Genomic DNA, 57,671 nt, shown 5'->3' on the forward strand with positions numbered 1-57,671 from the left:
CAGTTTATTTGTGTCAACATCGTGTTCTACTCGATCATGTTCAGCATTCCTTCTTATTTACAGCAAGTCCGGCATTTCGATGCGCAGCAGGTAGGTATGATGATGCTGGCCTTATCAGGCTTAGGGATTTTCACTACGCCGCTGGTTGGCAGATGGATTGACCATTCAGGTTCCAAAACACCGCTAATCACCGGTTCACTTATCGTTATGGCGGGTTCACTGCTCATTTTGCTTATTCATGAAAATTTAGCTTCCTTAGCGATATTTGCAGTTCTATCCGTATTCGGCTTGAGCAGCGGGTTCCAGAATCTCGGATTGCAGACGGCTTTATATTCCTATGTATCAGCAGCAGAGACAGGGATAGCTTCGGGCTTGTTCATGACCTCCAGATTTATGGGGACGATCCTCTCCTCCAGTTTACTTGGAGCCATCTTTAGCCATGAAATCACCACACAGCGGCTCCACGCTATGGCCATCGTATGCGCAGTAATCAGCTTGGCAACTCTCACATTGTCGATATTAATGCCAAGTAATTCCGTCCGCACAAAAGCAGCTCAAAGTAGATGAACAACTTATCTAAAGTAAGTTCCGCTTGAGGCGCTATTAGCTATTCGGTGAAGGTAGAGAACACTAATGAAAACACAAAAGAAAACACAAACATAAAACACAAAGCAAAGCTCAAAGCTCAAATCTCAAAGCTCAAAGTTCAAAGTAAAAAGCAAAAAGCACAAATGGCTGTCCCAAAAGTAGATAAAATCTACTTGAGGACAGCCATCATTTTCCGAAAATTAAAAAGACAGCTGAGATACAGGGTTGTACCTGCCCAACTGTCCTCGTTTTGAATAGTTCTGCTGCTTTCTTTGCGGACTATGGGCAATGGAATGCCACCTTAGCGTTAGTTCACGGAACGTAGAGGCGTTATATTGGAAAATCTGCGCTATAAATCAAATTAAGGGAACGTGAGGACGTTATTCGAGCAATATTGAACGATCCGGTGGCAAAAAACGCGAAATAACGCCTCTACGTTCCGCTTCTCCACGATTCCACACGTTCTTCGCCACTCGCTCCGCTCCCCACGATTCCACGCGTTCTTCGCCACTCGTTCCTCTTCCGCCACTCCCTTACTCTTTAACAGACCCCAACGTGATCCCATGAATAAAAAATCTTTGTAAAAACGGATAAATGATCAGAACAGGAATCATCGCAATAAAGATTTTAGCCGCGTTCAAGGTCTGATTAGAAAGCTCACTCATCTTCTGTATTTGTTCCGCGGTCATGGTATTGGCATCCACAATGACGACCAATTGCTGAATGTAGGTTTGCAGCGGGTAATGATCCGCATTCGACATCAACACGAGTCCATTGAAAAACTCATTCCAATGATAAACAATGCTGAACAAGGTTACGGTCGCCAACACGGGAACTGCCAGCGGAATGAAAATCTTAACAAGCATATACCAAGGCCCCGCACCGTCTACAAGTGCCGCCTCTTCCAATTCCTTAGGCAGATTGCGGAAATAGTTAATGACCAGAATCACACTGAAAATCGGTACACTGTTACCTAGGACAAGCGCCCAGATGTTATTGATCAAGCCTAATGATTTAACCGTTTGATACCAAGGGATTAATCCTCCGTTAAATAACATGGCAAACACCAAAATCCACATCAGCACATTTCGAAACGGTAAGTCCTTCGCATTTTTGGATAAGGGGTAGCCCATCAGAATGATAATCACAAAGTTAAGACTCGATCCCAATACGACACGCTGTATCGAAATCCAAAACGAGTTAAAAAACTTGCTGTCGCCCATGATTTCATGATAAGAGTTAAAATTAAACCCCACCGGCCATAAGCCAACTTGCCCCGAGGATGCTGCCGCGTTATCGCTTAACGAGACAGCAAGGGTATACCATAAAGGAAGAACACATAATAGCGCTATGCCAACCAGCAGCACGATAAGGAAAAGATCGAATACTCTGGAGCCGATTGTTGTTTCTTTGACCATTTTCATGCTCCTTTATATTAAAAAATACGATAATTTGCAAACTTAGCGGCTAGGAAATAGGAAGTTGTTATTAGTAGAAAACTGATGACTGATTTCAAAAGTCCCATTGCCGTGGCCAATCCATACTGGAGATTCAATAAACCTGTCCGATAGACCCATGTGTCAATAATATCTCCGCTCGAATAGACAAGAGGATTATAGAGGTTGAAAATTTGGTCAAATCCAGCATTCAACACATTGCCTAGGCTGAGCACTGAAAGTAAGATAACCGTTGTTATAATTCCAGGAAGTGTGACATGAATTAACCGCTGCCAGCGAGTGGCGCCGTCAATCGCTGCCGCTTCGTAAAGCGCAGGATTGATCCCCGTTAAAGCCGCCAAAAATATAATCGTGTTAAATCCGAATTCCTTCCACACATCGCTCCCCACGATGATGAAAGGGAACAATTCTGCTTTGCCAAAAAACAAAGTCGGGCTAATACCGAATATGCCCAAGATGCTGTTAACAGGTCCTTTATAAGACAATACGTCCAATAAGATACCCGAAAGAATGACCCATGATAAAAAATGCGGTAAATAAACAATCGTCTGTACCCATCTTTTCAAAAACGCAATGCGTAATTCATTCAGCAATAAAGCGAAGATAAGCGGAACAATCATATTCGCGATAATTTTCATAACGGCAATAAATAACGTATTAAAAAACACCGTTTTACTATCGTTAAGTGTGAACATATACTTGAAATTTTCCAAACCGACCCAATCGGAATGAAACATGCCTAGACCCGGATTAAAATCTTGAAAAGCAATGACAATCCCGAACATAGGAACGATACTAAACAGCGTCAACCATATAAATCCAGGAAGAAGCATGAGATAGTAATGTTTGGCAAACCCCTTCGTAACCATCCTACCGATCACTTCCATTCTCTCTATTGTAAGGGAAAGGCGCCAGAGTTCTCTGACGCCTCCATGCTTTCTTACTGTTTGATACTCTCATCGATTTCAGCCAGAATTTGATCTCCGCCCTGCTTCTTCCAATCTTGTACGAACTTATCAAAGGAATCCAGCGGCGCTGCTCCCATAATAATTTTGAGGAACGTTTCCTTCTCTAATTTATCCAGGGTAGCCCATTTGCTTTCCATAGATTTCGTCTGCGAGTAGGTCACACTATAGGTTTTCTTAAATGGCTGCTGTAACGGGGAAATCCCTACGAATGTGGAATACATACGCTTCCATGTCCCTAAATCTGCGTTAGGGTCCCAGTATTGAATGTCATTCTTATCATATGGCTCGAGTTTTACTTTTTTCACTTTTTCAGCATCAGCTTTTAGCAATTTATATCCTGGCAAATCTAGATCCTCCGGCTTTTTGGTGCCTGCGAGAACTTCTTTCATCATCTTGTAAGTGACATCCATCTCATCCATCGGGGCAAAAACAACACGTAAAGGATAGTTTCCAATTGCCACTTTGACATCGAATTTGGATTCATCGCGCAGCAAAAGATTTTCCATTTGAATGGCGGCTTCCGGATGCTCATACCCTTTCCGAATAACCAGGTATTGATTGGACGGGTTCCCCATGTGCGGTGTAAATTCACCATTCACATCCAAAGGTGCCGTATACGCTTGCCAATTTGCCTTCGGATTATTCTTAATCGCATCAGCTAATGGTCCATAACCGCCAGCCCACCACATTCCAAAATAAATACCAGAAGTTCCATTCTTGATCAGTTCCTGCGCATCCTTCCGAATGGTCATTTCCTTATCAATCAAACCTTTGGAATAGAGATCACGCAGCTTCGAGAGAGCTTGCTTCGTTTCTGGCTGAAGGGACCCATAGGTTGTTTTGCCATCAGCACCTTTTAACCAAAATCCTGGATAGGAATGATACGAAGAAAAGATAGGGTCGAAACCATAGTTATTATTATTGGGATTGATAAAATCGGCATTCAGCAAACCGCCTAATTGCGGGCCTGTTATACCGATGGTATCGGCTTTTCCATTTCCGTCAGGATCTTGTTCGACAAAGGCTTTGGCTACTTTTTCTAATTCGTCCATCGTTTTAGGCGGTTGAAGACCTAATTTGTCCAGCCAATCCTTGCGAATCCACATCATGTGAACCATATCTGATTCTGTCGTAACGTTAGGAAGGGCATACATCTTCCCATCAACGGTAACCGCTTTAAGTGCAAGTCCTTGCGTCGTTTCAATGATATGTTTGATCGCAGGTGAAGCATATTTATTATAAACTTCGGTTAGATCCGCGAGTTGACCGCTTTTCACCATTTGTCTGAACTGTGTATCCTTCACAACCAACGCATCCGGCAAATCGTTACTGGCAATGGATAAATTCACTTTTTGGTCGTAATCCTTACCGCTGGCAGCCTGCCAAACAATTTTGGTATCGATATTCAAGTTATCTTTGATATAACGGGTATACGGGTTGTTCTCAGGGGAGTCTCCCGCTGGCAGGCTCTTATCGGAGGCATCTACATCTTTACCAATTTTAATGGTAATCGGTTTGGCCGATTTGGCGAATGGCCCCGCTTCATTAGGCGCTGCTGCTGATTGTGTTGCTCCCGTTTTAGCAGGTTCCGATGAAGTTTTAGGCGTTTCCTTCGCTTTCTCTGAGCATGCGGATAATACGACTAGCATCCCGGCAAGTAACAGCAGCATGCTTTTTTTAGATCTTCTCATATAAGCCCCTTCTTTCGCTTTCAGAATTTATCTACACCCTAAAAGTATCACAAAACATCACGCTGCTAGGATGGAAAACGGTTACAGCTTTAGAGGGGTAAATGACCGAGAATTCGCAGGTAATCTTCTTTTTCTCATGAATTTTCAGCATTTGACCCTCTAATTTTCGGACATTTCTCTACCCGTTACACTCTTCTGCCGATACTCGCTTGGTAACAGACCCGTTTGCTCCCGGAAGGTGCGGCTAAAATACTTCTCATCCATATATCCAACGTTCTCAGCAATCCAGAGAATCGTTTTATTCGTATAAAGCAGATACTCCTTTGCTTTTTCAATACGTTTGTGACGTAAATGCTCACTAAAATTAATGCCAACAATTTCTTTAAAGCACTGGCTGAAATAGCTTCTACTCATATTAACCCGTTTCGCAATGCTCGCTGCCGTAATTTGCTCTTTCATTTCTTCATTAGCAATGTAAACAGCTTTCATCACGCATTCTACAACCTCTTGTGAAAAAGAAGGTTTATCAATCGCCTTGCGAATCATTTCACGAGCAGCCATCAACCATTCCTCAACCTCATGCCAGCTTTCAAATGAATCCGGCAATTGGATTGTCGCCAAATCAACTGGATGAAATAAAAGATTCCATTTATCGATTAACGCATATAACAACCCGATCAGCTTCGTTTGAGGTAACCGCAGCTGCTTCAAATCATGGATATGAGCAGTAAATAGGTTATCTTGATAAACCCATTCGTGGCCCGACCATTGCTCTTTTACTAAATTGAAGTCTTTTTGAGCTGGCACTTCAAGATCTGCAGAACCTAAGCTATGAGAAGACTCATTATCATAAAAGCTATCATGTGGATTAGGGGCATGCTTCTGCTCCTCCATAATCCGCTTGTAAATCCGCTCCAACACTTCCTCAAAGCGCTCCTTCTCAAGCTGAACCTTGGCAATATAATCAATAGCCCCAAGTCTCAGTGCCTCTTGGATATATTCAAAATCCTGATGAAAGGTTAGCACGACGGTATAAATGCTTGGATATTGCTTTCGCACGATTTTCAGTAATTCGATCCCTGACATAACAGGCATCGCCAAATCAGTCAGCAATAAATCTATCGCGTTCGCTGCTATAAATTCCAAGGCTTTCTCGCCATTACTTGCTTCCCCGACAACCTCCATGTCAAAATCGTGCCAAGGCATGGCTGATATAAGTCCTTTGCGAACCAATTTATCATCATCGACAATCATCACTTTAATCATGCCGGGGGTTCACCTCCATAATAGGTAAGGAAACAAGGATGGTTGTCCCTTTTCCGATAACACTCTTGATGCTCAGGTCCGCCTGCTCGCCATATTGGGATTCGAGCATTCGCTTAACATAGTTTAAGCCAATCCCCATTCCAACTTTTTTGTTTTCAACTTCCGGATTGTGCAATAGGTTATGAATCGTTTCTTCCGACATCCCTGAACCGTTATCATGAATCGAGATCTGAATCGCATTCGTTAAACTGACATCTACCTTAATGTACCCGTCATCACTTAACCCGTGATAAAGCGAATTTTCTACTAGCGGTTGGAGGATAAAACGAGGAATCGGCTTGTTCCATACCTCTTCATCGACATTCATCTGGACATCAAACTTAAAATCATAGCGAATTTGCTGTAATATTAAATATTGCTTTAAGGCTTCTATTTCTTCAGAAATGGTTGACGCCTGTCCCAGCTTTCCTAAATTATAATGCAGCAGCTTATTTAACGATGATACTAGACGATCAATCTCGTTCTGTCCGTTCATGACGGCTAACCAATGCACCGTATCTAACGTATTCATCAAAAAATGAGGATTAATTTGATAGAGCAGCTTTTCTACCTCAAGATCCACTCTTCGCTTCTCTTTTCGTTCGACTTCGGCGAACAAATTCCAAATCTGCTCTCTCATTTGCCTAAATTGATGCAGTAGAAAATCAAACTCCGGTATTTTTGTTCGTACCGTAACCGTCTGGACTCGGTTTTGTGCCATTAGCTTGATTTCTCTATTAAAGCCATTCAAAGGAACATATACCATCTTCCATAAGAGCCAAGCCATGAGTACACTCATCCCCAGAAAAAGGAGCGAAAACAGCATGATTTGAACAAACCACTGATTCATTTCTTTGTTGTAATCCGCTTTCGGTATGACCGACACGATACTCCAGCCTTGATTGCTTGCCTGCCTAAACCAGTAATATTCATTATAGGTGCCAAAGGTTTTTTCTTTAGAAAAGTTGGGGAATATCGTATCTTTCACGAACGAATTGGGAAGCTCACTAAACGCGATTCTCCCGTTATTATCTAGGAAAACATGGGAATTCGTTCCGCCAAATTGATCATTATTCAGAATGTTTTGCGTGAGATGAAACCCCGTTTCAATATAGACATAGACATCATCACGCTGCGGTAAATCCACTTTCCTTCGTGCAGACAAAACAAAATTATTATCAAATTGATTGTTGCTTAAATGAGGACCGTAATAAGAAATTCCCGAGTATTCTGCAAGCAATGGCAGCTTCTCAGGGGAAAAATTCTCCTTTACGCCCGAATTTTCGAGATCATACGTATGGTCATTTTGAAAATAGTATAAGGTTAAACCAATATTAGGGTTGGTAAAGGTGACTAATCTTAATTCATCTTTTAATGCGTCTATCATTTGCGAGCGTTCGAAAGATTGACTTGCGGGAAGCGATAACATTTGATCCAACTTATTACCCACACTTCCTGTAAAAGCAAGCTGTTGGGAAACATGATTCAAATTGCTTATCGTGCTTTCTAAGGAAAGCTCTACTTGTTTTAAATTACTTTGAATACCGCTCTGAATTTTACGCGTAATAGGAGATAAGAACGATACAAATAAATGGAATTAATGTACTGCATAAGAAAATAATAAAGATCCTCTTTTTCAACGTTAAATAATCGTACAGAAATGACTTCATATTCTCCTGCATCTTAACAAACATCTACAGTCACTCCCCCCCGATCAGGCTATATTCAATTAGAAACAGTGATTCGTGAATATCCACCAACTCCCTCGTCTTTCCTTAATCTTTTTCGGTATTCAGAAGGTGTATGACCAAAATGCGTTTTAAACACGCCGATAAAATAACTCAACGTATTGAAGCCGACATCAAGCGAAATCTCTGTAATCTTCTTGTCGGTATCCTTCAGAAGCAAAGCCGCTCGCTGCGCCCGCACCTGGTTTAAGTATTCCAGTGGACTTTTCCCTGTAAACCCCTTGAAGTATCGACAAAAATACGACTCGCTAAAAGAAACGATCGCCGCGAGGTCCTCCAATCGAATCGGACTGCTATAGTTTACCTGCATATATTCAATAATCAGCTTTAATCGATCTATATGCGTAGGGTTCACTGAAGGCGGAAGTTCACGAAAAGCGGGACCTCCCAGCATAATTAGCTTTGAAATGACCAATTGCAGCAATGCTTTTGTAGAAAGCTCATATAAAGGCCTTTCATTTAAATTCAAATCGAACACTTGAAGCAACAACGCCAATAGCTCCTTTTCCTCTATTGAATGATTTCTGATGTGAGAAGGAGTGACAAATTTCTGTTGGATTAGCGGGTTAATATATTTCTCGCGAACAAGGTCAAACCGCTCGCCTCCCAATATAACCGAATGAAACACCACGGCGGTGAAGCAACATTCTTCGTTTGCGGATAATTGACCAGAATGAAGCTGACCGGAGTTGACGAAAATCGCTTCCCCGGCTTCCAATTCATAGTCATCCATAGAAACACGGAATACCGCCTTCCCCTTAGTAAGCATGAGAAATTCCAGCTCATCATGCCAATGCAGGTCAAGCAGTTCTTCCCCTGGCTGGCAGCAGATTTCATACACTCGGATTGGATAGAGCGGATCGCCGTGAATGCGGTCCTCTTTTAAATTGGCTTGCTGCATGACGGTAGTCCTCCCTTTAGAGAATTTCAAATCGTATGTCAAAATACTGATATTTTTTCGCAATATAACGAAAGGAATGGACATTTTAAATCAATATAATTATATTACAACACTTTGGAGGGATGATGGTAATGAAATTTTCTAACGGTTATTGGATGGTAAAAGAAGGATACACCGTCCTTAATCCTGTCGATGTCCGCGATGTACATCAAGAAGATAGCAGTCTGACCATATATGCTGCCGCACGGCAGATTCAGCGAAAAGGGGATACCTTAAATGGCGCGATGCTGACTTGTGAATTGAGCTCGCCCCTTCCCGATATCATTCGTGTACGCTGGACACATCATGCAGGCAAACGTTCGCAAGGACCTGCTTTTGAATTGTTCGAAAATCCCCAGACTCCGGTTTCTATCGATGACAGCAATGATCATGTGACCATGAAATCCGGCGAATTAAGCATAAAAGCCAGCAAACATAGTACCTGGGGAGCTGAATTCTTCTTCGAAGGCCGTCGTTTAACCGGTACCAACAGCAAAGGTGCGGGACATATTACTACAGCTGACAAAGAGGTTTATTTTCGCGAGCAGCTCGAGCTTGGCATTGGTGAGCATATTTACGGACTCGGAGAACGGTTTACGAATGTAGTGAAAAACGGGCAGTCGGTAGATATTTGGAACGAAGATGGCGGCACAAGCAGTGAACAAGCCTACAAAAATGTACCCTTTTACCTATCCAGTAAAGGATACGGCGTTTTCGTCAATCATCCCGAGCACGTTTCGTTCGAAGTCGGCTCTGAGGTTGTGTCCAAAGTCCAGTTCAGCGTACCAGGCGAAAGTGTGGAGTATTTCATAATTGGCGGGAAAACGTTAAAAGATGTTCTAAATAATTACACGAAGCTTACCGGTAAACCTGCTCTGCCGCCGGCATGGTCTTTTGGTTTGTGGTTAACAACGTCTTTCACAACGGATTATGATGAAGCTACCGTGAACAGTTTCATTGACGGCATGTTTGAACGAGACCTTCCGCTGCATGTGTTCCATTTTGATTGTTTCTGGATGAAGGAATATCAATGGACCAACTTTGAGTGGGATGCTGATATGTTCCCCGATCCGGTAGGTATGCTGGGACGGCTTAAGGACAAGGGACTGAAAATATGTGTCTGGATCAATTCGTACATTGGCCAGAAATCGCCGCTCTTTCAAGAAGGCATGGACAAGGGATATTTGGTCAAAACCTTGGATGACCACGTATGGCAGTGGGATCTTTGGCAAGCCGGCATGGGGCTTGTCGATTTCACCAATCCAGAAGCAACGGAATGGTACAAAGGTCATTTGAGACGGCTGATCGACATGGGCGTGGATTGCTTCAAAACGGATTTCGGCGAGCGCATCCCGACCGATGTGAAGTACCACGACGGTTCGGATCCATTGAAAATGCATAACTACTATACATTCCTATACAATAAGGCCGTATTTGAAGTGTTGGAAGAGAAACTCGGCAAGAACGAGGCCATGTTATTTGCCCGCTCCGCTACGGCCGGAGGGCAGCAATTCCCCGTACACTGGGGCGGCGACTGCTCTGCCAATTACGACTCCATGGCGGAGTCGCTTCGCGGAGGCCTTTCCCTTGGGTTATCCGGTTTCGGATTCTGGAGCCATGACATCAGCGGCTTTGAAAAGACGGCCCCGCCCGATATTTACAAGCGCTGGGTAGCCTTTGGCCTGTTGTCTTCTCACAGCCGTCTGCACGGCAATGAATCTTATCGTGTTCCATGGCTGTTTGATGAAGAAGCGGTCGATGTGCTCCGGCATTTTACCAAGCTAAAAAGCACGCTGATGCCCTATCTGTTTGCAAGTGCGATCCAATCCACAGAAATGGGGATCCCGATGATGCGCGCTATGGTGCTGGATTTCGCATCAGATCCGTCCACTCATCATCTGGATACGCAGTATATGCTCGGTGACAACCTGCTTGTTGCCCCAATCTTTAATGATCAAGGGACTGTAATGTATTATGTTCCCGAAGGACGATGGACCGATTTCTTCAGTGGACGAGTTGTTGAAGGGGGCAAATGGCAAGAAGAAACGCATGGCTATATGACGCTGCCCTTGCTGGTTAAACCTAATACGCTGCTCGCCATTGGAGCAAATGAGCAGAAGCCCGATTACGATTATGCGGACGGCGTATCTCTTCATTTGTTTGAATTGGAAGATGGAGCAGCCGCGGAAACGTCGATTTATGACACGCAAGCTAATTTGCAATTAACCGCAAAAGCAGTCCGAATGAATGAGCAGATCGACATCTCTGTTCAAGGCGGGACAAAACCTTTCACCATTGTACTTAGAGGCTTCAATCAGATCTCATCCGTAGAAGGCGCATCTTGGACAAGCTCAGCAATCGGCATCGTACTAACTCCCGAATCCGGCGTATCGAAGATAGCTGTGAGATTTTAATAGATAGGCCGATGGTAAAAGACTCCGTCGTCCTTTAGTGACGAGCGGTTTGTCAAGTCTGATGACGCGAAGTGTAATAAAACTTATACTTTCTGCCCTGAAAATGAAAAATTTTCATTCATCAGTGGTGCCGCAACGCGGCACGGAAGTCTTATATACGCACAAAAACAAAAAAGGAGGAGGCAGGTTATTCTTGCCTTCTCCTTTTTTTGTTTCCTGTCTGAATGCAGGGAAAATCTCATCGGTCTTTTAGTAAGCGGAACGTCGATTCGTTATTTTGGAAAATCTGCGCATGAAATCGAATAAGAGGAACGTGAGTGCGCTATTTCATCAAAAAAGAACGATTCAAAGGCAAAAACCGCGAAATAACGCATCCTCGTTCCTCTTCCTCATCATTTCAGGGGTTTTCCGTCCAAATAGGGCATCCACGTTCCCTCTCAGTTCAATTCTAGTTGCCAGTAGGGATTTTTTTATGCACCGTTCCATAACTATGGTATAATATAAAAGGAATTCACATTCCGTTTTAAAAAAGACATACGATTAGGGAGCTTGCAGATGCCACTAAAAGGTTCGGATTTATCAACGCCAAGCAATCGTAAAGATGCCAATCAAAATACACTTAAAGTTCTAACAGCTGCTTATACAGTTTTCGCTATAAAAGGCTATGATGCCACGATCGAAGAAATTGCCAATGAAGCAGGGGTTGGTGTAGGAACTGTCCATCGGCGATTTTCCAACAAAACAGTGCTAGCCGCTGCTGTAGTCACCGACATTTTCCAAAAAATTAAAGAGAAGCAATTGCAGGTTGTCAAAATGGACATGCCAGCAGATCAAAAAATCAGACTTTTATTTGAAGTTTTCTCAGATTCTCACTTACAATATGGAAAAATTCATAGTTTGGGGCTTCATTTGGCAACAACAGGCGAATTGGGCCATGAAATGAGGGCCTCTCTATTAACCGCTCTTGAGGGTAGTGTAATTGATATCATTCTGCAAGGCCAAGAAGAAGGAATCTTTAGAGAAGGCGATCCGAAATTGCTGGAATTGCTCATTATCAACATGATTAACCCCCATCTCATTCTAAAATTAAAAGAAAATGTTCCTGTGGAGAAGATCGCAGAAACGATTTCTGACATGATTCTATTAGGGCTTGTAAAGAAATAAGGACTTCCGCTAATAGGGGGAGGTCCTTTTGGGTTTTGTATTCATCATTTTTGGGGCAGCCTCTATCGTTCATTTGAATTCATTTCAATTACACAGAAACACCAGATAAACGCTCAGCAGCTTGTTCAGCTTCTTTGTAGGCATTTGCTAATATTTCATCTCGATTTAGGAATGCCGTTCCTTGAGCTCTAATAATTTGGTAATCTTCAAGTCCCATGAAATTAAAAATGGATTTAAGGTATTTATGAGAGTATTCTACCTCAGTGTACCAATCATTATTGGTATATACCCCGCCGCTTCCTTGGATGACAAGAATGCTGCGACCGTCTTTTAACAAGCCCTCGGAGCCGGTATCCGTATATTTAAAAGTTTCACGGGCTATAAGGATATTATCCATATAATCTTTGAGCTTAGAGGGAATGTTAAAGTTATGCAAAGGCATGACAATGACATATTTATGCGCACTTTTGAATTGCTTGAGGATGTCGGACATCCGGCTCGTAACCTCTTGCTCTTCGCTAGTTAACTGTTCTCCTCTCGCCAGCTTCTCCCATGCGCTTAAGACCGTACGATCAACTGCAGGAACATGATCATCATATAGATTAATTTGCTCAACGGTCTCCGTTTGATTTTGTCCCTTATACACCTTCAAGAAATGGTTTAAAACCTGCAGACTAAAAGATGATGTAGAATCTATTTTCGGATGAGCATTAATAACAAGCATTTTATTCATTAGTATCTCTCCTTTAAAGTTATTATTTGAATAAACCCACAGAAATAATTGCCAAAAGCCAGATAAGCGTTAGATTTCTATCGGTCATTATCTTTTTATAATGTAAGATTGCGGAAATCAGAAATATAACAATAATTATGATTATTATCATAAGAGTCCTAATCCTTATTTATATTCTTTACTAGATTAACATTGGTATACTCCACCATGAATGACAATTATATACAAAAGGAATATTCATTCCGGATTACACCTTCAATAATATCATACGTTATGGTTGACCGTCAATTAAAACGGAATGTGAATTCCGTATTCGGAAATCAACTATTGCTTTCATCAAAAAAGCATACGTAACAATGATTTTCTCACTGTTAAGTATGCTTCTTAGCTTATACCAGGCGAACGGGTAATCCCGATTTCGCTGATTTGAGTGCAGCAACAGTCACCTGTTGTGTCTTAAAGGCATCTTCATAATCCGAAAGAATATGGGCGGTATCCCCTGTTTTCAGCGCATGGATGAAGGCCTCATTTTCTACGAGATAGGGATTAACCAATCTTTTAATTTCAGAGGTCGCATGGGCTTCTATTAATTTCAATCGTTCCGTATCCCACTCCAGCATGCCCTCCTGCGTATAGCAGGTAATACCCACCTTTCCCAAACCATTTGGCAGCACGCATGTATTAGAAATATTAGCTATAGCGCCGCTGCGAAATTTCAAGGTGACCGTTCCCACATCAGCTGCCGTTACCCCGTCAAATTGCTTGTGCATCACCTGATTGCCATACAAAGCGTAGACTTCGTCTATCTCTCCAATACAGTAACGCAGAATATCGACCAGATGTGTGCTTTGTTCTATGAATTGTCCGCCTGATCTCTCTTGATCTCTCCACCATGCAACTTGAGGCATACTGCCCATCCAATTGCCTGTAATCATGCCGACATTTTGCTGACTCAACAATTGTTTCATCTGACTTACTGTATCTGTATAACGAAAATGATAGCCTACGGATGTAATCAAGGATTTCTTGCGCAATTCGGTTAAAATCTGACTGGGCTGCTCAACATTGACACCTAGCGGCTTTTCAACAAAAAAAGGAATGCCTCTTTCAATAAGCTGAATTTCAAACTCCCCGTGCGACATTGGCGGTACTAGAATATAAACGGCATCCAAGTGCTCGGCGTCCAACATCTCACTAACACTTTCATAACTGGAAGGAATGCTGAATGCTGAAGCGAACTCCTCCGCTTTTGCCTTACTCGTCCCGCATACCGCTTGGATCTGCACGCCTTCCATCTCGGATAAAATTTTGGCGTGCATCTTACTGAAACCGCCTGTACCGATAATGCCGATATGTAACATGATTACAAGCTCCTGTTCTTATAATATTTTTGCACAATCGTATAAGCCGTCTGCCGCGTCTGCCCAACCATTCGCTGCATCGAAAAGTTACCGGTTAGGCATCTGATCTTATTATACCATCTTACTTACATACAGGGTCAGTGTTCGTTGACGATTTGCGTGTTCATCTCTACTTTTATTCGATCCTGCTGACCGATCATCAGTAATATATCGTCATGTGTCCAGTTTCTTAAATCGGATGAAGAATTCTTCGAGTCAATGACTTTTTGAATTGAAAAAACCCCAAAGTCCCCCTTTAAGGGAATTTTGGGATTTCAATTTTTAATGCCCTTAGTACACCTTTTTCCACTCCGCAATGTTGGAAGCTTCAAATTTAAACGGATCTCCAAGCATGATTTGGGTACCGTCGCCATCCTTCACAATTTGTTTGTCGCCGAGTCTACCAGCTTTGAATTTCTCGCCTTCTTTACCTGTTAACGTTCCTTTCACTAACGCGTCAGCGGTATAGCCAGCTAAATATCCAACATCAATCGGATTCCAGAGGTACATCCATTTACTGACGCCGCCTTCAATGTACTGAGCCATCTCACTTGGAAGACCAAGTCCTGTCAGTTGTACTTTATCTTTCAGACCTTTGTCTGTAAGCACTTTACCAGCTGCAGCAATTCCAACTGTTGTAGGTGAAATAATACCTTTCAAGTTCGGGAATGATTTCAGCAAAGCCTCTGTCTCGGATACGCTTTTATCGCGAAGATCGTCACCATAGGCCACTTTAACAAGTTTAATCTCTTTGTATTTCGGGTCCTCAAGTTCCTTCTTCATCCACTCAATCCATAAATTTTGGTTGGTAGCTTGGGAAGTAGCACTCAGAATCGCGATCTCACCTTTACCGCCAATCATTTCGGAAATGGCTTGCACTTCTACGCGGCCAATACGCTCAGGGTCAGCTTGGTTAATGTGCACCAACCGGCTTTTCGAGTTAACAGCAGAATCAAGGGAAAGAACTTTAATCCCAGCAGTCATCGCTTTTTTCAAAGCAGGCTGGAGCGCATCTGGATCATTGCCGACAATGGCAATAGAAGCCACTTTCTGCGAGATAAGTTCCTCAATCATTTTGATTTGCGCTTCTGCCGTTGGTTGATCAGGCGCTTTTAGAATCGGCTCGCCGCCAAGCTCGGTAATCGCATTTTTGAAGCCTTCCATCTGTTTTTCGCCGTATGGATTTCCTGTATTTTTGAAAATAATAGCATATTTTTTCTTGCCCCCTGCTGAGCTGTCAGCTTGTTTGGCAGCATCTGTCTGTTTAGGAGCCGAAGTTGTTGATGCGCAAGCAGCCAAAAGAGATAACGAGAGCACCGCGGTTAGGCATGTTGCAAGTACTTTTTTCATAAGATTGAATCCTCCCTTTTTTTGTTTAATAACCTATCAGCAGCAGCCATTTATCGGAAATGCACGCCCCATAATACTATACCCGGGTATTCTATAGTAGTGGGTAGATGATGCCGCTACAAGCATCGAAGGTTATGAAATCTACAATACTTTTAGCGGCATCACCTTATATGTGCCTTCCGTCTTCGACTACTTCAACTGGTGTATAACCATCACGAAGTCTTACGAAGTTTCTTCTTGTTCCATTTCAATTTCGGTATAATCACCGCGAAAATAAGCAGCAGGCCCACAATAATGAGTAAGACTTGGGCTGGCACATTGACGAGACCTAATCCGTAACTAAGCATACCGACCAGGAAAACTGCGATGATGGCGCCAATCATTCTGCCCTTGCCTCCTGCGGTAGAAATTCCGCCAAGGACAACCATGGCAATCACATCCAGCTCGTAACCTGTTGCTACATTGGGCCGTGTGCTCCCCATCCGTGAGGTTAAGAAGATCGCGGTTACTGCAGCCATCAGTCCTGTTAGAGCAAAAACGATGACCTTGATCTTATCTACTTGAATCCCTGAAAAGCGTGAAGCAGTTATATTATTCCCCATCGCATATACCCTTCGGCCGAACGTTGTCTTATGTAAGAGTAAGGCGAAGACGACCGCGAAGACGATGAAAACAATCAGAATAAACGGAATACCCATCACATATTCCCATCCAAAGAAGCTGAACCAGTCCGGGAATTGCCCTTTGGCTTGATCTTCTAAGAGCATATAAGCGATTCCGCGATAAATAATCATGGTCGCCAGTGTAATAATGACCGACGATAGCTCTTTAAACTTGACGATAAGAAATCCGTTTACAAGCCCGCATACGGTTCCAACTACCAGACAGATGAGCATGGCAAGTCCCATTGGCACACCTTGACTGTACAGATCCGCCATTATGACAGATGATAAGGCAACTGTGGAGGCGACAGAGATATCAATCTCACCAAGAATCATGACCAGGACCATGGGAAGCACGATAAATGCTTTATCGAGAAAGCCCATCGTTGCATCTCTTAAACTATCGACATTCATATAATAGGGAGACAAGCTGGCATTCAGAATGTTGACCCCTATGAAAATAATGACTAACAGCCATTCCCATTGAAGGAAGAACGTTTTGTAATTAAAGTCTCTCTTCGCTTGAATCGTTCTAAGTTCCATAGGCTTAAATCTTCCTCCTCATGAGGTGGTTGCGATCGACGCCCCTCTTCACCAAGGCATTCACAAGCACAGCTATTAAAATAATCGTTCCTTGAATGGCCATCTGCCAGAAAGGAGATACATTAATAAGCGGAAGCGCGTTGTTCAATATTCCAAGTAAAATTGATCCTAAGATAATACCCGATATTTTGCCCGAACCGCCTGCAATGCTAACGCCTCCCAGTACACATGCAGCAATAACGCTTAACTCGTAACCAGAAGCTGTATCGCCTTGAGCGGATGCAAACTTGGAAACCCATAACACGCCAGCGAGTCCAGCTAAGCTCCCCATAATGGCATAGACCATCCATAGAATTTTATCGTTGTTGATACCGCTAATTTTGGCAGATTCCGGATTGCTTCCAACTGCATAAATTTGACGGCCTGTTCGTGTATGATTGATGAAGTAGTAAAAAACGATGTAAATGATAATTGCAATAAAAATAAGTGTGTTGATGCCGAAAATAGAACCTGTGGCTATCGCTTTGAAGCTGTCAGGCATTTGATGGGCACTCACCCATTTCCCGCCGCTAACGGTAAACGTAAGCCCACGGATTACGTTCATCATCCCAAGTGTAGCGATGATGGGCAGTACGCCGGTTCTCGAAATAAGGAAACCAATGATGACGCCGCTAATCAGACCAACGGATGTACCGAGCAGCATAACAATGAGCGGATGTAAGCCTGGGAAAGCGCTGACCGTCATGGATGAGATCATCCCAGATAGAGCGAGTGTAGCCCCTATCGAAAGGTCGATGCCCCTCGTAATAATAACCAACATCATACCTACGCTTAATATGCTTAGAATGGCAGTATTCGTAACTAAATCATTGATGTTCTCCAGCGTTAGAAAGCTGTTATTGTTCAATTGTACAATGATGGAAAGAACGATGATGAAAGTCAGCAGGCCGAGTTCACGGAATTTTGCGATGCTGGCGCCAAACGTTTTTCTTTCACCAGCTGGACTGAATGTTCTTTTCTCTATAACTTGGTTGCTCATGTCCTGATTTCCCTCCCCCTTGTTTACTGAAGCAGACACGAGACTTTTAAGCTAATTGATCACTCATCGAAGCTTCAAGAATGGCTTCCTGTGTGACCTGTGTTCGATCCAAACGCCCCGTTATTCTACCTTCTCGCATTACGATGATGCGATCACTCATCCCAATGACCTCAGGCATATCTGACGAAATCAAAATGATACCGTACCCTTGCGCAGCGAGATCGTTCATAATTTCATAGATCGCAAATTTGGCTCCCACGTCGACGCCTTTGGTCGGTTCATCCAGAATGAGAACGTCAAGTTCAGCCGTCAGAAGCTTGGCAAATACGACCTTTTGCTGGTTTCCTCCAGATAAGGAGCTCACCAAGTCATAAATACTTTGAGCTTTAACACTAACCTTTTCGGCTAATGACTTGGAAACTTCCGTTTCTCTGGCTTCGCTTAACCAACCACCGTTGGCATAATGCTCAATATTAGATAGCGTAATGTTTCGCCCAATATCCCAATCCAGCACTAATCCCTGCTTCTGCCTATCCTCCGGTAAATACCCAATGCCCAGCTTAATCGCATCTTGTGGATTACGGATGTTCGTTTGTGTTCCTTTCACATAAATGCTCCCTTGATCGGCTTGCTCGATACCAAAAAGGGTTTGGCACACTTCCGTACGGCCCGCTCCGACCAATCCAGTAAGTCCGAGGATTTCTCCTTTGTGCAATTGGAGCGAAATATCTTTGAAATATCCGGTTCGTCCAAGTCCTTCTACCCGAAATACTTCTTCTCCTATCTTCGCTTCCTTTTTGGGGTAGAGCTGTGTAATTTCCCGCCCAACCATAGCGACTATGAGCTTATCGGTTGAAATATCTTGCACGCCCCAGGTTCCGATATATCTAGCATCTCGGAATACCGTAACTTTACTCGCTAAACGGTACATGTCTTCAAATCGATGCGAGATGAAAATAATCGCAACGCCTCTGTCTCTTAGCCGCTCGGTAATGCGGTAGAGTTCCTCACTCTCCCGCTTCGTAAGTGCAGCTGTCGGTTCATCCATAATAATAATGCGAGCTTCCGTTGACAACGCTTTCGCAATTTCTACAATTTGCTGCTGCGCCACACTTAAAGTCCCCATTTGTGTACGTGGTTCAAAATTCGCTCCCAACGTATCGAGCAGTTTCTTCGCTTCAATGTGCATCTCATTCCACAAGATTCTTTTTGTTCGTTTATGTATCTTTTCATGACCCATGAAAATGTTTTCCGTCACACTAAGGTCTGGATAGCAGGTCACATGCTGATAAATGGCGGCAATACCGACTTTCTTGGCATCGTTCGGATTATTAAACACCACTTTGTTACCGTTTACATAAATGTCACCTTGATCCGGTTGATGAACACCTGTAATCACTTTAATAAAAGTTGACTTCCCTGCGCCATTCTCTCCCATAAGTGCATGAATTTCACCGGCTTGCAGTTGGAAATGCACAAGATCGAGAGCTTTGACGCCTGGAAAGGTTTTTGAAATCGCTCTCAATTCAAGAACAAATTCACTCATTATTATCCCCTACTCGCTTGGATATTCTCTTCTCTGATTAGAATATACCATAGAAATGAATGGTTGGCTATACTTTTTTGTTCCTTTGTTTATTTTTATGTTCGTTTGTGATCATTTCACACTTTAAGCCGCACAATGATTAAATTCTATGCGGCTCCTCTACTGGCAATCACGCTTACCTACAGGCTATTTTCCTCCTGAAGCAACATACAAAATTTTCTCCTGCGTCGCCTCTTCTCTCTGAAACACCTTACGTATTTCACCGTTATACATCACGGCAATACGATCAGACATCCCCATAATTTCCGATAAATCCGATGAAATCATAATAATGGAGGCACCTGAAAGCACAAGTTCATTCATCATGTTGTATATATCGATTTTGGAACCAATATCTATGCCCGCGGTAGGTTCCTCTATGATCATGATTTTCGCATTAGCAAACAACCATTTTGCGAAAATCACTTTCTTTTGTTTACCGCCACTCAAATTATTGACGTTTTCATCATCACTCGATTCAATGTCCAGTCTTCCGATCAGATCTTGCGCAAACCAGCGTTCCTTTTCGGTGTTCAAGAAGCCCAAGCTTGATATTCTCTCAAGATTAGTTAATGAAATATTATGACCGATTGGTGCGTTGCTTAATAAGCCTTCTTCTGTGTTAATTCCCGTCATATAGCAGAGCCCGTTCTTCTTTGCTGTGTGCGGTGTCATTGATGTGTAAGATTTGCCTTGTAGTATCATGCTGCCTTCGAAGGGTCCATTAATACCGAACAGCACTTTAGCAAGTGTCCGTCTTCCGGATCCGCTTAGCCCCGTTAATCCGATAATTTCCCCGCGTTTCACATCCAAATTGATGTTGCGAATACGGCCATAGTAAGACAAATTTTCCAAGCGCAGCACTTCTTTACCCAGCTTTACCTTGAGTTTGGGAAAACGATCTGCCAATTCTTTACCAACCATGACTTTAACAAGATCATTAAGCTCCATTTCATCGACACTGCACGTCTGAACAGACTCACCATCGCGAATTATCGTTACTTGATCAGCGATTTGAATTATTTCTTCAATACGGTGAGAGATGTAAATGATAGCGACACCCAGCTTTTTCAGATCGCGAATGACTTTAAACAATGTCTCTATTTCCTGCTCGGTTAACGCGGCCGTAGGCTCATCCATGATAATAATTTTGGCTTTATGGGATAGCGCCTTTATGATTTCAACGAATTTCTGTTGACCCGAGCTTAATGATTTCACAGGCGTTCGAGCATTTATGTTCAAGCCAAAATCATCTAAGTATTTACGCGTTTCACGATATGCCTTATCCCAATCAATTAAACGATTCCATTTCTTAATCGGTTCCCTGCGAATGAATACGTTTTCAGCAATATCGAGATCTTGAAATAAGCGAATCTCCTGGTAGATCATCGCGATACCCAGCTCCTGGGCTTCCTTCGGATTGGGGATCGAAACAAGCTCTCCCTCTATGTATATGCTTCCTTCGTCAGGCTGAAACAAGCCCGCCAATACTTTCATTAGTGTTGATTTACCGGCTCCATTCTCACCAATTAAGGCATGAACCTGACCCGCATCCGCGCTGAAATCGATTTGGTTCAACACCACATTGTCATTAAACCTCTTCGTAATGCCCTTCATTTGTAAGTAGTTTTCCACCTTATATGCCCCTTTACTTCTCTATAGAATCAGCGTTTAGACAATAGGGATTACCGGAAATCAAAGGTTGTAAAAAGCTTGACGGCTTGCTCAAAGTAATATTTCTTATACTCGTTCGGTAGTTGTGTGTTTGTAATTACTTTCTTAGCCATCGTTAGATCGCCAAGTCTGGCAAAGCCTTTGACATTAAATTTGGAGTAATCCGCAACAATAATGATCTCACTGGAAATTCTTGCGACTTCCTGCAAAATCATCGCTTCCTCGTAGTGACTAACCGTATAGCCGGAGTCCAACTGCGCACCCTTAACACCTAGAAAAGCTTTGTTCACATAGATGCCTTTGAGCATTTGCAGAGCGAACCCGCCAACGAGCATCGTTGATAAGGGTATCAAATCACCTCCGATGACAATTGTCTTCACACCAGGCGCATCCTTCAATTCAAGACCAATGGCCAAGTCATTCGTTAAGACGGTGATTTTCTTTCCTTTGATATTTCTTGCGATCTCCAGACATGTCGAGCCAGCGCTTAAGAATACGGCTTCTCCATCCTCAATCATTTGAGCTGCGATTTTACCGATCATTCGCTTCTCTTCCACGAATTTCTGTTCGGTATCCCCGCTTGAGGCATTAGGAAGCGAATTCAATTTATCATTCAATACGGCGCCGCCATACGTTTTAACTAAGAATCCTTTTTGTTCTAGCTTGTCGAGATCTCTACGAATCGTCACTTCCGTAACGGAAAACTTCTCACTGAGCTCGTATACATCGACCCGCTTCTGTGCCAGGAGCAGCTCTTTAATTTTATTCAATCGTTCAATCGCAAACATGATAAAAACCCCTTATAAGTAGGAAGGTGCAATAATTATTAGATGTGTGTATTATATCATGTTTCTTTCGTTTGTGTTCGTTTCCGTTTCATATGTAAAACAAGTCCAAACACGATAACACACGTCAAGGATAACCATGAACTATATAAAAAAATTGTCTCATCCCGTAAGCCGAGCTCATAATTCCCCCCAAGAAGCTCCCAATAATACGGGCGGCTCCAAGGCTGAGCAAGCCATTGAGTGTTTGACCGCTGGCCTTCCATTCTGAAGGCACTTCACGGTTGATAAACGTGGCAAGCGTAACAGAAAGCACGATGAAAATAACTCCGTGCAGCAGCTGCACTGGTAGTATCCAAAGCGGATTCCCGATTAAGGTAAACAAGTACCACCGGATCGAGGATGCGAGCGCGGCTACAATCAGAATGGCTGATATAGGCACGCGTTTGAAAATCCAGCCGGAAAACAGCAGAAACGGCAGCTCGCTAAGCGAAGAAATCACCATCGACCAGCCTAGCAGCATACTGTCTCCTCCCATCTCCTTGAAGTAGATTGGGAAGAATGCGTAATAGTAACCCAAGGTGATTTGAACAACAAAGTTGATACCCAAATAAAACATCAGCTTACCATTTCGGAAGAGCTCACGGAACCGTTTGCCAGTGACGTTAGTCTGACGGCCGGCAGCTGGCGGAAAACGCCAGAGGAACAGCAATGCGGCAGCCATGGTTCCGGCGTAGACCGGGAACATTGAGCCAATGTGCGACTTGGCTGCTATGCCGAAAGCTAGAGACATGACTGCGAAGCCCACTGTACCTCCTAGGCGAATCCAACCAAAACGCCAAGTGGGACGCCGGTCCAATTCTTCCAACGTAATCGCATCGCTGATTGCAAATATAGACGTCTGAAAAAACGTAAACACACAGATTAACACAAGCAGGTAAATGAAATGATGTGAGAGCGGGAAGAACAAAATGGAAATACCGCTGCCAATCAATAGAAAGCGAAGTACGCTATTCTTCGTCTTGGCTCGGTCACCGAGCGCCCCCCAAACCGGTTGGCCAAACATCGCAACCAAGGGCCCAAGGCTAAGAAGCATCCCGATTTGCTCCTGAGAAAATTTAGCGCTATGCAGGTAAACCGGCATAAATGTGCCATATACTGCGTTGCCCATGTAAATGACTACGTAATACAACAAAAAAGCGTTCATCTTCGTTGTCAGCCCCTTCTTTCCATTTAAGAATAATACGTCAATTTAGAAGCAATCTCTTCCATTTCACGAACGAGAAGTCGGCAGTATAAACTGTACGACAGTGTAGACTGCGGTTCAAGAACTATTTTTTAAAGAATGAGTTGTTTAGCAGCTTATTGAGTATACATTCCTAATTTCCATCCCCCATTTCTCCTACGGATCAGAAAACAAGAGTCTACGGCTACCTCAACATCAAGGCTGCCCGTGTCGTTCGACTTAGCTTCTCAGAGGAAGGAGTTTATCATTATCTGTCGAATTTTGTAAGTACTATTAACTACTTCAGGAGAACATATGAAAAAGCAATTGAATACCACTGAAGCTTTCATTGCCTTACAAAATGAAAATGATTACCTCAAAAAAACCATTCTCGATATCGCGAAAGGTATTGAAAGTGAGGTCGCCGAAAGTTTTTTTAATCATTTGGTACAATATCTAGCTCGCGTATTAAAATGCTCTTATGCGTTCATTGGTGAAGTTGATCATCACTGTGTAAAAACAATCGCCATGTATGAAAAAGGAGAAACGATAGAGCAATTTGAATACAATTTGGAACATACACCTTGTGAACATGTTGTCAATGAAAAGCGTCTCTTTTGTTATCCAGAGAGTGTGCAGAACTTATTTCCTTTGGACTCGGATTTGACTAAATTTGATATTCAAAGCTATCTGGGAATTCCTCTTTTACATGTTGATGGAACTGTAATTGGCATACTTGTTGTGATGCATGATCAACCGCTTCATGACAGGTCTCTTGCAGAAACGATACTGAAAATCTTCTCGTTTAGGGCATCTGCTGAGCTCATCCGATTGTTGGAAGAGAAAAAATTAAAAATTAGCGAGCAGAATTTACTAACATTAATTCATACGATGCCTGACATTGTTGTTTTTAAAGATGGTAAAGGTAGATGGATCGAAGCGAACAATGCGGTTCTCCGACTATTTGAGTTAGAACAAGATACATACAGAGGTAAAACGAACAGAGATTTCCAAGAAACCAATGAATTTCACAGAGAGATGTTCATTACCTGCGAAGAAACGGATCAAAAAGCCTGGGAGGCAGGCAAAACGATCATTTTCGAAGAAGAAATTAAACGTTCCAGCGGTGCAAGTATGATGGTTGAATATACCAAAGTGCCCGTTTTTGATCATAAGGGAAACCGACAATGGCTCATCGTTATTGGACGCGACATTACGGATCGGAAATTCGTACAAGACAACTTAATAGGTCAAAATGATATTTTGGAAATGATCGCAAAAGGAAAACCCATTGGGGATATTTTGCATCGAATTATTGAATTAGTTGAACTGCAAAGCGGTGCTATTTGTTCAATTCTCTTATTGGAAAAGGAACGGTTGAAGCATTGTTCAGCACCAAACCTGCCTGAATCCTATATTCGTGCGATAGATGGCGTGGAAATAGGACCAGCCGTAGGTTCTTGTGGCACAGCCGCTTTCTATAATACCAAAATCATTGTTTCTGATATCGGGAATGATCCGCTATGGGATGACTATCGCGAGATTGCTTTCATCCATGAGCTTAGAGCTTGTTGGTCCGTACCGATAACGGATAAGAAAAATCAGGTGCTTGGAACATTTGCCATGTATTACAAAACTCCGCATGCTCCCCAAACCTATGAGCTTAAATTGATTGAACGGGCGGCCTATCTGGTAAGTTTGGTGATTGAACGGGATAAAGCGGAAGCAACCATTCGTCACATGGCATTTCATGATTCTTTAACCGAACTTCCGAATCGAAAATCGTTTCAGCATATGCTTGAAAAAGCCATTGTTGATGCTGAGCTAAACGATCAAATCGTTTCCGTGCTTTATCTGGATTTAGACCATTTCAAAATGATCAACGATTCCATGGGGCACTCCTTGGGTGATGTTCTACTGCAGAATGTTTCGGATCGATTGAAACATATGATTACGAATCGGGGTGTTGTCTCACGTCAAGGCGGGGACGAATTTACGATATTGTTACCGGGCACAACCAAAAAGGAAACGGAAGATATTGCCAAAGCAATTCTGGTTGCTTTGACCATTCCCTTTCGTATTCAAGATCAAGATTTGTATATCTCAACTAGTATTGGAATCAGCATGTTCCCTTTTGATGGGAGTACGTTTGAAACATTGATCAAACAGGCAGATATCGCGATGTATCAGGCGAAGAAGCAGGGGGAAAATTTATACCAGTTTTATGTAAAAGAGAATGAGTATCCCGCCTCTGAACATGTAGACCTCTACAGAAATCTAAGAAAAGCATTAGACAACAATGAATTTGCACTTGTTTATCAACCGCAATATGATATAGCGACGAAAGAATTCATTGGTGTAGAAGCATTAATTCGGTGGAATCATCCCGAGAAAGGAATCGTCTCTCCATTGCAATTTATTCCATTTGCCGAAGAAGTTGGACTCATTGTTCCAATTGGGAAATGGGCCTTGAATGAGGCCTGCAAACAGTGGCGTTTATGGAAGGACCATTTTGGACGTACAATTAAAATGTCGGTCAATCTATCCTCGAGGCAGATGTATGAACCGGACTTAATTGAATGGATAACCAGGATTTTGAATGAAACAGGGATGGATCCCCATTACTTGGAAATTGAAGTTACGGAAAGCATTACGATGAATCTGGACCGTGCAACAATGCTGCTTTCCAAACTAAAAGGCATTGGAGTAAACATTTCCATTGATGACTTTGGTACGGGGTTTAGTTCATTGGCATATTTGAAGAACTTCCCCATCGACCGCATTAAAATAGATCAAACCTTTATTAAAGACCTCTCAAATGATATAAGCGATCAAAACATCGTGAAGACCATCATCGCCTTGGGTTTAAATTTAAATTTAAAAGTAATCGCTGAGGGCGTCGAGTCTGAAGAGCAGCTCCATCTTTTAAGGAACTATGGCTGTCATGAAGCACAGGGATATTTCCTGGGACTTCCGATGTCTGCGGATCACATTGCTAAGCTTATTTATTTGGAGTAGTTTCTTTCAGTAAAACAGAAGTGAGGCTGTCTCAGAAATAGAAATATTCACTTAGGAGCACAGAAAACAAAAAAATGAGATGGCAAGGTTATTTTTGCCATCTCATTCTTTGTTTTTTGTTTCTGTGTGCGGAACGTCGATTCGTTATTTTGGGAATTCTGCAATAAAAACCGAATGGGAGGAACGTCAGTGCGCTATTTGTTCGAAAAGAACGATCCGGAGGCAAAAACTGAGAAATAACGCATCGTCGTCGTTCCTCTTCCTCATGAAATCTGGTGCTTTTCATCAAAATAGCGCATCGACGTTCCGTCAGAAAAGTCTGATTACCATGGGTAGAGTGGCATAACATCGCAAAATGACTATTGGGACAGCCCCACTTCCTTTATTAAAGTCTCAAAAATGCATGCCAAATGAAGATGACAAACCAAATAATAAATAGACAAACCGTTACTAAAAAAGTTGTATTAATAGAGATGCTTTTCTTATGGGTATTTCTAATCCTCAAATGATCTTGCCTATCTTTTCCTTCATTATCCAAAAATCGCACTTTCAATTTGTTTAGATGATTGGATGCAGAAAGTACAGCAGAGATTGAAACAACCGGCCATAAGAATAAAGTGATCAACAATACGGCAAATGCATTCATTAAGTACTCATTTGGTAAAACAATCTTCCATTTCATGATTAGCATGGCTGCAAGATTAAAAGCTAGAATACCAAGGCCTAAATAACCTATGATTATTCCTTTTTTCTTATTTCTCATATTAATCTCCATATCGTTGCTTTCCCGCAAGTCGACTATCAGATTAAAGCGTGCTGCCTTAATCCGGATTTCTCAAAGCATTCCTGAACCGCCTGTCTCAAAATGGTGCAGCCCTGCTCAAGCTCCTCCATCGATATGGTTAACGGGGGCATCAGCTTGATGACAGCGTCTTGACGGCCCACCCTTTCCAATATGAGTCCCAACTCATAACAGCGGCTGGCAATTTCTTTGGAAATGTTCTCATACTTGCTTGCGGATACATCAACGCCCCATAGCAGACCCATTCCCCGAATCTGGATATCCTCGCTTAACGGAGCGATTTCCTCCTGCAAAAACCGACTGACATAATGAGCTTTCAGATGAACCTCAGCCTCTAGGTTAAATAATTCCCTGTACTCTAGCGCTGCAGCTGCCCCGACAAACGCCAGTTGGTTGCCGCGGAAAGTCCCCGTATGCTCCCCTGGATGCCAGACATCCAATTCCGGCTTTAACAAGGTAATGGCCATCGGTAAACCATAGCCGCTGATCGATTTGGACAACACGACAATATCTGGAACGATACCCGCCCGTTCGAAGGAGAAAAACGGACCTGTTCGGCCGCAGCCAACCTGAATTTCATCGCAAATGAGCAAAATATCATGACGAGTACACAGATCGCGAAGACGCTGCATCCACTCGATTGGCGCTTCATTCAAGCCTCCCTCCGCTTGAACCGTTTCAAAGATAATCGCAGCCGGTTTATCGATACCGGAATGGTCATCCGTCAGTACTTCATCTATATATTTGATCGTGTCAAATGTACGCATGTAACCGCATGGAAAAGGCATAAAGGAAACATTGTGTAAATCCGTACCCGCCGCCAATCTGTGGTACTGGTTGCTGGTTACCGATAAGCTGCCAAGCGACATGCCGTGAAAAGCTCCCATAAAGGAGAAAATACCCGAGCGTCCTTTGACTTTGCGAGCCAGCTTTAACGCCGCTTCCACAGCATTCGTTCCGGTCGGACCGCAAAATTGCACTTTATAATCAAGCTCTCTCGGCTTCAAAATGAGCTCTGAAAATGTATGCAGGAACGACTCTTTCGCCGAAGTAAACATATCGAGTCCGTGGGAGATGCCGTCTGATTCCAAATATTCGACCAGCTTACTTTTGATGTAATCATTGTTGTGACCGTAATTCAAAGCGCCCGCTCCTGCAAAAAAGTCGATAAACGTTCTACCGGACTCGGCGTACAGCATAGAACCTTTTGCTTTCGTGAACACATCGGGAAAAGACCTGCAGTAAGAACGTACATTCGATTCCATTTTTTCAAAAATAGACATGAATTCCACTCCTCTTATCTTTCGATTGATTTCATGAAAGCATCCTTCTCTTACGCGGTGACCGGTTCCGTCTCGTGCTCTTTATGCGATTGCTGCCGGTACAGCTTTGCATATAAACCTTCTTTGGCCAAGAGCTGCTGGTGGCTTCCCTTTTCCTTTACGACACCTTGTTCCATCACATAAATGACGTCCGCCTTTTCGACAGTAGATAGCCGATGTGCGATCATCAGGGTCGTCCTGTCTTTCATCAATGTTTGTAAAGCACTTTGTACCCAAAACTCAGATTCAGCATCCAGTGCAGACGTAGCCTCATCGAGCAGAAGAATCGGGGCGTTTTTGAGCAAGGCCCGGGCAATGGCGATTCGCTGGCGCTGTCCTCCGGATAACGAAGTTCCCCGTTCGCCAACCATTGTATCGTAACCGTCCGTCAGCTCCATAATGAAATCATGGGCATAAGCTGCTGTTGCCGCATCCTTCAATTCTTGATCTGTGGCATCGGGTTTGCCGAATCGGATGTTATCGCCAATGGTACCGTGAAACAAATAAGGATCCTGTGGAACATAAGCGCTTAACTCCCGGATTTCAGAAAGCATATAATGTCCCAGCGGCTTGCCAAGCAAACGGATCGTCCCGCCCTTAGGCGGATAGAAGCCGAGAAACAGCTTCATGACTGTGCTTTTACCGCTGCCACTGGCACCAACGAGAGCGGCGACCTGTCCTTTCTGTACGGAAAGTGTACTCCCGTTTAGAATGCCTGCCGAGGTACCGTAATCAAAAGTCACGTCCCTCATGTCCAATTCTGCACTTGGCATCGCCTCCTGCTCGCTGCCCTGTGTGGACACGGACAAATACCGATCCGGTTCCGCCCTTTCGTCAAGCAGCTCGAATACGCGTGCGGCCCCGGCAAACGAATGCTGAATCAGAGAAACGATGCTGCCGAGCTGCAGAAATACCATCGAGACGCCAGTTTGCAGCTGGATAATTTGCCCCAGAACGCCGAGCTCGATTAAATGTTGCGAATACATGATGATCCCAACAACGAGCATGCCGCCTAAGCTCATGAAGTTAATCACGAAATTCACAGCTTCAAGAAGACCCGTTTGATGCCCCTGCTTCATCGCTGAAGTTGTGACCTCCCCATTCCTATCATGGAATCGCTTCGTAACCGTACGATGAAGTGAGAACATCTTGATCACTTGCAGGCCGGCAAGCAGGTCAGATAATCGTTCAGTCAATCCGCCTGTTTGCTCTTGAAACCGATCACTTATTTTCCGCAAAGGGCGTGCGAAGCGCGTGTTGATCAAGATGGACAGCAGGCCGAGCGCCAGCAAAACCAAGGCAAGCCGCCAATCGAGCAGGAACATAACGACTAGGGAGCCGACCAATGTCAAACATTCTACCGTGATCGATTTCAAATGCTCAGTGAACGTTTGTTCCATCAAGTGCATATCATTCGTCGTTCGCGAAACGATATCTCCGGAATGATGGGATTCATAGTAGCTCTGCGGCAGCCGACCCAGTCGTTCGAAAACGAGCAGCCGGATGTCCGCCATCGTTTGTTTTACGCTGCGATGGTACATATAGCTAAAAAATGGGGACAGCACACTAAGCATGACGAAGGTGCCGCCAACGATCCAAACCGCCTTCAGGAGCACACCCTGATCGCGATGAACGGAAAACTCAAGTAAATATTGAATAACAAAAGACATCAGAATGGCAATGCTCGCATTGCTTATGCTATCTCCGATTAATCCGATGAAATACCTTTTACTGCGCAGCTGCATAAAAGACATCAGTCGTTTAAATTCCTTGTAGGACTGTCTAAGAAACATGACTTACGCCCCCTCTCTGTCTGCGCTGGCTGTACCGTCTTGCAGTACAAATTGTTTGAAGTACAGCTTCTTGTAAGGGCCATTGCTGCGGATTAATTGCTCGTGTGTGTTGCATTCCACGATTTTCCCATCACTCATAAAAATCACACAATCCGCTTTATCTAACGTTGTTAGACGATGCGTGATGACGAGAACGGCACGGTCTTTCATCACCCGTTCGATCGCTTCCTGTACGATGGCTTCGGAGTGCGTATCGAGTGCGGATGTCGGCTCATCCAGCAGCAGAATCGGTGCATCCTTCAACAGTGCGCGCGCGATCGCAATCCGCTGCTTCTGACCTCCGGACAAGGACCCCCGTTCTCCGATCACGGTTTCATACCCATCCGGCTGCTGCATAATAAAATCGTGCGCGTTCGCTTCTTGGGCCACCCGTACGATATCGTCACGGGTAGCATGAAGGTTCCCGAAACCGATGTTCTCGGCAATCGTGCCCGGAAATAGGTGCGTGTCCTGAGAAACGAGTGAGATTTGGCTGCGAAGCTGCTTCAGACTCCACTCCTGCAAGGGCCGACCGAGCACCTTAATCGTACCGCTGCCCGGTGTCAGTTCATAAAAGCCGCAAAGCAGCTTGAACAGTGTGCTTTTCCCGCAGCCGCTGGAGCCTACGAGAGCGATCGTCTGCTGATTTTGCAGCCAAAAGCTTAAACTGTTCAGCACATTCGTTTGTCCGTCATAGGAAAACGTGACGTTCTCAAATTCAATCGGCGCCGCACTTAGGTCTATATCTTGGAATGAGCGGCTATCCTGCTCCACCGGCATATCCAGAACATCAAACAACCGCCTAGCTACCCCGGTCACTTCCTGTACCTGAGCGGACAGCACCGGGATCATCGATATGGGCTGAAGAACAAACGAAAACATATACAAGAAAATGATAATGTTGCCGGATGTTAGCTCACCTTCCCCAATCAAGTAGCCGCCAATGGCGACCATAAATATGAGCGGTGTCGACAGCAGCAGAATACTGATTGGCGACATGAATGCGCGACGTTTTTCAAGCAGTAGGCTTTTGGACAAAACCTGCTGCATCACGCGGCTATACTTTGCGAACAACGTATCCTGCCTGTTAAAAGCTTTGACCATCGAGATTCCGCCGATCATATCTTGGGTGACCGCATTAGCAGCGCCCAATTGTTCCTGCAGCTGTTCGGAATATTTGCTGATCGGCCTGCTCAATACGGCGGTGACGGCAATACCAACTGGCAGCAGGATGAGACTGAACAGGATCAGCTTCCAACTCGTAAGCAATAGAATCGTAAGCGCACTAACAAAGACCACCGGCATGTAAAATAGATTGGCAAAATGGTGAATAAAAAAGTTTTGCAGCACGGTCGTATCGTTCGTCAGGCGGGAGACGAGGTCGCCCGATTGCTGCTTCTCTACGGTAGAAACCGGCAGGTTCTCCAGATGATTCGCAACCCCGTTGCGCAAATCGCGCAGCGCGTAAGCGCTAAACCGGGTTGAAGCATATTTGATCAAATACTTCGAAATCACGCCGATCAGCGCCATAATGCCAATGAAACCAGCGGAGAACAGCAGCTTATCCGAAGAGCTGTCGACCATTTGTTCAATCAGCTTCCCCATCCCGATATCGACGCCTGCAGCCATGAGCGAGGTTACAATCGTCAGAAGAACCCAAAAGCTGTAAGGCTTGATGTAGGCCATTAGCCGAAAGAAAATCGGCTTTGGTCTTGGTGGCTGCGACTTGCTTTTTCGACTGGCCAAAGTATCGCTCCTCTTCATTGCGGGTTATAAGGATAAGATTTCCTTGACAATCTCTGCGTTTTTGGCGGCATATGGCGCATCCAACATGTCTTCATGAGGGCCTGCTCCCTCATAGCTGCGGTACTGCGAAGTTGTAGATTGGTTCCACAATATGCTGCTGTTTAACTTGCCGCTTGGTTTGATTCCGTTCTGTACCAAATGGATATTCGCTTGAATGGTGCCGCTGTTTTGCAAACCGTTCAGGTAAATCATGTAACTTTTCATTTTTTGTATAACCGTGTTTTTGAAAAGTTCGTTACTTATATAAGCTTCGTACTTGGTGTTAGACTCAGCTTCCTTCACCAAAGCGTCGACCTCTTTCACCACTGTCTTTTCGGATTGACGGATGGCTTTGTTTTTCCTGGACGCATCCAGCATGATCAGATCCGAGACAGCGTATCCTTTTGCCTCCATCGTCTTCGTCAGCTCGAACATGAGATTGCCGCCAGCGGAATACCCCATAAAGACATACGGTCCTTCCGCCTGAACACTTGTCACAAGCTCGATGTAACGTTCCAGGCGATCCTCGCTCTCAATAAAATCAAGACCGTAGAGGGCATGCGAAGCGATCTGTTCCGCGAGCTCTTTAAACACAAAACCGAAGCCGCCGACCGGCGGGAAGCAGAATACATGACGATCCATTTTTCGGTTCAATAAGGTAATAGGTTTGTTAAAATCGATCCTCAGCTCTTTGGAATCCAAGTATTGAGCTATTTGTTCTACAGTCGGATGCTGGAATAAGTAATGCAGTGGCAATTCCTCCTGCATCGATTCGTAAATTCGCGTCACAAGCTGAATAGCTTTCAGTGAATGGCCGCCAATTTCGAAAAAGTTGTCGTGAACGCCAACCTGCTTCAGGCCAAGGATCTCCTGCCAAATGGCGGTGAGCCGCTCCTCCGTCGTGTTACGGGGTGTGACATACGCTGCGCGTGCCAAGGTGCTTTCATCCGGCTTCGGCAGAGTTTTTTTATCCAGCTTGCCGTTCGGTGTCAGCGGCATGGCCTCCATGCGGATGAAATAGCTCGGGACCATGTAAGCCGGCAGCTCGGAGGAGAGATACGCTCTCAGCTCAGCCATGTCCGTACTTCCGCCTGCAACAATGTAAGCGCAAAGCACCTTTTCCCCGTTCATCTCTTCCGTCACGACGACGGCTTCTTGCACATATTCATGTCTTAGGAGACCAGCTTCAATTTCTTCCAGCTCGATCCGGTAGCCCCTGATTTTCACCTGCTCGTCGAGGCGTCCAATGTACTCGATCGTACCGTCTGGCAAGAAGCGAGCAAGATCGCCCGTTTTGTACAACCGTTCACTTGTGCCTGCTAGGGATGTGAATGGATTCATCACAAATTTTTCGCTCGTCAGGTCATCACGATTCAAATACCCTCGAGCCAGACCGTTCCCCGCGATGCACAGCTCTCCAATGATGCCAATCGGCTGCAGATGATGATCGGTCTCATTCACAATGTATACTTGCGTATTTGCTATCGGACGTCCGATTGTAATGTCCTTATCCGGCGTTAGGTCTCGCAGGAATGTGGCTACGACGCTGCTTTCTGTAGGACCATATTCATTCACAAGCTCAATGTGCGGGAAAAGCTGTTTGCTGCGCTCGATCACAGGTTTATTTACTTTCTCGCCGGCAACCGTAATGATGCGCAGCGAGCCAGCATCTTCGGTGATCATGCACTCAAGGAGCGCTGCGTACAAGCTTGGCACGCTGATAAAATGCGTGACGTGATGCTCCGCGATTTGCTTTTTAATGGCAAAAGGGTCTTTCGCTTCTTCTTCCTGCGGCAGGATGACTGTGGCTCCCGCCAGAATCGGTGTGAAGAAGCTGGTCACAAAGCCATCGAAAGCAAATGAGAACAGCTGCAATACTTTATCGTTTGTACTCAGCGCATACTCCGACTTTCTCCACAAGAGATTGCCGGCAATGCTGCAGTGCTCGATCATGACGCCTTTCGGTTTACCCGTCGTACCCGACGTATAAATGATGTAGGCCAAATCCGTCAGCGCATTGACCTGCTGCAGATTGGAGCCGTCAGCAGCATAGTGCTGATCGTCGTTCAGATCCAGCCACTCCCCTGCGAAAGCGGCGTTCACTTCTTTGCTCATGCCCGCGATCAGCTGTGCCTGAGTCAGCACGATCGCGGTGCCGCTGTCCTCCAGCATGTAGCGGATCCGCTCTTGCGGATACTGCGGATCAATCGGCACATAGGCCCCGCCGGCTTTCAGTATCGCCATGATGCCGACGATCAGCTCGAGCGAGCGGTCGGCCATAATGCCTACCCGCGTCTCAGGGAGAACGCCCTTATCCCGCAGCGTTCTTGCCAACTGGTTGGCCTTCGTATTCAACTCCGCATAGGTCAGCTGCTTACCCGCACAAATGACTCCTGGTTGCTCCGGTGTTCGCGCCGCCTGCTCCTCAAACAGCCCGTGCAGCGTGTTGCCTTTAAGCACGTCATTCTGCGTTGCGTTGAAGAGTGCTAATTGCGAAAGCTCATCTTCCGTCATGAGGTCAACCTCAGCTAACAACGTATCGGGACGATCTAATAAGGTGTCGATCAGTTTTAACAAATGGCGGCCCATGCGCTCCACCGTTGCTTCGTTAAACAATTTTGTGCTGTACGCCAGATTAAATCCGATTTCACCTTCGGTCTCAACCGCTGTTAATGCGAGATCGAATTTGGCGACTTTATGCTCGAGTGGGAACGGTTTGAACTGCAGTTCGTTAAGTTCGATCTCCGCTTCATCTGTATTTTGGAAAATAAAGATCGTATCGAACAGCGGATTACGGCTTAAGTCCCTCTGCAAGCCCAAATTTTCTACCAACAGCTCGAACGGGTAGTCTTGATGCTCGTACGCCTGCAGCGAGGTTTCTTTGACTTGCTGCAGGAAGTTTCGGAACGTCAATCCTGCTTTTGGCTGATTACGCAGCGCTAACGTATTGACGAACATCCCGACGACGTTTGCCACGTCCGCATGCGGTCTGCCGGCAATTGGCGTTCCCACCACAAGATCATCCTGACCGGCATATTTGGCCAGCAGCACATTAAATGCAGCGAGCAGCACCATATACAAAGTCGTTCCCTGCGAAGCAGCCAATCGGTTCAGCAGCTCCATCCTTTTAAGGCCGGAACCGAAAACGATAAAGTCCCCTTCGAAGCTTTTCACTTGCGGTCTAGGGTAATCGGTTGCGAGATTAAGCAGCGGCACTTCGCCGGCAAACTTGCTTAACCAATACTGCTCGTGCCTCTGCATGACACCGCTTTGGAATTGTTCATTTTGCCATACTGCAAAATCCTTGTACTGGATAGTCAGCTTTGGCCGATCAGCGCCGGCATACAAGGCAGCAAAATCATTCACTATGATGCTGCTCGAGACACCGTCTGAAACGATATGATGCATATCTAAGACAAAGACATGCTGATCGTCTGTTCTTCGGATCAGAGCTGCGCGAATCAATGGCGCTTCACTTAGCTTGAACGGACGGATGATAGACTTTACAAGTTGAACGGCTGCTTCGTCTGAATTGGCCTGGAAGACCTCGATTTGAACATTCAGTTCGGCATCTGCATGCACCCTCTGCCTCGGCTCCCCATCCACGGTATGGAATGAGGTGCGGAGCACTTCGTGCCGACGAATAAGTGCCCGGTAAGCCTGCTCAAATCGCTCAAAATCCAGCTCGCCTTCGATCAGCATCACATCCGGCATGTTATAACCGATGCTGCCCGACTCAAGCTGCTGTAGGATGAACATCCGTTTTTGAGCGGATGACAGCGGGTAATATTCCTGCACTTCAGCAGGCTGAATCGAGTGGTAATTGTACGATGCGGACTGATCAATAAACTTGGCAATCTGCTGCACCGTCGGCATCTCGAACAGCATGCGCAGCGGCACCTCCACACCCGTTTCACGGTGAATCTGGGCGAGGAGCATCATTGCTTTCAGAGAATGACCGCCCAATTCAAAAAAGTTATCATGAATGCCGATCCGGCCGATTCCGAGAATATGCTGCCAGATGCCGCAAAGCTTACGCTCCGTTTCATTTGACGGTGCTGTATAATCAGACTCTTGCTGGCCGTCCGGCTCCGGAAGCGCTTTGCGGTTAATTTTACCGTTCGGTGTCAAAGGCAGCCGATCCATCTGAACAATGTAAGACGGCACCATATAGGCCGGAAGCTCCTTGCTTAAGCTTTCCTTCAGCTCAGAAGCAGGCATCAATTCATCCGAAACAAAGTACGCGCATAAATACTTTTGACTATGGGAATCCGTCCGATCGATGACTACGGCTTCTTTGATTCCCGCTTGTTTCAGCAAAATCGCCTCAATTTCGCCGAGCTCGATCCGGTAGCCTCTGATTTTAACTTGATGATCTACCCGTCCGATATATTCCAAATTGCCGTCAGGCAGGAAACGTGCCAAGTCGCCCGTTTTGTACATGCGAATACCTGTTTCGCCCCTGAACGGGTCCTCCATAAACACTTTCTCCGTTCTCTCCGGGTCATTCAAATAGCCGCGCCCAACCCCGATGCCGGACACACATAATTCACCTTGAACGCCGATCGGCACAAGCTTCATATAAGGATCAACAATGTAAACATGCAGGTTTTGCACCGGCTTGCCGATCGGTACTGTTTCCAGCTTCGGCGATTCATCCATCTCATACAACGTAATGTCGTCTGACGCTTCGGTTGGCCCGTATGCGTTGACCAGCTTCACGTGCGGATAGCGCTCGAACCATTTTCGCGCCAGCGGCGGTTTGATTGACTCCCCGGTCACGAGCACATATTGCAAGTCGGGAAGCGGAACGGCTTCCGGCAAATCCAGCATCGCGGTCATATAAGAAACGACTACCTCCAGAACCGTCGCCTTATCTTCCGCCACTTGCTTCATGAATTCACGTACATTCAACACGAGTTCATGACTATACATCGCCGTCCGTCCACCAATCACTAAGGCAGTAACTAACTGCCAGACTGAAATATCGAAGCAGTGCGGGGCATTCTGGACAATGACACTTTGTTCGTCCAGATCGAAAGCGCTGATCATCGTATCCATATGATTCAGCATACCTGCATGCTCCAGCATGGCGCCCTTCGGCTTTCCGGTAGAACCGGATGTATAAATGACATAAGCAAGGTTGCCCGATACGGGTACAGGAAGTTTGACGTTCTCATCCTCTACCTGACGGATGACCTCATCGTCCGTGTCGATCGGAATGATTACTCCGTTATAGCCTTGCTCGATTTCAGGTGTTATGTATGGCATTTCAGTCAACAGGCACACAGCGCCAGAATCGGCAAGCATATCGCGGATTCTTTGCGGCGGATAGTCCGGATCGATAGGCACATAAGTGCCGCCCGCCTTCCAAATTGCCAGGATGCACACAATCATCCTCGGTGAACGGTGCAGCAAGATGGCCGCCAAATCCTCCTGATTCATGCCTTTTAAAAGCAAGTAATGCGCTAACTGGTTTGCCCGTTCATTCAACTCGCGGTAAGTGAGGTGCGTTCCTTCGAAGCTGACCGCAATGCGATCCGGCGTTTGCTCCACTTGTTGTTCGAACAGCTGCGGCATCATCACATCCAGGTTAAACGGTTCGCTCGTATCGTTAAATACATGGATGATCTCATGCCTCTCCGCAGCGCTAAGTATATCGATCTCTGCTAGCAAGCTATCTGGGTTCGAGACGATTTGATGGAGCGCCCGCAAATAATGACCGGCTAATCTTTCCATAGTCGCCCGGTTAAATAACCGCGTGCTGTATTCCAAATTGAAACGGATTTGATCCTCTTCTTCCGTTGCTTCCATCGAAAGATCGAATTTGGCAATTCGGCTCTCTGTTTCGTAAGGCGTAAATTGGAGCCCTTCCATTTGTGCCGCCCGAACAGAAATGTTCTGCATGCTGAACATGGTGTCAAACAACGGGTTGCGGCTTAAATCGCGAGCCATGTTCAGTTTTTCGACAAGCGATTCGAAGGGATAATCTTGGTACTCGAATGCGCTGAGCGTCGTATCTTTCACCGATGCCAGAAACTGCTTGAACGTTTGCCCGCCTTCCGAGCGATTGCGCAGCGCCAGTGTGTTGACGAACATGCCAATAACCGGTTCAAGCTCCGCACGCGGTCTGCCGGCGATCGGCGTTCCAATCACGATGTCTTCCTGCCCGCTGTATTTGGACATCAGCACGTGATAAGCAGCTAACAGCACCATGTATAACGTTGTGCCAGTTTCGGCGGCAAGTCCTTTCAGCCCGTCAGCCAGCGCTTTATCGGAGCCTATAGTCATATAATCGCCTTCAAAGCTTTGAATGGAGGGTCTGGAGAAATCGGTCGGCAAATCAAGCACCGGAATTTCCCCTTCAAATTGAGATATCCAATAAGTCTCCTGCTTTTGCATGAATTCCGATTGGAAAAATTCGTTCTGCCACACAGCAAAATCTTTATAGTGAATCGAAAGCTCCGGCAATGCTTCGCCTTGATACAAACGGACGAACTCATCAACGAGGATAGCCATCGATACGCCATCGGAAATGATATGGTGCATATCGAAAAGGAATAAATGTCGTTCAGGCTGTAGATGAATCAAACCTACGTGAAGCAAAGGTGCCTTCGATAAATCGAACGGTCGGACGAACTGTTCCACCAACCGATCTACTTCCGTACTATCTTGAGCGGAATCGATATATTCAATCTCAAATTGCAGATTACGGTGTACAATTTGGACCGGTTCGCCATCTTCGACAGTGAAAGAAGTACGCAGCGATTCATGCCGTTCAACCAAACGAATGAACGACTGTTTGAATCTTTCAAGGCTCAGCTCACCTTCGATGAACATAACGCCGGGCATATTATAAGCCGTCCCGGAGCCTTCGAATTGCCCAAGAATAAACATCCGCTTCTGGGCGGAGGAAAGCGGGTAGCAGTCACGATGTTCCACTGGCTTGAGCGCCGTATATGCCTCCCTATCGGCCTGTGCGATATGCTGGGCCAGCGCCTCTATCGTCGGCAACTCGAACAGCACCCGCAGCGGCACATTCACTTGAAGCTGCTGCTTGATCCGCGCCAGCAGCGTCATCGCCTTCAGCGAGTGGCCGCCAAGCAGGAAGAAGTCGTCGCGGATACCGACCTGCGGCACGCCGAGTACGTCCTGCCAGATGACGGCGAGCCGCTCTTCCGCCTCATTGCGCGGTGCTGCATACGCTGTGCCTAGCTCCAAGCCGCCTTCCGGCTCGGGCAGCTCGCGGCGATCGATTTTGCCGTTAACCGTCAGTGGCAGCTTCTCCATCTGCACCACATACGCCGGCACCATGTAGGATGGCAGCTCCTGCGCCAGAAACACCTTTAATTCTTGCGCACCCAGCTCCGGCTCCGATACGATGTAAGCGCACAAGAACTTCTGCCCGTTCGCGTCCTCGCGTGCGATCACTACAGCATCCTTCATGGCAGGATGCTTCATGAGCTCCGTCTCGATCTCGCCCAGCTCGATCCGATATCCCCGGATCTTCACCTGCTGATCGATGCGGCCCCTATATTCAATCGTTCCGTCCGGCAGCCATTTCGCCAGGTCGCCGGTGCGGTACATCGTCTCTCCCGCTACGAATGGGTTCGGCACGAAAGTCTCGGCCGTCATCTCCGGCCGGTTCGCATACCCTCTCGCCACACCATCACCACCTACGTACAGCTCACCCGGCACACCGACTGGCTGCAGCTGGTTGTACTTGTTTACGATGTACGCCGTGGAATTACTGATCGGCCGCCCGATCGGAATGCTTCCCTCGTAATCGCGTTCGACCCTAAATGTCGTGGAGAATGTTGTGTTCTCCGTCGGCCCATATCCGTTAATCAGACGTAAATCCGGACACTTACTGCGTACGTGGTTAATGTGGCTCGGAGACAACGCGTCTCCGCCGACCAGCAGTTGGCGAACACCCGTGAACAGCTCCGCATTCTCCTGCGAAAGCTGGTTGAACAGCGGTGACGTGAGCCACATGGTCGTGATGCGGTGTTCGGCGATGAACGCGCCAAGCTGCTCACTATCTAGGATGACGCTCTTGTCGGTCAGGTAGAGCGTACCTCCATTCAGCAGCGCCCCGAAGATCTCGAACGTGATCGCATCGAAACCAAGCGCTCCTGTCTGCAGAATGCGCTCATCCGCGTTCCACTGCACGTAGTCTGTTTCTTTGACCAACCGCACAACACTGCGCTGCTCGATGAGCACCCCTTTCGGCTTGCCCGTGGAGCCGGACGTGTAGATGACATACGCCAGATCGCGCGATGAGCCGGACAGCTCCAGGTTGGAGCAGTCGTTATCATATGGGACAACCTCATCGTCAAGGATGATCACTTGAACCCAAGCAAATGCCGTTGTTTGCTGACGCAGATGTCTTTCCGTCAGGATGATACGAGCACCGCTATCTTCGAGCATGTACTTCATGCGCTCAACAGGAACATCGAGATCAAGGAGCAAGAAAGCGCCGCCTGCCTTCAGAATGCCAAGCAGGCCGACCATGAGCTCCAGTTTATGTTCCGCCATCAGACCGACGACATGATCGGGCCCTACGCCTTGTTCGATCAACGTCCGGGCTAGCCGGTTCGCTTGCTCATTGAGCTGACGGTAGGTCAGCTCTTGACCCTTCCAAACGATGGCTGGATGATCAGGGGTTTGCCGGGCCTGCCGCTCAAACAACGCAGCAATGGTCATTTCGCTCGGGTAATTCGTATGCGTATCGTTGAAATCAGCCAAAATTTGTCTTCTTTCTTCCTCTGTGAGCATGTCGAGCTCCGCCAGCTTCCTCTCCGGTTCCTGCACAATGGATTCGAGCAGTACGAGGTAGTGTCGGCCCATTCGCTCGACGGTTTCCCTTTCAAAAAGATTCGTGCTGTATTCGATATGAACCGTCAGACCGTTCGCCGCTTCCTTCGCTTCCAAGGACAGATCGAATTTGGAAATGTAATTCTCAACCGCGTACGGCTCAACCTGCAGCTCTTCGAATCCAGCTTCCTGCACATCGATATTTTGCACCATGAACATCGTGTCAAACAGCGGATTGCGGCTTATATCGCGCACGATGTTCAGCTTTTCGAGCAATGACTCAAACGGGTAATCCTGATGGGTGTAGGCCATCATCGCGCTGAGCCTGACTTCCGCCAAAAACTGCTTAAAGGTTTTATGGCCCTCGGGCTTGTTTCTCATCGCCAGCGTGCCGACAAACATGCCAAGGATGCCTTCCACATCGGCATGGGATCTTCCAGCTGTCGGCGTGCCGACAATGATGTCTTCTTTTCCGGAATATTTGGAAAGTAAGACGTTATAGGCGGCAAGCAGCACCATATAGAGCGTTGTTCCTGTTTCCGAAGCGATGCGCTTTATGCCTTCCAAAATCCGTTTATCCGCCTGCAGCGATAAATGATCGCCCTCAAAGCTTTGCACCGCAGGTCTCGCATAATCGGTCGGCAGCTCAAGCTGCGGCAGCTCCCCTTCAAACAAGTCAAGCCAGTAGGCTTCCTGTTTTTTCAGTTTCTCACTGTGCAGACTATCGTGCTGCCATGCGGCAAAATCTTTATACTGAACGGAAAGCTCCGGCAGTGCTGCCCCATGATACAATTCTGTAAATTCTTTGACGAGGATCGACATGGACACCCCGTCCGAAATGATATGGTGCATATCACACATGAAGATGTGATGATCGTCGGCAAGCTGAATCAACCCTACGCGGAGCAGCGGAGCATACTTCAAATCAAACGGCTGAATAAAGGAACGGATTAACGCCTCGACCTCGACTTGATATGGCTCTCCCTCATCAACCTTCGTATAACGGATCTCAAACGGAACAGATGCGTGTACTCTCTGAAAAGGCTCTCCATTTACCGTTTCGAACGATGTTCGCAGCGTTTCATGGCGTTCGATCAATCGGAGGAACACCTGTTCCAAGCGGTTTCTATCCAGCTTCCCTTTCAAAGTGAACAAGCCGGGCATATTATAGCCTGTGCCTGATCCCTCAAATTGATGGATGATGAACATCCGCTTTTGTGCCGAAGAAACAGGATATACATCCTGCTGCGGTGCTGGGCGAATCGCCGAGTACCCGTCGCTTTCTACACCGATAGCCTCTATATAACGAGCTACCGCTTCAATATTCGGCGTCTCGAACATCAAGCTTAACGGAACTTCCACATCGTACGCTTTGTGCATCGCTGTGATGAGCGACATCGCCTTCAGCGAATGCCCGCCCAGCGCGAAGAAATCGTCCAGCACCCCGACCTGCCCGCGGCCGAGCACGTTCTGCCAAATTCGCGCGAGACCCGCTTCCAGTTCTGTTCTTGGCACTACGTAAGCCGTGCCCGAGTCCAGCCCCCCTTCCGGCTTCGGCAGCGCTTTGCGGTCGATTTTGCCGTTGGCGGTAAGCGGGATTCGATCCAGCTTCACAAAATGCGACGGGATCATGTACGCCGGCAAATCGCTGCCAATATGCGCCCTAAGCTCGGACACCGTCAGCTCCCCGTCTGCGATGAAGTAGGCGCACAGGAACTTCTGCCCCTGTTCGTCATCCTGTGCCAGCACCGTCGCTTCTTTAATCCGCTCATGCTTCAGCAGCTGTGTTTCGATCTCGCCGAGCTCGATGCGATGCCCACGAATCTTCACTTGATGGTCGATTCGTCCAAAGTATTCCATCTCGCCGCTGGGCAGCAGACGCGCAAGGTCGCCGGTTCGATACAACCGTTCCTCTGGTTTGTAAGGATTCGCGATGAACCGCTCAGCCGTCAGCTCCTCTCGGTTCAAATAACCGCGGGCGACGCCGTCCCCACCTACGTACAGCTCTCCGACGACGCCGATCGGCACCAGCCTGCGCTGCGCGTCGAAGATGTAGCTCGTCAGCGTCGGAATCGGACGGCCGATGTTGCTCAGGTTCGTTTCGATTTCGCGATCCGTTATTTCTTTATAGGTTTTATAGGTAACATGCACGGTCGTTTCCGTAATCCCGTACATATTGATCAGCAGCGTATCCGGGTATTTCATCTTCCACGGCTTCAGCATGACCGGGTTCAGCGCTTCCCCGCCGAAGATGACGCATCGGACGGCAAGACCCTTGCCCGCCTGCTGCAGCTCCTCTTGGATCAGCGTGTAGAACGCGGTCGGCGTTTGATTTAGTATCGTCACTTGCTCCTGCCGCAGCAGCTGCGCGAATGCTTTTGGGTTTTGTGCTGTTGTCTTCGGCACAACCACACACCTGCCGCCGTACAGCAGCGCCCCGTACATTTCCCAGACGGAAAAATCAAAGCAGAAGGAGTGAAATACGGTCCACACGTCGCGTTCGCTGAAATCGAATTGGAGCCGATCATGAACGAGCAAACGCACGACATTCTGATGCTCGATCATAACGCCCTTCGGCTTGCCGGTCGTGCCAGACGTGTAAATGATGTAGGCCATATCGTGCGGCCCATTCACCGGTTCCAGGTCAGCAGAATCCCAGGCGTACAGCTCATCATCGCTCATATCGAGTACAATGCCGTCATAAGGTACTTTTCCGGCTAGATGCGGCTGCGTCAGAAGGACGCGGGCCCCGCTGTCCTCCAGCATGAACTGCGTGCGCTCCTGCGGATAGTCCGGATCGAGCGGCACATAGGCACCTCCGGCTTTGAGCGTCGCAAGGATGCCAACGAGCATATCGAGCGAGCGCTCGACAAGCAGGCCTACTCTAACGTCCGGCCATACTCCGTAGCTGCGGAGGTTGCGGGCGAGGCTGTTGGCGCGTTCGTTCAGCTGGCGATACGTCAGCCGTTCCTCGCCGCAAGATACAGCGATGCGCTCCGGCGTCCTTTGCACCTGCTCCTCGAACAAACCGTGTATTGTTTGACCCTGCGGGAACGCCGCCCCGGTCTGGTTGAATTCGTCCAGCAGCGTCATTTTTTCAGCCTCGGATACAAGCTCGCGCTCCGCCAGCCTGCGGTCCGGCTCGTTCAAAGCCGACCGCAAAAAATCAAAGAGGTGAAACGTAATTTGCTTCATCAAAAATTCGCTATACAGACCGGTGTTGTATTGGACAACCAGTTCAACCTGCTCCTCGGCTTTTGAGAACTGGAAGATAACATTGGATTCGACATGATTGGCGATGCTGCGGTCATGAATGTTATCGAGCAAAACGAGCGTAGGCAGGAAAGGTTTGTCTCCGTTCCCTCTCGGCAGGTCGAGCAGCTCCGCCAATTTCGCATACGGATAATTTTGATGCTCGTTCGCAGATAGGATGGTTTCTTTTACAGCTGTCAGCCATTGCTTGAACGTGCAGTTATCCTGGTTGAAGGCCGTTTGCAATAGCAGCAGCGAGTTCACCAGCACCGCATTTTGCTTGTTTTGCTTGTTTTGCTTGAAAACAGGCATGCCGACGATGATCTCCGATTGGGACGTATACCGATGCAGGATGTATGTAACCCCAGACAAGAGAATCATATAAAGAGCAAAATCGGACTTACTCGTGATTTGCTGCAGCTTTTGCGAGAGCTCTGACGGAAAGTCATATTTCATCGCCGACATTTTGTCGGGAAGAGCAGTTGATCGATCAGCATCCCTCGGAAATTCCGAAAGCACGATTTCACCCTGCAGCTTGTTCAGCCAATATTGCTGCTCTTTCTCAAATTGACCGCCGGCAAGCATCATATTTTGCGAATATTTATCGATCATGAGCATCCTCCTGAGAGTTGAAAACTGACTTCGTAAGCATTGGCCCAGCTAAAATAGAAACTCCACAGCCGCATCCAGCACATTTTCCAACTTGTCGAAGTGCGCAAGTGTGATGTCTCTCAACAAAATGTCCGGATTTTCCGTAACCTGCTGCAACAACGCTTGATAATCAGTCATCATCCGTTCAATCGTCTCTTTATTAAACAAATGGATGGCGTATTCCGCATGGAGCACAATCTCATTCTCATCCTCAATCGCTTTGACGGACAAATCGAACTGGGCGATTTTGTTTTCCCTTTGGTAAGGCTCAAATCTAAGACCGGCAAACTCCGAAGCTTTCATTTCCTGATTCTGCACACTGAAGACCGTATCGAAGAGCGGATTTCGGCTTAAATCTCTGCGCAGCTCCAATTGATCAATTAGCGTCTCCAGCGGGTAATGCTGGTGCTCCAGGGCAAGCAATGAACTACGCTTCACTTCCTCCAAAAACTGCGCGAACGTTTTGCCGCTTTCCGGCTGGCTGCGAATAGCGAGCGTATTAACGAACATACCGAGAATGTTCTCCGTTTCAGTAAGCGGCCTGCCCGCTACCGGTGTTCCAACGATTACATCCGTCTGCCCGCTGTATTTGGAAAGCAGCACTTGATACGCAGCAAGCAGCACCATGTAAAGTGTGGCTCCATATTCGGACGCTTTCATGTGAATTTGATCGCGCAATGGCTGGCCTAACCTCACGGTGAGCGCATCCCCTTTAAAATTTTGCACGGCTGGTCTCGGATAATCGGTCGGCAGCGCCAACACCGGAATTTCGCCGGAGAACGTCTCAAGCCAGTAAGCTTCATGGACACGCATCGACTCGGAAGAGATCATGCTGTTCAGCCAAACCGCGAAATCCTTATAATGAACCGTTAATTCAGGCAGAACATCCCCGTGATACAGACTAGCAAATTCATGCAACAAAATGCCCATCGACACGCCGTCGGATACAATGTGGTGCATATCAAACAGCAGTAAATAGCGCTGAGCACTTACATGTACGAGCTTGACTCGCAGCAGCGGTGCCTTTTGCAAATTGAATGGCTGTACAAACTCCGTAACAATGGAATCTAGCCCATCCTCAGTGCTTCTGGCGTACTCAACCTGAAAATCAACATCCGTATGCACGATCTGCACCGCTTCGCCGCTAACCGTCTCGAACGTCGTACGCAGCGATTCGTGCCTTGCGATCAAGCGCCGGAACGTTTGCTCGAATCTCTCCAGATCCAATTCACCTTCGATGAACATGACGCCTGGAATGTTATAGCTCGTACCCGAGCCTTTAAATTGGCTCATGATAAACATCCGCTTCTGGGCGGAGGAAACCGGGTAATAGTCGCGCGGCTCCACCGGCTTTAATGCCGTATACGCCGCCTTATTAGCCTGTGCAATCTGCTGGGCAAGCACCTCTATCGTCGGCGACTCGAACAGCATCCGCAGCGGCACATTCACTTGAAGCTGCTGCTTGATCCGCGCCAGCAGCGTCATCGCCTTCAACGAGTGGCCGCCGAGCTGGAAGAAATCATCGCGGATGCCGACCTGCGGCACACCGAGAACATCCTGCCAGATGACGCATAGCAGCTCTTCAGCCATATTGCGCGGCGCGGCATATTCTGCGCCAAGTCCCAAGCCGCCCTCCGGCTCAGGCAGCTCGCGGCGATCGATTTTGCCGTTAGCGGTAAGCGGCAGCTTCTCCATCTGCACCACGTACGCCGGCACCATGTAGGATGGCAGCTCCTGTGCCAGAAACGCTTTTACTTCCGGCGCACCCAGCTCCTGCTCCGCCACGACGTAGGCGCACAAGAACTTCTGCCCGTTCGCATCCTCACGTGCGATCACTACGGCATCCTTCATGATGGGATGCTTCATCAGCTCCGCCTCGATCTCGCCCAGCTCGATCCGGTACCCCCGGATCTTGACCTGCTGATCGATGCGGCCTCTATATTCAATCGTCCCGTCCGGCAGCCATTTCGCAAGGTCGCCGGTGCGGTACATCGTCTCTCCCTCTTTGAATGGGTTCGGTACGAAGGTCTCGGCCGTCAGCTCTGGACGGTTCGCGTACCCTCGCGCCACGCCATCACCGCCGACGCACAGCTCGCCCGGCACGCCGATTGGCTGAAGTTGGTTATACTTGTTCACGATGTACGCTGTCGAATTGCTGATCGGCCGCCCAATCGGAATGCTTCCCTCGTAATCCCGTTCAATCAAAAATGTCGTGGAGAACGTTGTATTCTCTGTCGGACCATAGCCATTAATCAGACGCAGTCCCGGACACATATAGCGCACATGATTAATGTGGCTCGATGTCAACGCGTCTCCGCCAACCAGCAGCTGTCGCACACCCGCGAACAATTCCGCATTCTCCTGTGAAAGCTGGTTGAAAAGCGGTGAAGTGAGCCACATGGTCGTGATTCGATTGTCGGCGATAAACGCGCCAAGCTTTTCGCTATCCAGAATAACGCTCTTATCAGCCAGATACAGCGTACCTCCGTTCAGCAGTGCGCCAAAGATTTCAAACGTAACAGCATCGAAGCCAAGCGCGCCTGTCTGCAGAATGCGATCATCTTCGCTCCACTGGACGTAGTTCGTCTCCTTCACCAGCCGTACGACGCTTCGCTGTTCAATAAGCACGCCTTTCGGCTTACCAGTAGAGCCAGACGTGTAGATTACGTAAGCCAAATCTCTCGGAGACCCAACTGGCTCCATGTTCTCTTTATTTCTGCCGTCCTCATACAGATCTGCTTCATCGAGGTCGATCACTTGTTCAGCGAGCGCAGCCTGTGCCATCCAGTACAATTTCCGCTGCGTCAGTACGATGCGGGCGTCACTATCTTCGAGCATAAATCTGATCCGTTCTGCAGGCATCTCTAGGTCAAGCAGCAAATAAGCGCTGCCCGCCTTCAAAATGCCCATCAAGCCGATCATCAGCTCGATCGAACGATCCGCCAATAGGCCAACGACAGTGTCTGAGCCAACACCCTGCTTCCTAAGCTCGCTTGCAAGCAGATTCGCCCGTTCATTCAGTTCACGATAAGTGAGCTGCTTGCCCTCATAGACGACAGCCGGATGATCCGGCGTCAGCGCAGCCTGCTTCTCAAACAGCGTCGCGATCGTCTCGCTGTTCGGATAATCAGAGCTTGTATGGTTGAATTCTTGGACGATTTGCCATGCTTCCTCATTAGGTACTATGCTTAGCTCCGCCAACGTCAGATCCGGGACTAATACGATTCTTTCTAACAAGCATACGAAATGGCGCGCCATCCGCTCCGCTGTCTCCATCGCAAACAAATTCGTGCTGTAATCCAGCTGGAACTCCAAATTTCCCGCTCCTTCACGTACTTCCAGCGTCAGATCGAATTTGGCGATGCCGCTTTGCCATATGTGCGGTGTAAAGGTCAATTCCCCAAAGCCTGCTCCGCCCTCTTGGCCTAGTCCTGGATCGATGCTCTGCATGCTGAACATCGTATCGAACAGAGGATTGCGGCCGGGATCGCGCCGAATATTCAACTGCTCCAGCAGCTTATCAAACGGATACTCCTGCGCTTCAAATGCTTGAAGGGCATACTCCTTTACTTCCGACAAAAAGCTGTTGAATGTTTTGCCGCCTTCCGGACGGCTTCGCAGCGCCAGCGTACCCACGAACATCCCGACGACATGTTCTAGTTCAGCCTGAGAACGGCCGGCCGTCGGCGTTCCTACAACGATATCTTCCTGGCCGGAATACTTGGAAAGCAGGACATTATAAGCAGCAAACAAAACCATGTACAGCGTTGACCCGTTTTCCGCAGCCAAACGTCTTAATGAGCCTAGCAATTCCGAATCAACTTCAAAGCGTATATGGTCACCCTCGAAGCTCTGCACCGCAGGACGCGGGAAGTCAGACGGAAGCTCCAGCTGCGGCAGCTCGCCAGCATACGAATTCAGCCAGAACGCTTCTTGCTTGCGAAGTGATTCACTTTCCAGCTGAGCCTGCTGCCAAACCGCGTAGTCTTTATATTGGATGGACAGCTCAGGCAAAGTACCGCCGCCATACAGCTGCACAAACTCCTTCACGATGACGGACATCGATACGCCATCTGAGATAATATGATGCATGTCGTACATGAACAAATACCGCCGTTCCTGCAGCTCTACAAGCGCGACACGGATCAATGGCGCCTTTTGCAGATCGAAAGGACGCATAAAACGCTCGACCAGGCTTTCAATGACTTTATTCTCTGCCGCCAAATCCTCGGTGTCTTCAGACAGTCGTGAGAATTCTACTTTGAATTCGACGCTCTCATGAATCTTCTGAACCGGCTCCCCATCGATCAACGCAAAGGAAGTACGCAGCGCTTCGTGTCTTTGAATAAGGCGAGCGAAAGTTCCCTCGAACAAGTCGCGGTCTAACTCGCCGCAGACGATAAACACGCCGGGCATATTGTAGCCTGTGCCTGCATCATCCAAATCCTGCAGCACAAACATCCGCTTTTGTGCGGAGGAAACCGGATAATACGGCTTTTTCCCCGCTGGTTGGATCGCTTTACGGACATCCTCCTCCGCCTCGCGGATCTTGCGTGCCAACCCTTCCGCCGTAGGCGATTCAAACAGCTCGCGCAGCGGGATGTTGACGCTGAAATGCTTGTTCAAGCGCGACATCAGCGTCATGGCCTTCAGTGAATGTCCGCCGAGACTGAAGAAATTGTCATGAATGCCGATGCGGGCAATCCCCAGCACTTCCTTCCAAATCGTGATAAGAGCTTCTTCCACGACATTGGTCGGCGGTACGTACTCCGTCCCCGTTACGAACTCCCCATCAGGCTCAGGCAGCGCTCGACGGTCTGTTTTGCCGTTCGGTGTCACAGGCAGCTTACCCAACTCCATAAAGAACGACGGAATCATGTATTCCGGCAGTTCTTTAAGCAAATACGCCCGCAGCTCTTGCGAATGGAGCGGTCTCTCTGACACGTAATAAGCGCACAAGTAGGTTCCTCCCTGTGCATCTTTCCGGTCCAAAACGGCTGCAGCCGTCACCGAAGGATGATTCAACAGCTGTGATTCGATTTCGCCAAGCTCAATGCGGTGTCCACGGATTTTTACTTGATGGTCGATACGCCCGAGAAACTCGAGGTTGCCGTCCGGCATCCACCGTGCCAGATCGCCCGTTCGATACATGCGTTCGCCCATGCGGTACGGATTTTGCATAAACTTTTCCGCTGTAAGCTCATCGCTGTTCCTGTAACCGCGCCCCACATTATCGCCGGCTATGAATAATTCTCCCGGTGCGCCGAACGGTTGAAGCTGCAATCCGTCATTCAAAAGATAGATGCCATTGTTCGCAATCGGCCGTCCAATCGAAGGCAGCTCAGGAATGTCTCCGTTTGGCTCCATCTGAAAGATGGTGACGACATGGGTCTCCGACGGACCGTAATGGTTATGTAGTTTCACGCCATTTTTTTGCAAAAAGGAACGAAGCTGATTCGTGACCACCAGCTGCTCGCCGGCGGTAATGATATGCCGTACACAAGACGGAAAGCGGCTTGCGTATTCTTGCTCGTTAAATATAAATTTCAAGAAGGAGACTGGAAGGAACAAGACTTCAATCTGCGCCTCTTCCACGATATGAAGCAGCTTGTGCACCTCTCGCTTCGTATCTCCGTCGATCAGATATAATTTCCCTCCCGAACACAATGTAGAAAAGATCTCCTGGTAGCACACATCGAAGCTCATCGTTGTGTACTGCAGAACGGTGCTGCCGTAATTGACATTGTCGTGGCGGAAAACATGATGAAGCAGGTTGACCATATTGCGATGCTCAAGCATGACACCTTTCGGCTTGCCTGTCGTACCTGACGTATAAATGATATAGAATAGATCATTGGTGCTGCTGCTTAATTCCAGATTGCTGCTCTCCGAGTCGTATGTGATGTTATCGCTCGAAATATCGATGATTTCCCCGCCAAAAGCTACTTTTCCGTATAAATGGCTTTGTGTTAGCAAAATGACTGCACCGCTGTTGTGAAGCATATAATTGACGCGTTCCTCCGGCAGCTCCGGATCGATCGGCACATAAGCGCCTCCCGCTTTGAGAATCGCCAGAATCCCGACTACCAAATCCGGCGAACGTTCCACCATAATCCCGACAGCCTGATCCGCTCCAACATTTTTGCCATGAAGCGTTCTGGCTAATCGGTTGGACCTTTCGTTCAATTCACGGTACGTCAACTGCCGCTCCCCGAATACAACGGCCACGCTATCTGGCGTTTTCTCCGCCTGCTCCTCAAACATACGATGAACCGTCAAATGGCTTGGAACTTCTTCCCTTGTATCATTTAGCTGCAGAAGAAGCTGCTTTTCTTCATCGGCGACCATAACAAGATCCCGCAGGCGCAGCTCCGGATGTTCTACGATCTTCCGTGCGACGGTGTTCAAATGCCCTTCGATGCTCCGCAGAAATTGAATGTCGTACACGTTCGCGTTATAGTTCAGGCGCACCGCCAGCTCCCGGCCTGGCATAACTAACAAGTTCAAATTGTAGCTCGTCTGCTCGATCATGCTCACATCCGTTGCTTCAAATCCCAATTGGCTTTCGAGGGACCCATTTTGCACAGACTCCTCCACCGGATAGTTTTCGAAAACGAGAATATGATCGAACAGATTACTCTTAAGCACGCTTTGCGCCTGAACCTCAGCAAGCGGCAAGTAAGTGTAGGATTCAGCAGCCAGCGCACCCAGCTGCACACTTTGCAGCACATCCGAGAATGATTGATCCGCTGACGACTTCACGCGTACCGGAATCGTATTAATGAACAAGCCGACCATTTTCTCAATACCGGCAACCTGCGACGGCCGGCCGGAAACGACGGAACCAAATACGACATCATTGGCATGACTGTACCTTTGCAGTACGATGCCCCAGATCGTCTGAAACACCGTGTTCAACGTTACCTGATGCTTGCTTGACAGCTGCTGCAGCTTCGCAGTCAGCTTCTCATCGAACCGGATCGTCAGCTCTTCCTGCTTATATCCGAGTCCGGCAATACCCGCAACGACAGCTGTCTTCTGGGGCACGGACGCCAGTTGTTCATATCCAGACAGCGCCTCAGCCCAAAAGCGTTTCGCTTCTTCCTTGTCCTGGCGTTCCAGCCATTTGATGTAGTCGCTGTATGGATACGTCCTTTCTAACTGGATCGGCGCTTGTTTCCGCAAGGAGGCATAGATTTGGAACAGTTCGCCGACGATGATTCCGAGGCACCATCCGTCCATCAGAATGTGATGATGGCTCCAAAAGATTTGATATTCGGACTCATCCGTCTGAATAATGGAGACTCGCATCATCATGTCCTTGGACAGATCGAATCCCCGCTCCAGATCTTCCTGTTTAAACCGCTCTACAAATAGCCCGCGTTCCTGTTCAGGCAAACTGCTGACATTTTCAAAATGAACCTGAATCTGACGCTCTTTCAGCACAACTTGCACGGGACGTTTCACTTTTTCATAAAGGAACACGGTGCGAAATACATCATACCGCTGAGCGATCCGGTTTAAGCTGACCGAAAACAAGCCAATATCGAGCGTCCCTCGTACGCGGATGGACATTTGTTCGAAGTAAGCATTCGATTGGCCCTGCTCGAGCAAGTAATGAAACAGCATCCCTTCCTGCATCGGGGATAAAAAATACATGTCTTGGACGTGTTCTTTTTTAAATTGGCTCATACAGCGGCTTCTCTCCTTAGAATTTACATTAGCAACGTAAGCATTTGCTATGCGATCATTTCGCTCATCTCGGCATGATTACAGCTTTTCACCAAGCAATTCGAAGATATCATCGACGTCGTCCGCAGTCAGCCCTTTGGAGCTGAAATCGCTCGCGGTCCGTTCGCTTTCCTCTTTGTTCCTACAGTGATCGATGATGCGGAGCAGATGATATTTGAACGCAGCGGATAAACATTGCATGGTGGATTCCTCATACTGCCTCGGGCTATACGAAAAGCGGAAGCTCATCTCGCCGTTTGCTATCATTCCGTTCACGATGATTGGATACATGCGGCGGGAATTCGGGTTAATTGGTTCTCCCATGTCATACGGGGACGGACCGAACGCATCATGGACGAGATTCGCATCGAACTGACCGAGATAATTGAAGATGATCTCCGGTTTTAGCTTAAAATGCAGCCCGGACCGCTTGTCCTCCGGTGTCAAATATTTCAGAATGTCATAGCCGATTCCCTTGTTCGGTACCTGTCTGAGAGTCTCCTTCACCGACTTGATTTCCCTGGATAAATCACCGTCCGTCAGATCAAGCACGATCGGATACATGGAGGTGAACCAGCCGATTGTCCGGGAAATGTTGACGTCTTCCATCATCTCTTCGCGCCCGTGGCCTTCGAGCTGCACAGCAATTCGATCGGTCTGACCCCACTCCTGAACTGCCAATCCTACTGCGGTTAAAAGAATATCGTTCATTTCCGTATGGTAAGCATGATGGACATGCTTCAGCAGATGCTCGGTCTGTTCCCGAGTAAGCGCCATTTCTGCCGTTGCACTTTCGCCAAGTGTACAGGTTTCAACCGCAAAATCTTTATACAATGAGCCAACCGACATATTTTCTAGCTGTTTCCAGTAATCAATTTCCTGCAGCAATTCCTTGCTTTCTGCATAGGCCGTTAACCGCTGAGACCAATATTGGAACGAATCCGTTTTTTCCTGAAAAGATGACTCTTCGCCTGCAAGGGCCTGCGCATAGCTTGTCGCCAAATCTTCAAACAGGATGCGCCAGGAGATCCCGTCAACGATCAAATGGTGAGCGGCAAGCAGCAAGTGATCACCTTCGGCTGTTTGGAACAGAGCTGCTTTCAGCAGAGGACCTTGACTCAGGTCGAAGCTTTGTTGAATGCGATTGGCTGCCGATGCAATGCGCACTTCTGTATCTGCATGATCCGAGAAATCGAACCGTTCGAATCCGTAAATCTCGCCTTCCAGACCGCGGCCCAACTGGACTATCCGCCCGTCCTTCTCTTCGTAAACCATGCGAAGCGCATCATGATGCCGGACAAGACCCCGCAGCGCCTTCTCCAAAGCCAGCGAGTTGAATCCGTCAGACTTATGCAGCATAACGGATTGATTCCAATGATGCTGGCTTTCAAACCGCTGATCGAAAAACCATCGCTGAATCGGTGTCAACCCGACTTCACCCGTTACTGTCTCTTGACTGATTTGGCGCTTGACCAGCGCAACTAAACCGCTCAGCTCTTCGATCGTAGGATATCGGAACAGATCTTTCATCTCAAGCTGCAGCCCGTGATTGAACAGACGCGAGGCTACTTGTATGCCCTTGATCGAATCGCCGCCGAGATCGAAGAAATTGTCGCGTATACCGATCAGATCGGATCCCAGCACTTCCTGCCAGATGTGCACCAGCTTTTCTTCCAACTCGTTTCGAGGAGCTATGTATTCGGCTCCTGTCTTCAGCCCACTCTCGGGCTTCGGCAGTGCCTTCCGGTCAACCTTGCCGTTAGACGTCATCGGCATTTGCTCCAGCCTTACAAAATGTGCCGGTATCATGTAAGCCGGCAGATCCTCGGATGCATGCGCCCGCAGCTCCGCCACGGTCAGATCTTGATCCAAGAGCAAGTACGCGGAAAGGAACTTTTGCCCCTGCTCATCGTCTAGCGCCATCACGACGGCCTCGCGAATCGCCTCGTGCTTCAAGAGCTGCGTCTCGATTTCGCCCAGCTCGATCCGATGACCGCGGATTTTGACCTGGTGGTCGATCCGGCCCAAATATTCCATTTCTCCGCTGCGCAATAATCTGGCGAGATCGCCCGATCTGTACAGCCTCTCCTCCGGCTTGTAGGGGTTCGCAATGAACCGCTCAGCCGTCAACTCCTCGCGATTCAAGTACCCGCGAGCTACGCCTTCTCCGCCTACGTACAGCTCCCCCATAACGCCGATCGGTACTAACTGCTGCTCGCTATCAAAGATGTAGCTTGTCAATGTCGGAATCGGCCGGCCAATGTTGCTTAAGCTCGTCTCCATGTCCTGTTCGGTTATTTCCTTATAAGTAACGTGAACGGTCGTTTCTGTAATGCCGTACATATTAATCAGCTGTGTCTGCGGGTACTTCGCCTTCCATGGCTTCAGCATAATCGGATTCAGCGCCTCGCCGCCGAAGATGACATAGCGGACCTGCAGATCGTTATCCTGTCGTCCAAGCACTTCGTGTATCAGTGCATAGAACGCGGTCGGCGTCTGGTTCAGCACAGTTACACCTTCTTGGCGCAGCAGCTGTGCGAACTCCTTCGGATTCTGTGCCACCGCTTTTGGCACAACGACACAGGTGCCGCCGTACAGCAATGCACCGTACATTTCCCAAACGGAGAAATCGAAGCAGAAGGAATGGAACACGGTCCACACATCGCGATCGGTAAAATCGAACTTCATCTTGTCGTTCAGCATCAGACGAACAACATTGCGGTGCTCAATCATGACGCCTTTCGGTTTGCCGGTCGTACCTGACGTATAAATGATGTAAGCCATATCATCAGGCTGGTTTACTGACTCCAAGTTCGAGCCGTCTCCGCTGTATAACGCCGGGTCGCCCATGTCAATCACCGTCCCATCAAACGGCACTTTGCCGGTCAGATGAGGCTGAGTCAGCAGCACGCGGGCGCCGCAGTCGTCCAGCATAAATTGCAGCCGATCCTGTGGGTAATCCGGATCAAGCGGCACATAGACGCCGCCAGCCTTCAGCGTGGCGAGTATGCCCACGATCATATCGGGCGAGCGCTCCATGAGCAGACCGACCCTTCCATCCGGCTGCACGCCGTGACTGCGCAGCTCTCTGGCCAACCGGTTCGCACGGTCATTCAATTCGCGGTAGGTCATCCGTTCCCCGTCACAAACGACCGCCGTACGATCCGGCAGAATCGCAGCCTGCGACTCAAACCGTGCATGCAGCGTCATTCCTTCCGGATACTGAGCAGCGGTGTCGTTCCTCTCGACCAGCAAATGTTTCTTCTCTGCGTCACTCAGCATATCCATATGAGAAATCGTCTGGTATGGGTCAGCAACCGCAGTATGTAAAATATTCAGAAAATGATCGGCCATACACTGAACGGTTTCCTGCTTGAACAACTTGGTCCTGTAGACAAAGCAAAGCTCGATTCCCTCTTCTTCTTCTCTCGCCTCAATCGTCAAATCGAACTTCGCGATGGGATTGTCTAGTATGCTTGGCGAAATCGATAATCCGTCCAGCTCCATGGCTTCAAGCTCAATGTTTTGCAGGACAAACATCGTATCGAACAGCGGATTGCGGCTCATGTCTCTGCGCACATCGACCTGCTCAACCAGCGCTTCGAACGGATAATCCTGATTATCGTAAATATGAAGCATGTTCATCTTGACTTCAGCCAGAAACTCGGCAAACGGAAGCTTGCTGTCTACTCGATTGCGAAGTGCCAGCGTACCCACGAACATGCCGATGATCGACTGCAGATCAGGGTGGGATCTGCCTGCAATCGGCGTCCCGACGACGATATCTCCCTGTCCGGTATATTTGGCAAGCAGTACATTGTAGGCTGCCAGCATGACCATAAACAGTGTAGTTCCCGATTCAGACGCGAGACGTCTGAGCGCCTCCTGCAGTTCTTTGTCGGTATGGACGATAACCTTATTTCCCTCAAAGCTCTGAATAGGCGGTCTTGGATAATCCGTTGGGATTTCAAGAACAGGAACATCCCCGCCAAACATCTCGACCCAGAAAGTCTCCTGCCGTTTCATCACTTCGGATCCGATCCATTCGTGCTGCCAAACGGAAAAGTCTTTATACTGGATCGCAAGCTCCGGCAAATGGTTCCCTTGATACAGAAACATGAATTCCTTGACGATGAGACCCATCGAGGTACCGTCGGAAATAATATGATGAAGATCGAACAAGAAGAGGTGCCGTTCCGCAGCGAACCGGATTAACTCCACGCGCAGCAGCGGCGCCTTGCTTAAATTAAACGGGCGTATGAATTCGTTCAACATTCCCACTGCATCTTCTTCATTCGCTTCTCTTACTGGAATTCGCAGCTCAACCTGCGGATGCACGATTTGCACAGGCTCCCCATCTGCCGTATCAAATGAAGTACGCAGCGTATCGTGCCTCGCCACTAGTGCTTGGAATGCTCCGCGGAACCCTTCTACATCCAATGGTCCTTCCAGCAGCATGGCCCCTGGCATATTGATGCTGGTTCCGTCAGGGTCAAGACGATTCAGCACGAACATCCGCTTCTGCGCCGAGGATACCGGATAATAATCACGCCGCTCCGCAGATCGGATCGCTGCGTAGACTTGTTCGTCTGCGCCTTGAATATACTTGGCAATCTGCCTTATCGTCGGCCTGTCAAACAGTACCTTGATCGGTACTTCCACCTTCAGTTCCTGCTGAATTTTCGAAATGAGCATCATTGCCTTCAAAGAATGACCGCCGTTTTCGAAAAAATTGTCAGTCACGCCGATATGCTCCGTCTTTAAAATCTCTTGCCATAGCGGCAGCAGATTAGCTTCCGTAAGATTAATCGGCGCTTCGTACACGGCAGCGGATTTCAATTCCCCTTCCGGTTTTGGCAGCGCTTTGCGATCAATCTTGCCGTTTGGCGTAAGCGGCAGGCGTTCCATCTGAATAAAGTAGGAAGGCACCATATAAGCCGGAAGCTCCTGCAGTAGGTCGTCTTTAAGATCAGCTGCTGCTGCCTCCGTTTCGAGTGTATAATACACAGCGAGTGCTTTTTCTCCCCCACCGTCTTCGACGACGAGCACGACAGCTTCTTTCACTTGGTGGTGCCTCAGAATCGCCGCCTCGATTTCACCAAGTTCGATGCGGTAGCCGCGAATTTTAACCTGATGATCGATACGATCGAGAAATTCGATATTGCCGTTCGGCAGCCACTTGGCCAAATC

At 47.4% G+C, this 57,671-nt stretch carries 27 protein-coding genes (2 of these 27 running past the window's edge); 4 read left to right on the forward strand and 23 right to left on the reverse strand.

The genetic code is table 11. The annotated features are described in order from the left end of the window. A protein-coding gene (locus ASG93_RS32830) for an MFS transporter (protein ID WP_056839258.1) crosses the window boundary here: on the forward strand, positions 1-567 show its 3' portion. The gene continues 801 nt to the left of window position 1, outside the view; 567 of the gene's 1,368 nt are visible here — the last part of the coding sequence; its start codon lies beyond the left edge, outside the window; its stop codon occupies positions 565-567. A gap of 554 nt (positions 568-1,121) precedes the next feature. On the opposite strand, the gene ASG93_RS32840 is transcribed toward ASG93_RS32830, so the two are convergent. The 7 genes from ASG93_RS32840 to ASG93_RS32865 form a co-directional block, all read right to left on the reverse strand. Then, complete coding sequence (locus tag ASG93_RS32840; RefSeq protein WP_056839262.1) at positions 1,122-2,006, reverse strand: carbohydrate ABC transporter permease; 885 nt, start codon at positions 2,004-2,006, stop codon at positions 1,122-1,124. A 17-nt stretch (positions 2,007-2,023) separates the two neighbouring features. Further along, positions 2,024-2,914: an ABC transporter permease gene (locus ASG93_RS32845; RefSeq protein WP_056839264.1), complete on the reverse strand. Its 891-nt coding sequence runs from the start codon at positions 2,912-2,914 to the stop codon at positions 2,024-2,026. A gap of 71 nt (positions 2,915-2,985) precedes the next feature. Next, positions 2,986-4,704 carry an extracellular solute-binding protein gene (locus tag ASG93_RS32850; protein ID WP_056839266.1) on the reverse strand — a complete coding sequence of 573 codons (1,719 nt, stop codon included), beginning with the start codon at positions 4,702-4,704 and terminating at the stop codon, positions 2,986-2,988. Between the two features lie 159 nt (positions 4,705-4,863). Beyond that, a complete protein-coding gene (locus tag ASG93_RS32855) occupies positions 4,864-5,970 on the reverse strand; it encodes a response regulator (RefSeq protein WP_056839268.1) in 1,107 nt (368 codons plus the stop codon). Next, complete coding sequence (locus tag ASG93_RS32860; RefSeq protein WP_414858909.1) at positions 5,963-7,438, reverse strand: sensor histidine kinase; 1,476 nt, start codon at positions 7,436-7,438, stop codon at positions 5,963-5,965. The genes ASG93_RS32855 and ASG93_RS32860 overlap by 8 nt, the downstream gene beginning before the upstream one ends. A 127-nt stretch (positions 7,439-7,565) precedes the next feature. Beyond that, positions 7,566-7,703: a hypothetical protein gene (locus ASG93_RS37365; protein ID WP_414858907.1), complete on the reverse strand. Its 138-nt coding sequence runs from the start codon at positions 7,701-7,703 to the stop codon at positions 7,566-7,568. 31 nt (positions 7,704-7,734) lie between these two features. Then, entirely contained in the window at positions 7,735-8,658 is a 924-nt protein-coding gene (locus ASG93_RS32865; RefSeq protein ID WP_056839270.1) for an AraC family transcriptional regulator, read from the reverse strand. A 131-nt stretch (positions 8,659-8,789) separates the two neighbouring features. On the opposite strand from ASG93_RS32865, the gene yicI reads away from it, so the two are divergent. Together yicI and ASG93_RS32875 are read left to right on the forward strand one after the other, a co-directional pair. Further along, complete coding sequence (yicI, locus tag ASG93_RS32870; protein ID WP_056839272.1) at positions 8,790-11,111, forward strand: alpha-xylosidase; 2,322 nt, start codon at positions 8,790-8,792, stop codon at positions 11,109-11,111. A gap of 555 nt (positions 11,112-11,666) precedes the next feature. Next, on the forward strand, positions 11,667-12,275 hold the full coding sequence (locus tag ASG93_RS32875) for a TetR/AcrR family transcriptional regulator (protein WP_056839274.1): 609 nt from the start codon (positions 11,667-11,669) through the stop codon (positions 12,273-12,275). An 88-nt stretch (positions 12,276-12,363) separates the two neighbouring features. On the opposite strand, the gene ASG93_RS32880 is transcribed toward ASG93_RS32875, so the two are convergent. The 9 genes from ASG93_RS32880 to ASG93_RS32920 all read right to left on the reverse strand — a co-directional run bounded on the left by ASG93_RS32880 (position 12,364) and on the right by ASG93_RS32920 (position 23,253). Beyond that, positions 12,364-13,008 (reverse strand): FMN-dependent NADH-azoreductase, encoded by a 645-nt coding sequence (locus ASG93_RS32880; protein ID WP_056839276.1) that lies wholly within the window; start codon positions 13,006-13,008, stop codon positions 12,364-12,366. 389 nt (positions 13,009-13,397) lie between these two features. Then, complete coding sequence (locus tag ASG93_RS32885; RefSeq protein WP_056839278.1) at positions 13,398-14,369, reverse strand: Gfo/Idh/MocA family protein; 972 nt, start codon at positions 14,367-14,369, stop codon at positions 13,398-13,400. Between the two features lie 330 nt (positions 14,370-14,699). Continuing rightward, positions 14,700-15,758, reverse strand: coding sequence for a rhamnose ABC transporter substrate-binding protein (rhaS, locus tag ASG93_RS32890; protein WP_056839279.1), 1,059 nt, complete (start codon positions 15,756-15,758; stop codon positions 14,700-14,702). A 212-nt stretch (positions 15,759-15,970) separates the two neighbouring features. Next, positions 15,971-16,963, reverse strand: coding sequence for an ABC transporter permease (locus ASG93_RS32895; protein WP_056839282.1), 993 nt, complete (start codon positions 16,961-16,963; stop codon positions 15,971-15,973). Between the two features lie 4 nt (positions 16,964-16,967). Continuing rightward, on the reverse strand, positions 16,968-18,002 hold the full coding sequence (locus tag ASG93_RS32900) for an ABC transporter permease (RefSeq protein ID WP_056839284.1): 1,035 nt from the start codon (positions 18,000-18,002) through the stop codon (positions 16,968-16,970). Positions 18,003-18,048: 46 nt separating this feature from the next. Then, positions 18,049-19,548: a sugar ABC transporter ATP-binding protein gene (locus ASG93_RS32905; RefSeq protein WP_056839286.1), complete on the reverse strand. Its 1,500-nt coding sequence runs from the start codon at positions 19,546-19,548 to the stop codon at positions 18,049-18,051. Positions 19,549-19,734: 186 nt separating this feature from the next. After that, positions 19,735-21,222: a sugar ABC transporter ATP-binding protein gene (locus tag ASG93_RS32910; protein WP_156411125.1), complete on the reverse strand. Its 1,488-nt coding sequence runs from the start codon at positions 21,220-21,222 to the stop codon at positions 19,735-19,737. Positions 21,223-21,272: 50 nt separating this feature from the next. Then, positions 21,273-22,049 carry a DeoR/GlpR family DNA-binding transcription regulator gene (locus ASG93_RS32915; protein WP_056839288.1) on the reverse strand — a complete coding sequence of 259 codons (777 nt, stop codon included), beginning with the start codon at positions 22,047-22,049 and terminating at the stop codon, positions 21,273-21,275. A gap of 124 nt (positions 22,050-22,173) precedes the next feature. Next, complete coding sequence (locus ASG93_RS32920) at positions 22,174-23,253, reverse strand: MFS transporter (protein ID WP_056839290.1); 1,080 nt, start codon at positions 23,251-23,253, stop codon at positions 22,174-22,176. Between the two features lie 333 nt (positions 23,254-23,586). On the opposite strand from ASG93_RS32920, the gene ASG93_RS32925 reads away from it, so the two are divergent. Further along, the gene (locus ASG93_RS32925) at positions 23,587-26,289 is read left to right on the forward strand and encodes an EAL domain-containing protein (protein ID WP_056839292.1); all 2,703 of its coding nucleotides are present in this window, start codon (positions 23,587-23,589) and stop codon (positions 26,287-26,289) included. 385 nt (positions 26,290-26,674) lie between these two features. Here ASG93_RS32925 and ASG93_RS32930 read toward each other — a convergent pair whose 3' ends face one another. The 7 genes from ASG93_RS32930 to ASG93_RS32960 form a co-directional block, all read right to left on the reverse strand. Continuing rightward, positions 26,675-27,052: a hypothetical protein gene (locus ASG93_RS32930; protein ID WP_156411126.1), complete on the reverse strand. Its 378-nt coding sequence runs from the start codon at positions 27,050-27,052 to the stop codon at positions 26,675-26,677. A 38-nt stretch (positions 27,053-27,090) separates the two neighbouring features. Further along, entirely contained in the window at positions 27,091-28,374 is a 1,284-nt protein-coding gene (ectB, locus tag ASG93_RS32935; RefSeq protein WP_056839295.1) for a diaminobutyrate--2-oxoglutarate transaminase, read from the reverse strand. Positions 28,375-28,424: 50 nt separating this feature from the next. After that, a complete protein-coding gene (locus tag ASG93_RS32940; RefSeq protein ID WP_056839297.1) occupies positions 28,425-30,206 on the reverse strand; it encodes an ABC transporter ATP-binding protein in 1,782 nt (593 codons plus the stop codon). Positions 30,207-30,209: 3 nt separating this feature from the next. After that, a complete protein-coding gene (locus ASG93_RS32945) occupies positions 30,210-31,991 on the reverse strand; it encodes an ABC transporter ATP-binding protein (RefSeq protein ID WP_235551046.1) in 1,782 nt (593 codons plus the stop codon). Between the two features lie 24 nt (positions 31,992-32,015). Continuing rightward, entirely contained in the window at positions 32,016-44,711 is a 12,696-nt protein-coding gene (locus tag ASG93_RS32950; protein ID WP_056839300.1) for a non-ribosomal peptide synthetase, read from the reverse strand. Positions 44,712-44,759: 48 nt separating this feature from the next. After that, positions 44,760-52,442 carry an amino acid adenylation domain-containing protein gene (locus ASG93_RS32955; RefSeq protein ID WP_056839303.1) on the reverse strand — a complete coding sequence of 2,561 codons (7,683 nt, stop codon included), beginning with the start codon at positions 52,440-52,442 and terminating at the stop codon, positions 44,760-44,762. A 78-nt stretch (positions 52,443-52,520) separates the two neighbouring features. Next, a protein-coding gene (locus ASG93_RS32960; protein ID WP_056839304.1) for a non-ribosomal peptide synthetase crosses the window boundary here: on the reverse strand, positions 52,521-57,671 show its 3' portion. It continues 2,532 nt past the right edge of the window; the window shows 5,151 of its 7,683 coding nt (coding positions 2,533-7,683); its start codon lies beyond the right edge, outside the window; the stop codon is at positions 52,521-52,523.

Origin of the sequence: Paenibacillus sp. Soil787, assembly GCF_001429545.1 — a bacterium.
Classification (GTDB): domain Bacteria; phylum Bacillota; class Bacilli; order Paenibacillales; family NBRC-103111; genus Paenibacillus_E.

What these genes read in the sequence shown, in the direction of transcription:
- ASG93_RS32920 (WP_056839290.1), bottom strand. Translation starts at nt 23,253, where the DNA reads ATGAACGCTTTTTTGTTGTATTACGTAGTCATTTACATGGGCAACGCA.
- ASG93_RS32885 (WP_056839278.1), bottom strand. Translation starts at nt 14,369, where the DNA reads ATGTTACATATCGGCATTATCGGTACAGGCGGTTTCAGTAAGATGCAC.
- ASG93_RS32955 (WP_056839303.1), bottom strand. Translation starts at nt 52,442, where the DNA reads ATGAGCCAATTTAAAAAAGAACACGTCCAAGACATGTATTTTTTATCC.
- ASG93_RS32860 (WP_414858909.1), bottom strand. Translation starts at nt 7,438, where the DNA reads ATGTTATCGCTTCCCGCAAGTCAATCTTTCGAACGCTCGCAAATGATA.
- ASG93_RS32840 (WP_056839262.1), bottom strand. Translation starts at nt 2,006, where the DNA reads ATGGTCAAAGAAACAACAATCGGCTCCAGAGTATTCGATCTTTTCCTT.
- ectB (WP_056839295.1), bottom strand. Translation starts at nt 28,374, where the DNA reads ATGTCTATTTTTGAAAAAATGGAATCGAATGTACGTTCTTACTGCAGG.
- ASG93_RS32875 (WP_056839274.1), top strand. Translation starts at nt 11,667, where the DNA reads ATGCCACTAAAAGGTTCGGATTTATCAACGCCAAGCAATCGTAAAGAT.
- yicI (WP_056839272.1), top strand. Translation starts at nt 8,790, where the DNA reads ATGAAATTTTCTAACGGTTATTGGATGGTAAAAGAAGGATACACCGTC.
- ASG93_RS32855 (WP_056839268.1), bottom strand. Translation starts at nt 5,970, where the DNA reads ATGATTAAAGTGATGATTGTCGATGATGATAAATTGGTTCGCAAAGGA.
- ASG93_RS32850 (WP_056839266.1), bottom strand. Translation starts at nt 4,704, where the DNA reads ATGAGAAGATCTAAAAAAAGCATGCTGCTGTTACTTGCCGGGATGCTA.
- ASG93_RS32925 (WP_056839292.1), top strand. Translation starts at nt 23,587, where the DNA reads ATGAAAAAGCAATTGAATACCACTGAAGCTTTCATTGCCTTACAAAAT.
- ASG93_RS32895 (WP_056839282.1), bottom strand. Translation starts at nt 16,963, where the DNA reads ATGGAACTTAGAACGATTCAAGCGAAGAGAGACTTTAATTACAAAACG.
- ASG93_RS37365 (WP_414858907.1), bottom strand. Translation starts at nt 7,703, where the DNA reads ATGTTTGTTAAGATGCAGGAGAATATGAAGTCATTTCTGTACGATTAT.
- ASG93_RS32930 (WP_156411126.1), bottom strand. Translation starts at nt 27,052, where the DNA reads ATGAGAAATAAGAAAAAAGGAATAATCATAGGTTATTTAGGCCTTGGT.
- ASG93_RS32845 (WP_056839264.1), bottom strand. Translation starts at nt 2,914, where the DNA reads ATGGTTACGAAGGGGTTTGCCAAACATTACTATCTCATGCTTCTTCCT.
- ASG93_RS32880 (WP_056839276.1), bottom strand. Translation starts at nt 13,008, where the DNA reads ATGAATAAAATGCTTGTTATTAATGCTCATCCGAAAATAGATTCTACA.
- ASG93_RS32915 (WP_056839288.1), bottom strand. Translation starts at nt 22,049, where the DNA reads ATGTTTGCGATTGAACGATTGAATAAAATTAAAGAGCTGCTCCTGGCA.
- ASG93_RS32905 (WP_056839286.1), bottom strand. Translation starts at nt 19,548, where the DNA reads ATGAGTGAATTTGTTCTTGAATTGAGAGCGATTTCAAAAACCTTTCCA.
- ASG93_RS32900 (WP_056839284.1), bottom strand. Translation starts at nt 18,002, where the DNA reads ATGAGCAACCAAGTTATAGAGAAAAGAACATTCAGTCCAGCTGGTGAA.
- ASG93_RS32940 (WP_056839297.1), bottom strand. Translation starts at nt 30,206, where the DNA reads ATGTTTCTTAGACAGTCCTACAAGGAATTTAAACGACTGATGTCTTTT.
- ASG93_RS32865 (WP_056839270.1), bottom strand. Translation starts at nt 8,658, where the DNA reads ATGCAGCAAGCCAATTTAAAAGAGGACCGCATTCACGGCGATCCGCTC.
- ASG93_RS32950 (WP_056839300.1), bottom strand. Translation starts at nt 44,711, where the DNA reads ATGATCGATAAATATTCGCAAAATATGATGCTTGCCGGCGGTCAATTT.
- rhaS (WP_056839279.1), bottom strand. Translation starts at nt 15,758, where the DNA reads ATGAAAAAAGTACTTGCAACATGCCTAACCGCGGTGCTCTCGTTATCT.